Origin of the sequence: Corynebacterium sp. HMSC073H12 (assembly GCF_001837775.1) — a bacterium.
In the GTDB taxonomy this organism is placed as follows: Bacteria; Actinomycetota; Actinomycetes; order Mycobacteriales; family Mycobacteriaceae; genus Corynebacterium; species Corynebacterium amycolatum.
Genome location: NZ_KV834035.1, coordinates 261441 through 319111, shown reverse-complemented (window position 1 = coordinate 319111; position 57671 = coordinate 261441). Strand labels below are relative to the sequence as shown.

Below are 57671 nucleotides of genomic sequence, written 5' to 3'. Positions count from 1 at the left end.
GCGCGGTCTGCCGTGTAGGCGGCGAGATTGAAAAGGCCGTCGCATCGCTGCCGGGAATCGGCACCTGCCTGTCGGATGAGTATGGTGTCGCCAAGAATGGCGTGGCTCAGGACTTCACCGGCGGTACCGCCTACTGGCACCCGGATTCCGGGGCACATGTGGTCTGGGGGCGCATCGGTTCGCGTTACAACGAGCTCGGCGGTCCGTCCTCGCCGCTCGGCTACCCAGTGACCAACGAATTAGCTACGCCGGATGGCTCGGGACGATTCGTCCACTTCGAAAAGGGCTCGATTTACTGGACTCCGGAAGGCGGAGCCCACGAAGTCACCGGTGACATTATGAACGCCTGGGGCAAGGCCGGCTTCGAGACCGGTCCGCTGGGCTACCCAGTCGCCAACCACCGCGATATTCCGGGCGGTGTCGCCCAGGACTTCCAGGGTGGCACCATCGTCAAGATTGGCGGCGAAGAACCTCGCATCGTGCGTGGTGAAATCGGCCGTGTTTACAAGGAGCTCGGTGGCGCTGAGTCTGACTTGGGTCTGCCTGTCGACGGCGACGAGGTCAAGCTCGCCCGCGGCGCTTTCCAGCGCTTTGAACACGGTGCCATTTACTGGACTCCGGAAACTGGTGCGCAGCCGGTGCGCTCCAACGACATCACTGACCACTGGGGCAGCACTGGCTACGAAAATGGCCCGTTCGGTTACCCGGTCGGCCCACTGCAGCCAGTCAAGGCCGGCGGTCTGGAGCAGCAGTTCGAAGGTGGCTGGATTCGTCAGCTCAACGGCAAGATTGTCGAAGAGCGCAATAAGCCAGAAGCGCCAGCCCCAGCCGCCGACAACAGTGATGACAAGTAAGCCAACCAAAGCAGGGCACTGAATAAGGGATAGACAAATGTCCATGAACAAGTCCTTCCGAACACTGGCTACGACCACAGCTGTTGCGCTGCTGACTTTCGGAGTGGCCGCCTGTGGCAGTTCCACAGTGGAGTCTTCGGAGGTCACCTCGTCGACGACTACGAAGACGTCTACGACGTCGTCAAGCACGAAGACTTCTGCGCCGAAGTCGAGCGAAAAGTCTGCGCCGGAGATCACAGATCCCCAAGCTAAGCGCGTGGACGAAGCGCCCGATGGGCAGATGAAGCTCAGTGAGGCGGACGATTCATACCTCGAAGCGCTGGAAAAAGCGGGAATCGATGTCGGTGGGGTGGAAGATCAGCTCATCGGCACAGGTCGCGCGGCATGCGCAGACGCACCGGAAGAGGAGCGTCAGGTCATCGCGCTGGCGATTGCCGGACAGCTGGTCGCACAGGGGCGCTCACAGGAAAGCGCCGAAGAAGTGGCGAAGACTATTGCAAGCTCCGCTAAAAAGGCGTATTGCTAGCACTCATGCGTAAAGTGCTGACAATTCTGGCGGTCATTGTGCTGGTGGCCGCTATTGGCTTCGGCGTAGTGCAATGGCTTAACGACGACCAAGGCGGTCAAACCCCACCGACCCCCGGTGACGATGGCGGGGTTCTGGCCGAACAACCCGAGTGGTGCCCGGCGGTAGAAGTTATCGCGGTGCCCGGAACTGCGGAATCGCGTGCTGACGATGACCCAATGGCCCCGACCGCGAACCCACATTCGCTGCTGCTTGGCCTGACGAACTCGATTTCGCAGTCCTACTCGGAGGGTGATGTCAAGGTCTGGACTACGCCGTACCCGGCACAGATTAAGACGCATCAGCTGCCCGACCAACTCACCTACGATGATTCGCAGGCAGTCGGGCGCGATGTCACCGCTAAGGAAATGGCTGACTTACACGGGCAGTGCCCGCTGACGGACTTCGTCCTGATGGGCTTCTCCCAGGGTGCGGCTATTGCAGGTGATTTGGCCTCTGACATCGGCAACGGCCGCGGTGTGGTTCCGGCCGAGCGCATCGCGGGCGTGGCTCTGTTGGGCGACCCGCGGCGCGACCCCAATCAGGGCGTGAACCAGGGCGTTCCGCTGGCTGGTGTGGGTGTCGAGCTGTCATTGCAGCCCCTCGGCGGCATTGTGCAGGCTGTGGTTCCGGGCGCAACGATGCGCGGTCCGCGAGACGGCTTTGGTTCCCTCAATGACAAGGTCCAGAATGTCTGCGTGCCATCGGATTCCTTCTGTGATGTTCCTCCGGCAGTGGCTGATGCGATTGCGCGAGCGCAGGAGATGATTGCCGGCGCGGGTGCGCACGCAACCTACGCCACCAATGATGTGGCAATTCCGGGGACGACTCCGCTGGCGTGGACTGAGGGCTGGACTCGCGAACTGATTGAACAATCGCTGGCGCGGCGGTAGAGGCAGCTCAAAAATGTGTGAGACGCGCCCGACCCCGACGGGTACTTACTGTTAGAATCTTGCTCAAGAACTGGTGTTTAACGTTTCAAAACAACAGGTTCGCTAAAGTTTCGAAAGAAATTGACAAAAATCGCAGGAAGCAGTCTGACAGAACCGGTTATTATCGCCCAAGGAACTGCTGTTCATGACCGGATAATCTAGTCGAAAAGGTAGGGTGCAATGACGAATCCGATAAACCCATATGGAGATTTCGACGAAGACGGTATGCCGAGGTCCCGGGGAAAGTTCGCTGACAGCTCGGGTGCTTACAGCTCCGGTATGCCGTACTCGGATCCGTACCCACAGCAGCAGCCGAACATGGGGCAGGGCTATCAGGACCCGAGCCAGCACAATTTCCACAACGGGTACTCGAACCCGTATCAGAGTGGTTACCCAAACCAGCAGGCGCCCGCGTATTCCACTGGCTTCGGTGGCCCGAACCCGCACCAGGGCTACGGGGGCGCAGGTTCCCCTGTCTCGGATAAGTCCAAGATTGCAGCGGCTCTGCTTGCCTTCTTCCTGGGGACCCTCGGTGTTCACAACTTCTACCTGGGGCACAACTCGCGTGGTGCTATTCAGCTAGCACTGACGGTATTCGGCTGGATTACGGCTATCCTTCTGGTCGGATTCTTCCTAATCATCGGCGTCAGCATTTGGGCATTTATCGAGTTCATTTTGATTCTCGTCGGTAGCGGCTCCTACGCCTATGACGCTAATGGGCGCCGCCTGCAATCGTAGGAGCCTCGTCCGAAGCCGCTAGTTCCTGAACCCGTGCACCGGGGCGGGGATGTAGCCGCCGCGGGCAATGAACTCGGCATTGCCCTTGGCATTGACATCAATGACCGGCGCATATCCGAGCAGACCACCGAAGTTCACCTCATCGCCCGGCTTGGTACCCGGCACCGGAATGAGGCGGGCGGCGGTGGTTTTGTGGTTCATCACACCGATGGCGGCCTCGTCGGCAATCATGCCGGAAATCGTGGTCGCAGGCGTGTCACCAGGAATTGCAATCATGTCGAAGCCCACCGAACAAATAGAGGTCATCGCCTCCAGCTTGTCCATGCTGATCGACCCCGCGCGAACAGCATCAATCATGCCCTTGTCCTCAGAGACCGGAATGAACGACCCGGACAGTCCACCGACGCGTGAACAAGCCATGAGGCCGCCTTTCTTCACGGCGTCGTTAAGCAACGCGAGCGCGGCAGTGGTGCCGTGCGTGCCGACCTGCTCCAACCCCATGTGTTCGAGGATGTGAGCGACGGAGTCACCCATCTCAGCGGTCGGCGCGAGCGAGAGATCCACGATGCCAAAAGGCACGCCCAGGCGCTCCGACGCCATCGTGCCGACCAGCTGACCCGTACGTGTGATCTTGAACGCCGCCTTCTTGATCTCCTCGGCGACTTCGTTGAAGCTGGCGCCCTGCAGATCGCCGAGCGCGCGATCGACCACACCCGGACCCGAAACGCCGACGGACACGACACAATCGGGCTCCCCGACGCCGTGGAACGCGCCGGCCATGAACGGATTGTCGCCCACCGCATTGGCGAAAACCACCAGCTTGGCGCAGGCAATCGAGCTGCGGTCAGCGGTTTGCGCCGCGGCTTCCTTCACCACCTCGCCCATGCGACGCACTGCATCCATGTTGATGCCCGCGCGTGACGACGCTACGTTGACCGAGCTGCACACCAATTCGGTCTCGCTCAGAGCGTGGGGGATGGAGTCGATGAGCCGCTTCTCGCTGGTCGTCGCACCCTTTTCGACGAGCGCCGAGTAGCCGCCGAGGAAGTTCACGCCAGAATCGCGGGCGGCGCGGTCGAGCGCCTTGGCAACCACCGTGGGATCGCCTTCGCAACCGGCCGTGATGAGGGAAACCGGTGTGACGGAGATGCGCTTATTGACAATCGGAATGCCCAGCTCCGCCTCGATACCCTCGCAGACCTCCACGAGGCGAGCGGCCTGCCTGGTTACGCGGTCATACACCGCCTGTGCGGTGGCTTCCATTTCAGAGCGAGAGCACTCGAGCAGGGAAATTCCCATAGTGACCGTCCGGATATCCAGACGGTACTTCTCAATCATGTCAATGGTGTCGAGGAACTTAGATTGCGCGAAGTTGAAATCCATCCTGGTCGCGCCCTTTAAATCTCGTTGACGGCGTTGAACAGCGCCTCAGACTGGATTCGAATGACAAGCCCCTCCCGCTTGCCGACGGAATCCATGTAACCCTGCAGCGTGCTAATGGGGGTGGCCTTCTCGTTGAACTCCACCCGCAGGATCATGGTGAACCATTTATCCATGAGTGTCTGGGAAACATCGACAATGTTGACGTCCTGCTCCGCCAGAGCAGTGGTGACGGCGGCGATGATGCCGGTGTGATCCTCGCCGGTGACGGTAATGATGGCAAACATGGCCTCAATTTTAGCCGGTGGGGAGGTGGGGAAAATCTGTGGATGGCGGTTGTGCTGGTGGCAAGTTTGCGGCGAAGCATGTTCAGGGACCGCTTAAGACACTTCACGACACCCGTGGCACCTTGTGCCAGCTGTGGAGGTGGCATGAGGTGACATAGGTGTCGTGAAGTGGGGAGGAGGGGGGGGAGGGCGTGCGCGTGGGCGTGGGCTGTGCCAGAGCGAGGGCCAGCCCTACAGACTCCTACAGCACCAGCCCTACAGACTTATGGTCCACTGGCTCACTGGCTCACGGCCCCACTGGACCACAGCCCTATCGGACGTCGACGAACTCCTTGACAATCCACTTGCGCAGTGCGAGCAGAATCAGGCCCAGGACAACAGAGGCGATGCCCAGGGTGATGAAGAAGGTGTTCTCAGCAGCGGCATCTTCGTAGTTGTAGAAGCCGGCCAGGGTGCCTGCCAGCGAAGTACCCATAGCGATTGCCATCAGCCAGACGGCCATCATGCGCGACGGGAATGCTGCCGGAGCGACCTTGGTAGCAAGGGCGTTGCCGACCGGGCTCAGCATGAGCTCACCCATGGTGAACAGGAAGAGAATCCAGATAATCGCATATAGCGGAGTGGAGTTCTCACCGCCACCGGAGAACGGAATAAAGAAGAACAGCGAGATACCGATGATGATGTTGGCGACGCCGAACTTGACTGGGGTGGACCACTGACGGTCACCAAGCTTGGACCAGGCGGCTGCAAAGACCATCGAGAAGGCGATGATGAAGATTGGGTTGATCGAGTTAACCCAGGCCGGAGACATTTCCCAACCAAAGATTTCACGGTCGAGACGGATATCCGAGTAGATGGCCAGCACCGTGAACTGCTGCTGGAAGATACCGAAGAACAGCACGCCTGAGATGAACATCGGAATAAAGCCAATCAGGCGAGTCTTCTCCGGAGCCGTCGTAAGTGGCGAGGAGTACATCTGCCACCACAGCACCACAGCGGCAATCAGTGCAATCACTGTGACCACAGTGGAAAGAGTAGTGACCGGAACAATTCCGGTGGAAACCAGCGTAACCGAGACAACAGTGATGACCACTGCGATACCAATCCATACCGGGTACTGTTTCTTCGGCAGCGGGTTCGGAATCTCATGGCCAGCCTCGGCGATGGTGGACTTGCGCATCAGGATGTACTGAATCAGGCCGGCAGCCATACCGATAGCGGCAAGGCCGAAGCCCCAGTGGAAGCCCTTCATGCCCCAAATCCAGCCGGTGAGCAGTGGGCCGAACAGGGCGCCGATATTGACGCCCATGTAGAAGATGGAGAAGCCGGCATCACGACGCGGGTCGTCCTTGGCGTAGAGCTGACCCAGCACGACCTGTGCGTTGGTTTTCACACCGCCGGAGCCGATTGCGATGGAGACAAGGCCAATAGCCAGGCCAGTCACGCCGGGGATGAATGCCAAGGAGATGTGGCCAATCATGACCAGGACGGCGGAGTAGAACAGTGTCCGCTCCGAGCCAAGGATACGGTCGGCAACCAGAGAAGCAACGAGTGCGGCCATGTAGACAAGACCGCCGTAAGCACCGACGATGGAGGTAGCAGCACCCTTGTCCAGGCCGAGACCGCCCTGAGTGGTCTCGTAGTACATGTAGAAAGCCAGGATGGCCTGCATGCCGTAGAAGCTGAAGCGCTCCCACATTTCGATGCCGAAGAGGTTGGCGAGACCCCACGGTTGGCCCATGAACGTGCGTTCTTCGCTGGACCCTGCGGGGTTATGATTTCGTTGGGTCTCAGCAGTTGGTTGATTGCCGAGAGCCTCGTCAGAAGATTTGTCCATTCTTCAATTATCGAGGCGTAGCGCAAAAATTAAAAACCAGATTTAGTCAGTGAACTAAACCGAAGGGTTAGGAACGGGTCCGAAGGCTTAGTCCAGAGACTTACGAGCAACCGCATTCGACGCTGCTCGCCAACCCAACAGCAGCAAGGCGCTCATGACTGAGGCGACCAGAATGAAGGACCAGTGCGGGACTGCCGAATTGCGGGTGGCCCACACAGCTAGGCCGACGACGACAGTACCGAGCCACACAATTGCGCCTGAACTCACTGCACGCGGGTTCGGCTCATTTTTAATCAGCGCGGTGCCCAGGAGGACACCGAATGCGAACGGCCACCAGGTATCGAGGATATTGATGAAGGTAAAAGGATCCTCGGGAGTGTTGTGAGCCAGGCGCGCTAACACGGCGAAAATAAAGATGGCGAGGATGTCAATCAAGAACGTCGATACGCGTGTGTTCATGCTTCTTAGTCTAGCGACCCCTCAGATCGGTGGGTGACCAGCGACCAGCGGCGAGGAAGCCATTAGCGGTCAGCGACTGGCTGATGCTCGGGCTGATCCTTGTGGTCGAAGCCGAGGGCGTAGATAATCCAGCCCACAATTGCCACCAGGACGAAGGAAACGATGCGGTAGACCAGCACCGCTGCAAAAGCCTCGGCGCCGGTGGTGCCGCCTGCGATGAGAGCCGCAGTCAAAGCGGCCTCGACAGTGCCGATGCCGCCCGGTGTGGCCTGGATGAAACCCGCGAGCTTGCCGGTTACGAAGGCCAGCAGCACCTTCGTAGCGGAGATGTCATCGACACCAACGGCCCGAATGGCAGCGTAGAGACAGACAATTTCCGCGACCCAGTTGGTAAAGGACCAGGTGAAGGAAAGAGCTAAAGTTTGCACGGGCAACTTCACGCTGGTCAGCTGTTTGATGGACTCTTCAAGTCGGTCGACATCGGTGTCCGCGGGCTTCTTTCGAATTTTGTTAAAGACACGTAGACACCATGCACCCGCCTTGTTGAGGAAAGCTGGGTTCTGCGAAATCCGCCACAGCAAAATGGTGGCTAGTAACACCACAATTGCCATAGCGATGAGCACTGCGGTCGTGCCGCCCTGTCCTACGAAGAAGAGGCTGCCAAGCCCCAGAAATGCCAGACCTAAAAACGACAACGCACCCGAAAAAAGCACGAACCAGCTGACAAGGACCGCGGATGCGCCCCACTGCATCATGCGCTTAATCTGCAGCGCCGTGGAAAATGCAGCACCACCGGGAACGGTGACCGCCCACGCGTTGGATGCGAGGGTTAACGCATTGGTGCTACGGCGAGTGGCTGCTTTTACGCCTCCAGCTCGCAACAGCAGACGCATCACTTCCGCCATCGCGTAGAGCGAAAAAGCCACGGAAAAAATGGAGATGAGCAGCCATTTAGCGTCAACATCCGCAAGGATTTGCAGCCCTTGGACGACACTGTCCCAGTTTCTTACCGTCAGGACGATACCGGCAATCACGAGGGCTACGAGGATTATCGATCGTAGCCAGCTCGAATTGTCGGTTTTGAGGACATTTTTAAGTCGTGACATAAATAAGAAGCCTGTTCGTCTTCCTGTTCGTCGCCGCGGTGGTCTCCCTAGTTGTCGTTCTTGCCGTCGCGCTCCTTGAGCAACGACGTGAGCGGACGGAACGGCTGCAGCCACGCACCGCCATCTGGCAAGCGGTCGAGGTCGATACGCGGTAGCGGTTCGCGGAAGACGCCCTTGATTTCCTCCAGGTCAACGAAACGAATCGCATCGGAGGCCAGCGCCCAGGAAGCGTGCTCGTGAAAACCGATGACGGTTACCCGAATCCCCTCGGATGCGAGCTTTTCCAGCAGTTCCTGGAAATTCTGGCCATCGGCGGACGCAACGACGACACTGCGCAACACGCCCTCGTCGTAACGCCGTTGGATGTGCGCAATCATGTCGGGGTCAACGTCGGTGTCCTCTTCGATCTTCGGCTTTGCGAAGACCGCGAAACCGACATTGCGCAGCGCCTCGACCCAGGGGCGGACAATTTCCGCAGAGCCCGGGTTGACGTTGGTGAACACCGTGGCCTCGGGGAGGACATCGGAACCGATTTTGTTGGATACGCGCTCGGCTTCGTCGATAAGCCATTTGCCCACGGCGTCGAAGCGCGGGCGGTGTGCGGCGGTCGGGCGGGATCCAAGGATAGCGCCGAGCCCCATGTCCAAGTTCGGGGCGTCCCACACGAGCAGTGCGGTGGGGTGCGTCTCGGTGGTGTTGTAGCTGGCAGAGGTGTTCTGGGTAGTGCTCATGTTCTTATGCCTCTTTCTTGCGCCAGATGAACTCGTGGATGTCGTGGTCGAGGTTCAGGCCGCGGGCTTCGAACTTGGTCGTCGGTCGGTCGAGAAGCATGGGGGATTCCGGCCACGGCCAGGCGATGGGCTCGAGCGTCGGCTCGACCTCGCGGAGTTCCTCAATCCATTCCGCGTAGTCCGCGTGGTCGGTGGCGGCGTGGAAAATGCCGCCGGGTTTCAGACGCGAAGAGATCAGGCGCAACGTGCCGGACTGCACAATGCGGCGCTTGTGGTGGCGTGCCTTCGGCCACGGGTCCGGGAAGAACAGGCGCACGCCGGCCAGCGACTCCGGCTCGATCATGCGCTGCAAAACCTCGACGCCGTCGCCGCGGACCATGCGGATGTTCGACACCTCATTGCGCACGGTGGCAGAGAGTAGTTTCGCCAGGCCAGGGCGGTAAAGCTCAACTGCGATGATGTTGTGGTCCGGTTCTTGCGGAGCCATAGCCACGGTGGATGTGCCGGTGCCGCAGCCAATCTCGACGATGGTCGGGCCCTTGCGGCCGAACCATTCCTCCACGTCAATGACTTCGTCGGAGAGGACCTTGCCGTAAGTGTCCCAGTTGTCTTCCCAGATTTTTTCCTGGTTGGGGGTCAAAGTGCCGCGGCGGAAGGACAGATTGCCGATGCGCGGGTAGTCAAGACCGTCGTCGAATTGGGTCTTTTCCGGACGACCTGCAGGCAATTCGCCCTTCTTCGGCTGGCGCTCATGCGATTGTTCCGTCTGCTTGTCGCCCTGTGTTGGCAATGGTTCAGATTCCCGCGAAACCGCAGGCTGTTCGATATTTTCAGAAAAATCAGAAGTAGTCACGCTCCCTATTGTCCACGACAACGGTCAACTATCCAATCATTGCCCCTAGGATTTTTGTTGTTGTCCTGGCGGTTTCTCGGCAGTGGGTGATGCAGCGTCGTCCCGAACTGGCGGCACGGCGGGGCAAGTTGTTTTGTCGACTTGCCGAATCCGCGGTCCGCTGTAGGCTGAACGCGAAGCCGCGCTTATTCGTTGGTTGAAGCGGTGCTTGGGGTCTGCCTAGCGCAGTGTTTCAGGGCGCGGATTCTGGCCCACGGGCCGTATGGGGGTTACGCAGGTTTTTAACTAAACCACGCAGGGGATTTATGGGAGGGGACTAGGCCGAATGGACCTTATTTCCGCAACTGACGTCACGGAAACAACACAGCCGTCAACAGGATCTACATCGTCGTCGTTGCGCGCCGCTGTGGTGGACTGGCTGTCAGCACGGCAGGCAGCGCACTCGGACACCGCACACACGAGCGGTGCGGAGGTGTGCGTCGCCAAGGCGCTTGAGCGTGAGAAACGGCCACCGATAATCTGCGCGCGATTGCGCAGGGGCGTGCGCGAAACCGCTGTGCGCGAGGCGTTTTCGCAATGTCACGCGGAGCTGGCCGACAAGCTGTCCGTCCCTGTCGCGCTGGTCATTGAGCAACAACCGATTCGCCATTCGCTTGCCGACGAGTATTGCGACATCGCCACAAACGAGACAGCTGAACACACCTTTTTGTTCAGCTCCGCGTTGCGGAAGATTGCTGAACGCCGCGGTGCGAAAGGCGGATCACGCAATGATGACGGGCTACTCGCAGTGCAGTTGACTGAGATCGCGGCAGCCTTTCCCGCGGCTAGAGACAGCCTGGAGGAGCTGTTATGGCAGCACCGGACGTAGTTGAGCCACGCCCGGTCTCGGCCGAGGGGCCGGAGCAGGTGAGCTTGCCTGCGCCTGCTTCCGAAGCCGCACCTGGGCCTGTGCTTGGGGTGCAACCAGAACCACAGGTCTCGGAGCAGCCACCGCTACTGGTCACCAAAGCTGGGGCCGCAGCGGACCGCGCGGAATTCTCGCAGATTGTTGATACTGCGACGCCGCCACGTCGCCTGGAGTTTGTGGATAAACGCAGCGCCGTCGTGCTCTATGTTGCAGACAGCGAGGTGCAGCCCACGCGGGAGTGCGTCAGCACGGTTGCAGCAATTAGCCAAGCCACCGGTCGCGTTGCAGTTGGCCTGATTGGCAATGGTGAGTATGCCGAGGCCTGGCGTCAGGAAATCGACAGCACAATCCCGATGGGAGCGCTGGACGAGAGGATGGCCAGAACCCTGGTTCTGCTGGCAGAAGGCCCGCCCAGAAACTCGGGGGAAACACTGAGTGCGCGCAGGGCTCGAAATGTGCGAGCTCAGCTGGCACAGGAGCGATCGCGCGGAGCCGGGGCGGCGGCGCGATTGCAGCGGAAGATGCAGTTGGCAGCTGAGAGTGCAGTGCGGGATGCACTCCAGGAAGTGGCTGACGGCCCCGCAGGTGATCAGGCGGAACTTCAGGGTCGCGCCGAGGTTGCAGCGACGCGGCTGCAACAGCGGTGTGGCGACGAATTGGGCCTTCGTGTGGAAATCTCAGTGCCCGCTCCAGCAAGCCCGGCTCGCCCCAGTTATGCCATGGACGCTCTGGTGGCGGTGGCATCGCTTGGCGTGGCGGTCGGCGCAGTGCGGCTTGTCCACGGATTGCTGATGTGGATTGGGGTGCCGACGCTTGCCGCGCAGCTGGTCGCACTTGCAATAGGCCTCGGTGTTGCGGTGGTGGCGGTGGGCGCAACGATTCGTCGTAACGCACGCCAACGCACCGCGCAGTGGCAGGCAAATTACCTTGCCCACCTGCGGCGAAGATGGACACAGTCCATGGAGATGACGGTGCGCGAGGCCCTTGGTGCGCGGGGTCCGGGATGGCGAATAGAGCAGCTGGCGGAGTACACCGGAACGCCTGCACGATAGCCGTGACAGCGAAGAGAAATAGGGGGATATCACGATGGATGAGTTTTCTTTACTGCAGTACTTTTCCGATCAACCCGTGTCCGATGGCGGGGTGGAGGCGCGTTCGCCCGCTACGCCGTGTGGTTTGGAGGCGGCGACACCGATTGATGGGCAGTCGGCGGACGTTGGTGGCGCCGGGCTGGTTGTGGAGGTCGATGGGCAGCTCTACGACCTCGGCGACGACGAGGGGTCAATTACGCTTGCCGACGATTCCGGGTTGTCAATCTATTCAGATCTGGACGGTGACGGCACGGTGGATCACGTTACGACGGTCCGTTTTGACGGCACTTGGGAGTCTTGGAGCAGTGATGATGTGAGGGCCGCTGACGCGATGGGCGGAACGGCAGCGGAAACGGCGTCAGCAGTGGGAAAGTGGGATGCGTACTCGTGGGAGCAATCCGCTCGGGGTAGCTGGGACTAATGACTTTGGAACCGCTGCGCACGGGGGTACCCGTGTCTCGGTTGCTTACAAATGGGGGTAATAGCCGTCGAGAGGTTAACGGTTGTGAATTTATGTGGTGAGGCTGGCCTTATTCACTGGTTATGGCTGTAAATTAACAGGTCGCGAGAATGGGGCGAGGAAAAATTTTTGTTGTGAAGCTGTGATGTAACGGCTCGTAAATGGGGGAACAAGTCGATTGTCGATGTGGGGCCCGGCAACTTTCGGTATCCCCCGGTAGCCTTAAATTAAGACGCGAATCAATGAGTCAGGAGAACTGATGTCCGCACCTTCTATTCCTGGTCTCGAGGGCCAGGCCCCGACCGAGAACGCCGAACTGCTGCGCTGGATTGCTGAGGTCGCAGATCTGACCCAGCCAGACAAGGTTGTCTTTGCTGATGGCTCGGAAGAAGAGTGGAACCGCCTTACCCAGGACCTGGTTGATAAGGGAACTCTTATCAAGCTGAATGAGGAAAAGCGCCCGAACTCTTTCCTTGCCCGCTCTAACCCGAAGGACGTTGCTCGTGTGGAGTCCCGCACGTTCATCGCTTCTGAAAAGGAAGAGGACGCTGGTCCGACCAACAACTGGGCGGATCCGGTCGAGCTGAAGAAGGAAATGACCGAGCACTACCGCGGTTCCATGAAGGGCCGCACCATGTTCGTCGTTCCGTTCTGCATGGGTCCGATTACTGACCCGGAGCCGAAGCTGGGTGTTCAGCTGACCGACTCGGAGTACGTGGTTCTCTCCATGCGAATCATGACCCGCATGGGTCAGGATGCCCTGGACAAGATTGGTCCGGACGGAGACTTCGTCCACGCTCTGCACTCCGTTGGTGCTCCGCTGGAGGAGGGCCAGGAGGACGTTGCGTGGCCGTGCAACGATGAGAAGTACATCACCCAGTTCCCGGAGACCAAGGAGATTTGGTCCTACGGTTCCGGCTACGGCGGAAACGCCATCCTGGCCAAGAAGTGCTACGCACTGCGTATCGCTTCGGTCATGGCCAAGGAAGAGGGCTGGATGGCTGAGCACATGCTCATCCTGAAGCTCACCAATCCAGAGGGCAAGGCCTACCACATCGCCGCTGCATTCCCGTCTGCATGTGGTAAGACCAACCTGGCTATGCTCACTCCGACCATCGAGGGCTGGAAGGCCGAGGTCGTCGGCGATGACATTGCATGGCTGAAGTTCGGTGAGGACGGCCGCCTGTACGCTGTCAACCCGGAGAACGGCTTCTTCGGTGTTGCGCCGGGCACCAACTACTCCTCCAACCCGAACGCCATGAAGACCATGGACGCCGGTAACACCCTGTTCACCAACGTCGCACTGACCGACGATGGCGACGTCTGGTGGGAAGGCATGGAGGGCAAGCCGGAGCACCTCATTGACTGGAAGGGCAATGATTGGACTCCGGATTCCGACGAGCTGTCCTCGCACCCGAACTCCCGTTACTGCACTCCGATTGCGCAGTGCCCGGTTGCTGCACCGGAGTACGACGACCCGCAGGGTGTGCCGATTGACGCCATCCTGTTCGGTGGCCGTCGCCCGGACACTGTGCCACTGGTGACCCAGGCTCTGTCCTGGAACCACGCAACCTTCATCGGTGCAACCCTGGCTTCCGGCCAGACTGCTGCTTCCGCTGAGGCTAAGGTCGGTTCCCTGCGCCATGACCCGATGGCAATGCTGCCGTTCATTGGCTACAACGTCGGTGACTACCTGCAGCACTGGATTGACATGGGTGTCAAGGGCGGCGACAAGATGCCAGAGGTCTTCCTGGTCAACTGGTTCCGCCGCGGCGAAGACGGTCGCTTCCTGTGGCCGGGCTTCGGTGACAACTCTCGCGTTCTCAAGTGGATCATCGACCGCATTGAGGGCCGTGTTGGTGCCAAGGAGACCGTTGTTGGTCACACCGCTAAGGCAGAGGATCTGGATCTGACTGGCCTTGACATCGACTTCGACGATGTCAAGGAAGCCCTGAAGGCACCGGCTGCTAAGTGGCAGGGTGACCTGCCGGACAACGAGGAGTGGCTGAAGTTCCTCGGCGACCGCGTTCCGCAGGAAGTCTGGGACGAGTTCGAGGCTCTGAAGGCTCGTATCGAGAAGAGCCTGCAGGACTAAGATCTTGCTAGCTGGCCTTGCTAAAAGCTAGAACATAGAACCACCCCCTTGTTGCCCGAAGCGGCTGGCAAGGGGGTGGTTTGTGCAGTACAACGATGAAGGGTGACACGCAATGCAATTAACGCTTTTCTCTGATTTGAGCCTGCGTGTCATCACTTTGATGGCGATGGGGGAGCCGGGGCGCAAATACACCGCTGCCGAGGTGGCGGAGTCTCTCAATGCGTCCCGCGCGCATGTTTCCAAGGTTGTCTCGCGACTTGTGGAGCTCGGCTTCTTGGAGGCGGTCAAGGGACGCAATGGTGGCATTTATCTGCGGGATTCGGCTACGGAAAAATCTGTCGGCAAGCTGCTGCGCACTCTGGAAAACAACGAGGTCGTCGATTGTGTCGGCACTGACTGCCCATTGCTGCCGACGTGTCTGTTGCGTGGCAAGTTAGCGACTGCGCAGGAGGCGTTCTTCGCCGCACTGGATTCGGTGTTGATTGCTGATCTCATTCCGCCCAAATCGGCTAATGGTGCGGCTGGTGATAGTCCTGAGGGAAGCGGCTCGCACGAGGGTTCTCGGCTCAGTATTCGTCCGGTTTAGGTGCAGAGCTGAAGGCCTAATTTCGATTCGAAAAGGCTGAGAGCGGCGCTGTCGAAGTTTTCTGGTGAAGTTTTCGACATTGCCATTTGTGCAGTTCAAGGCGGGTAAAACTCAACCGCATAGAGTAGTTGGGGACACCATTGGGCAATAATGCGCAAACGGAATGCGCAATATAATGTTATTGTGAAGTCATGCCAAACCTGAATGTCAACAAGAACGGCCTGACCCCAGAGCAGGCTGAAGTCATCACCCAAACCCTGCCCGTCGTCGGTGCCAACATCGAGAAAATCACGCCGAATTTCTATAACCGGATGTTCGCTGCTCACCCCGAGCTCATTGCCGATACCTTCAACCGCGGCAACCAGAAGCAGGGTGCTCAGCAGAAGGCGCTGGCAGCATCCGTCGCTACCTTCGCAGCTACCCTGGTCGACCCAGATGCTCCCGCCCCGGAAGAACTGCTTTCCCGCATCGGCCACAAGCACATCTCCGTTGGCATCAAGCCGGAGCAGTACCCAATCGTACACAAGCACCTCTTCGATGCCATCGAGGAAATCCTCACCCCAGAGGTCTTTCAGGGGGCTGTCCGCGACGCGTGGGATGCTGTCTACCTGGAGATGCAGCGTGTTCTCATCAACTTCGAGAAGGGGCTCTATGACGACCTCGGTGTCGAAGCAGGTGATGTCTTCCGCGCCGCTCATGTCGTCTCTCGTGAAGAGCGCGGTGATGATGTCGCAGTGTTCTCCGTCAAGCTTGACGACGAAACCCCCGTTTCCTACCTCCCGGGACAGTACATCTCTGTGCGTCAGACCATGCCGGACGGCGCCCGCCAGCTACGTCAATACTCTCTGGTCGGCGGCAAGGAAGGTGTTCTGACCTTCGCGGTTCGTCGTGTCGATGCCTCCGAGGACCTGCCGGCTGGCGAAGTTTCCACACAGCTGTGGGAAAAGGTGCAGCCGGGCGATGCCATTGAGATCTCCCTGCCTGCAGGTGACCTGGTGCTGGATACAAAGTCCGATGACCCGGTAGTCCTTATTTCTGCAGGCATTGGCGCCACGCCCATGATTGGCATGCTGGATGCCCTGGTGGCAGCCGACTCCAAGCGTGATGTCGTCGTCCTCCACGCGGACCGCGCAGAAGCCGCAGATGCCCTGCGCGCAGAGCGTGACAATGCTGTCGCCGCGCTAGCCAATGCCCGCCAGCAGGTGTGGTACGAGCCGGATTTGATGGATTTGACCGATGTTGACCTGCCGGAGGGGGCGCAATACTACCTCTGCGGAGGAAACGGCTTCCTACAGGCAGTACGCAAGCAACTTGCGGATCGCGGGGTCGATCGCAGCAACGTCCACTTCGAGCTGTTCAGCCCGAACGACTGGCTGCTAGACGCTTAACACTCCAACTGCGCCGTCGTCATAAAAGACGTCGTCACAGATAAAGCCCAATGACCAGCCACGATGTATGCCCGTGGCTGGTCATTGTGTTGTTTGTAGCTTCGGTGGCTTCGTATTACTCGGCTGAGCCGGAAAGCTCCGCAACGACATCGCCCGCATATTGATCCTCGCACTGAGAAAAAGCAATACCCGCCCATAAGTTGAGGTATTCAGGATCGCCGGTCTTATTCGCTGCGCCGCGAATCGGCGTGGTCAAGTAGTGCAGTTGTGGGTAAAGCTCCGGAGCGACCGCAGAAAGCTCCCAGGTAAACGTGTTCTCAATTGCACGCGCGGGCTTACCGGAAAAGGCGTGAGTCAAAACGGTGTCACGCTCCGTGAGCTCACGCAATGCCCGTCGGTGGGTCTCCTTCGTACCCGCCTCCGCGGTGGTGAGGAACCGCGTGCCAACTTGCACAGCCGTCGCGCCAGCTCCCACAAGCTTGACGACGTCCTCTCGGTTACCCACCCCACCAGCGGCGATGATGGGAACATCGGTAACTGCACATGCTTCGGTGACTGCTTGGGCGAGCTCTTCTACAGAGGCCCCGATGCTATCGGACGAATCCTTGCCCTTCACGAATGCGCGGTGCCCACCCGCAGCTAATCCCTGCAGAACAATGCGATCAGCGCCAGCTGCAGCCGCCGCCCGCACGCCTTCAATTGAGGTCGCATTCAAAATCACTTTGCGGCCAGATTCCTTTACCCGAGCAATAACCTCTTTATCTGGATAGCCAAAGGTGAAGGAGACGAACTCCAGCGCATCGGGGTTGGGCAGAAAATCATCAGCGAGAATTGCCTCGACTTTCGCCGAGAAGTAGTCATCTGACCAGGTCGGAGCATCGGGCAAGTCGATGTCGAAGTGGTCTGCTGCCGGCGCTAAGCGGCCGCGAAACGTGGTCCACTGCGCAAGCTCCTCCTCGGAGGTTCCGCCACCGGCGTCAGCCGTGTTGGGGCAGAAGAGGTTGATGCCGAAACCTTTGCCGTCGTCAAGCAGTGCGCACGTCTGCCGTGCCTGTTCGGTGAGCTTTTCGACAGTGAGATATCCAGCGGCAAGGGTACCAACCCCGCCAGCATTAGAAACTGCTGCGACGAGTTCTGGCGTGGATGGCCCTCCAGCCATCGGTGCCAAGATGATTGATGAGCGTTGTAGGGTTTCGGGTGATTGCGAGGTTGTGCTGCTCATAGGGCGAGAGTAACACTAAGGCCGGATTCCCCCGTGTGGGAGAACCCGGCCGGTGCCGACGAACGGCGTTGCGCAATAGGTGCCGCGCTACCCGCTACCGCCTCAAGAACTACTTATTGTTCTCCGGCGGATCTAGCGGCATGCCCTGGCCGGCGCGGTAGAACGGAATGTCCTGCGGTGCCAGCGGGGCTTTGCCGGCGATGAGGTCAGCGGCCTTTTCGGCAATCATCATGGTCGGTGCGTAGATATTGCCGTTGGTGATGCCCGGCATGACCGAAGCGTCAACCACGTAGAGGCCCTCGGTGCCGTGGACCTGCATGGTTTCCGGATCGACCACAGCCATCTCGTCGGAGGCCGGACCCATCTTGCAGGTGCAGGATGGGTGCAGCGCGGTCTCGGCATCCCTGCGGACCCACTCGAGGATTTCCTCGTCGGTCTGTACATCTGCACCCGGGGAAATCTCGCCGTCGGTGTACTCCTTCATTGCTGGAGTGTCCAGCAGCTTACGGGAGACCTTGACAGCCTCGACCCATTCACGACGGTCCTGATCAGTGGACAGGTAGTTGAACAGAATCGACGGCTTGACCTTGATGTCCGAGGAGGTGATGTGAACATGGCCACGGGCGTCCGAGTACATCGGACCAACGTGGAACTGGAAACCGTGCGGGCTATCGATCTTCGTGCCGTCGTAACGCATGGCCAGCGGCAGGAAGTGGAACATCAGGTTCGGGTAGGGCTCGTTGTCGTTAGAGCGGGCGAAACCGCCGCCCTCGAAGTGCGACGTCGCCACCGGGCCCTTGTGGGTGAGCATCCACCACAGGCCAATGAACGGCCAACGCCACTTCTCCAGGTACGGCTGTGAAGACACCGGCTGGGTGGCGTTGTACTGAATGTAGACCTCCAGGTGGTCCTGCAGGTTCTCGCCGACGCCAGGCAGGTGCTTGACGACGTTCACTCCGGCGGCATTCAAGATTTTCTCATCGCCAATGCCGGAGACCTCGAGCAGCTGGGGAGAGTTGAAAGCGCCACCGCAGAGGATAACCTTGTCTGCTCGCACCTGGCGCGTGTGACCCTTCCAGGTGTACTCCACGCCGACGGCCTTGGTGCCCTCGAAGAGGATGCGGGTGGCTTCCGCGCGGGTGCGGAGCTCCAGATTCGGGCGCTGCAGGGCTGGGTGCAGGTATGCGCGAGCTGCGGAGAGACGACGGCCCTTGTCGATGTTCGCGTCGAAGGGGCCGAAGCCCTCCTGGCGGTAGCCATTGACGTCCGGGGTGTAGTTGTAGCCGGCCTGCTGTACGGACTTGAAGAAAGCCTTGAACAGCGGAGAATCGGCCGGTCCGCGCTTCATGCGCAGCGGGCCGTCGTGGCCACGGCGCGGGTCGTCCTTGTCGGAGCCCAGCGCATTTTCCATGCGCTTGAAGTACGGCAGGACATGGTTCCAACCCCAGTTTTCCAGCCCCTTGGTGTCGCCCCACTTGTCGTAGTCCATCGGGTTGCCGCGCTGGTAGATCTGGCCGTTGATGGAGGAGGAACCGCCGACGACCTTGCCGCGGGCGTGGTAGATGCGACGACCGTTCATCTCCGGTTCCGGCTCGGATTCGTACTTCCAGTCGTAGTACTTGTTGCCGATTGGGAAGGAGAACGCCGAAGGCATGTGAATGTAGAGATCCCAGAGGGAGTCCATGCGGCCGGCTTCGAGTACGAGCACCTGCTGAGTGTGGTCTGCGGACAGCCGGTTAGCCAGCACAGAGCCGGCAGAGCCCGCGCCAACGATGACGACGTCGCGGTGTTCGACTGTGGTGTTGCCATTCTTTTTACCGAAGTTGAAGACAGCCGGGAAAGCTCCCATGTTCTGGTGTACCTCCGTAGGTTGTGTACCGATGTGTATCGGAATGGTTTTCAAGGACTGCGATAAGCCTCAAGTGATATTTAAAGGCGTGCCCTATATATCGATATTGAAATAAGTGGCCGGAGGCGTATCTCAAATCCCCTTCACAGATATAGAATGGCATACAATTGACATTCAATTCCAGTTGGAATGATTTTCAACGCCGTGAAAACTAGGTAAAGATGCAGGTAATGGTGTTGATATTGGGGTTAAGGAATTCTTCTGAATCGATTCTAAGACTTGAGGGATTATTCAAACTAGGTATGCTGGATTAGTTCCCGAATCTGAAGGATTTTCCTATGTCTGATACTCCGCCAACTGAGAAGGTAACGGAGGAAAAATCTGGATCGTCGCAAGAAATGCAGCGATCGCAGTCGGTCCCTCCACAACAAGCGCAAGCGAGTGCGACCTCTGAGCCTGAGGTCAACTGGCCTGTATTTATTATTTCAGGCGTTGGTATTCTCGCCATTGCCTTGTGGGCTATTTTTGCCCCGGACAATGCAGCGGACACCCTAGCTGGCATTGTCGCCTGGGTATCGAAGAACTTCGGTTGGTTCTATATCGTGACCGCGACGGTGGCAGTGCTCTTCATGCTCTACATCGCCATCTCGCGAACGGGGCAGATTAAGCTCGGCCCCGATCACGCCAAACCTCAGTTCGGCCTGTTTTCTTGGGCCTCTATGCTCTTTGCCGCAGGTATCGGCATTGACTTGCTCTTCTTCTCGGTAGCAGAGCCGGTGGCACAGTACTATGGCCCGCCGACCGGAGATGCGGAGACCATCGAAGCCGCGCGTCAGGCAGTCGTCTTTACGCTCTTCCACTACGGCGTGACCGGTTGGGCGCTCTACGCGCTGATGGGCATGGCATTCGGCTACTTCGCTTACCGCTTGAACATGCCACTGACCATTCGCTCGGCGCTCTACCCAATCATTGGCAAGCGCATCCACGGCCCCGCTGGTGAAGCGGTCGAAATCGCAGCGATGCTCGGTACCGTTTTCGGTGTCGCAACTTCGCTGGGTATCGGCGTCGTCCAGCTGAATTACGGCCTGCGCGTGCTGTTCGGGGTGGAGGAGAGTACGTCCTGGCAGATTGCGCTAATCGTGGTGGCTGTATCAGTGGCCATCGCATCTGCCGTCTCGGGCGTTGACAAGGGAATTCGTCGTCTCTCGGAACTCAACGTTGGCCTGGCCATTTGCCTGATGCTCTACATCCTGGTCACTGGTCGCACGGCGTTCCTGTTTGACGCCCTGGTGATGAACGTCGGCGAGTACGTCTCCAAGTTCCCGTCCATGACTATGGATACCTACGCCTTCTCGGGCGCACAGGAATGGCTGAACGCCTGGACTCTGTTCTTCTGGGCTTGGTGGGTGGCCTGGGCTCCATTCGTCGGTTTGTTCCTGGCCCGTATTTCCCGTGGCCGTAGCCTGCGCCAGTTTGTCGTCGGCACGCTGACCATTCCATTCCTCTTCGTCCTGATGTGGGTGTCGGTGTTCGGTAACTCGGCGCTGGACCTGGTTATCAATGGCGATTCGGAGTTTGGCCAGACGGCATTGGATTACCCGGAGCGTGCCTTCTACCTGCTGCTGGAGCAGTACCCGGCGCCGATGATGGTGGCTGCAGTCGCATCTCTGATTGGCCTGTTGCTCTACATCACCTCGGCGGACTCGGCGGCACTGGTGATGAGTAACTTCACGTCGAAGATCACTGACACACAGCAGGACGGCAAGAAGTGGACCCGGATTTTCTGGGCTGTCGTGGTCGGTGTGCTGACCATCTCGATGCTCTATGTCGGCGGTATTCCGACACTGCAGTCGGCAACAATTGTGATGGGTCTGCCGTTTGCCTTTGTCATCTATCTGGTGATGTATGGCCTGTTCAAGTCGCTGCGACTGGAGCTGTTGCAACAGGATTCGACACGTCGAGCCCTCCACGGGGCGATGTCGGGCCGCGCTGTGGACGGCCAGCAGGGGGATTGGCAGAAGCGCCTTGCCCGCTCCATGTCCTTCCCGGGCAAGAAGCCGGTCACGCGCTATCTCGACCGAGTGGTGCAGCCCGCGCTCGAGCAGGTCGCGGGAGCCATCAAGGAACGTGGCGGTGAGGTGGCGCTGCACCGAGAACCAGTTGAAGAAGTCGGCATCGACCAGATTGACCTGCAGGTCGGCTTCGGCGAGGAGATGAGCTTCCGCTACCAGGTCTATCCGGTTGAACACTTGACGCCGTCCTTTGCCGGCCTGGTACACCTGGACAGTGATGCCGATATTTACTACTACCGTCTCGAGGTCTTCACGCTTACCGGCTCGCTCGGCTACGACATTTATGGCTACACCCAAGAGCAGCTGATTTCCGACGTCCTCGACCTCTACGAACGGCACCTGGAGTTCCTGCACATGCAGTCTGATCTCCCGGGCACCTCAGATCTGTCCGACAATGCCGACCCCGTCCGCGAATGGTCTGATGACTACGCCAAGGAGGATTCCTAAATGACCTTTAAGCCTTCTACTACCGATAAGGCCCTCGCACCCGAGACCGCCAAATCGCACGAAAACGCGGCCACGCTGTTTATCAACGGCACCTGGTCCGCTGCAGCCGCTGGTAACACTCGCACCATCGAGTGCCCGGCTGACGGCTCTTTCATCGCCGAGGTCGCAGAAGCAGGCGCAACCGACACCGAGCGCGCCATCGCCGCCGCCGATGCTGCTTTCCGACGTACCGGGGAAGGTTCCTGGGCATCCTGGAGCACAGCTGAGCGCAGCAAGTTGGTACTCGACATCGGTGCTGCCATCAGGCAGCGCAAGGATGAATTTGCCTGGGCAGAGGCAATGGACACCGGCAAGCGCCTGCCTGAGTCAGCGGCCGATATGGATGACATCATCGCCTGCTTTGAGTACTTCGGGAAGCTTGCAGGCAATGATGCCGGTCGTCTCGTGGACGCGGATGACCCGTCCGTCGTCGCGCGCATTGTGCGTGAACCCGTCGGTGTCTGTGGTCTGATTACGCCGTGGAACTACCCACTGCTGCAGACTGCATGGAAGGTCGCGCCGTGCCTGGCCACGGGCAATACCTTTGTGCTGAAGCCAGCGGAGCTGACTCCGCACACGGCTATCCTGCTCATGCACGTTATCGATGACCTGGGCGTTCCGGCAGGCGTTGCCAACCTCATTACCGGCGCTGGCGCCGAAGCGGGCGCACCGTTGTCCTCGCATCCGAAGGTGGACATGGTCTCCTTCACTGGCGGTCTTGTCACTGGCAAGATTATTGCTGGTGAAGCAGCCAAGTCCGTGAAGAAGGTTGCGCTTGAGCTCGGCGGCAAGAACCCGAACATCATCTTCGCCGACGCTGACTACGAAGCCGCTTTGGACAATGCCCTCAATGCTGCGTTCCTGCACTCCGGTCAGGTCTGCTCGGCGGGTGCTCGTCTGGTGGTGGAGGACTCCATCGCCGAGAAGTTCGTCGACGATCTGGTTGAGCGCGCCGGGCACATCCAGCTCGGAGGTCCTCTCGACGAGAAGGCCGAGACCGGTGCGCTGATTTCCAAGCAGCACCTGGATAAGGTCGCGGCATACGTCGATCGGGCTCGTGAGCAGGGCGCTCGCGTGCGCGTGGGCGGCGAGATTGCCACCGGCGCCACCGCTGACGGTTCCGCCTCGCTTGCCGACGGCTACTTCTACCTCCCAACCGTGATTGACCAGGTCAACCGCGAAATGGACTGCGTTCACGACGAAGCCTTTGGCCCGGTGGTGACGGTGGAGACCTTCACCACGGTTGACGAGGCCATCGAGATTGGTAACGACACCGAATACGGCCTGGCCGGTGCGGTGTGGACATCCAACCGTGAGGTGTCTGAGCGTGTGTCTCGAGGTCTGCGTCACGGCACCGTCTGGATTAACGACTTTGGCCCCTACCTGCCACAGGCCGAGTGGGGTGGCTTTGGTCAGTCCGGTATTGGCCGCGAGCTGGGCCCGACCGGCCTGGAGGAGTACACCGAAGCCAAGCTGGTCTACGAGAACACGGCACCGGCTGTTACCGGTTGGTTCGAGGATCGTCGTTAAATAACTCGGCACAAGTCCGAGTAAAAATACGGGAAAACGGTCCATCGGCCGTTATACTCACCGATTGAAAAAATCGACTCTGCGCACAACTGCGATAAAGGTTTGCAGTTGTGCGCATTTTGTTCTCTAAAGGACATCTGCCGTGAACGCTACTATCCGCTCCGACAATGCCAGTTCCAGTGCCGCCAGTGAGCTAGATACTGCCAGCACCACTACTGCCAGGACCACTACTGCCAGCACTGCCGCGACCTTCACCCGCTTCACCCGGCGTCAGCATGTCATCGCTTGGGCGGTGCATGCCTTCACACTGACAGGTTTGGTGTGGGCGACGCTGGCTGTGGTCGCACTGCTGGAGGGGCGCCCGCACTGGATGTGGCTCTGGTTGGGCATTGCCCTTGTCGTCGATGGTGTCGACGGCAATATGGCGCGTAAACATCGCATCAAGGAAGTCGTCCCGTGGTTTAACGGCGCAGTGGTGGACAATATCGTCGACTATCTCACCTGGACAGCCATACCCGCCGCTTTTATGGTCATGTATCTGCCGCTGGGGCCACGTCCGTTGGCGATCGCCCTGATGATTCTGGTCCTGGTGTCGTCGATGTTCTGCTATGCCAACGAAGCCGCCAAGTCCGGCGACTACTACTTCGTTGGTTTCCCTGCCGCGTGGAACATCGTGGCGGTCTTGCTGTGGGTATGGAACGCGCCCATGGCGGTGTGCATCGCTGCCATTTTCATCTTCAGCGCAATGACGTTGGTGCCGCTGCACTACACGCATCCATTCCGCGTGGAACGCGGCCGGATTGCCAACATTGCCGCAACGTTCATCTGGATTCTCTCGACCGGCATGCTCATCGCAAGTGAGACGATGGCAGCGTCGTTAAGCAAGACGTCTATCCACGAGCTTGTGGCTGTCAATGTCGCCGCCGGTGCCTGGCTGATTGTCGGGGGTGTGCGGCGCTCGCTCAGCGGTCGCTAGCGGCAGATGGTGGGTGGTTGGCGCAGGATTGCGGAGATGGCGCGGTCGCGCAGCCAGCGGACGTATTCGACGGCGCAGGCTGCGACAATTAACGCGATGACAAAGATGGTGACCCACACCGGATAATCGCGCCCGTTGGCCCAGAAGTAGACGTAGGGCGAGACGAAAGTCACTAGGGTGATCAGGAGCCCCAGCATTCTTCGGCCGAACGAGCGGCCGGTGATCATCTCGACAATTCCCCAGGTGTAGGGGATAGCGGTAATGATGTCGATGCCCCACAGCACCCAGACATTGCCGTGGAATCCGGGGACAAAAACCACGGGTAGCGCGCGGAGCGAAGAGTAAACCATCACCACCAGGTAGGCGAGCACTTTCGGGTTATAGAGCAGGCGCCACACGGGGTTGCGCTCTATGAGTTTGGTCCCGACTTTGCGCAGGGCATGCAGATTCTCTTGCTGCATGACCAGCGTATTTGTCCCCTCCAGCAGGTATGCCAGCAGTTTTTGCTGCTCGAGAGTGCCGTGTGCCCAGGCCTGCACCAGCTCGCTTGGCGAGATAGCGATAGGCACCAGTGGTTCTCCGCGCTGCTTCAGCGCAATGGGAAGCTCGAGGGTGCTGCCATCGAGCTTATCGACGGCCAGTTCCGGGCCCATCACATGAACGATGTCGCCGCCGAGGATGTTTTGTACCTTGTCCACATCACTGTGGGGCAGCGAGCTGAACCAGAGTAGCTGCCGGGAGGAAATCGCCATTCGCAATGCAGTGCCCAGGGCTTCCGCCGCATCGTCGATGGCATAAAAGTCCTGCGTGTTGGTATGTGCGAGTGAACGCAAGCTGTCGATTATTACGGCATTTTTGGCGTTGAGCTCGCTTAGGCGGGCCACGCCGGAAATATCGATGACCGCCTGAGGATCAAGGGCGAAAGCATGGGCAAAAGGCAGGTCGAGTATCGAGCGCATCGCAAGGAGCCGCTGGTGACCAGCGAGGGCTGAATTCTGTGCGCTCATAGTGTTTTAGCTTGCCACAACTTGCGTTTATCACCAGCAACTATACGGTTCGGTCTGTCTATTGATAAGTGCTCTGCTCTGCGAAAACGCCGTTAAGTTGGACTTTCTTTAGTGATTGAAGTAGTTTCTAAACCACGAATAGACAGGTCTGTTCATTACGGCTTTGATGGCGGACTGGCTCATAAATTTAGGAGAAACACTCTCATGCTCATCTCAGGACTAGTGCTGGGCACCGTGCTCGGCTTTGTTATGCAGCGAGGGCGCTTCTGCGTCACCGGCTTTTTGCGCGATATCTTCACTCAGCGCAGCTGGCGCGGCTTCGTCGCCTTGCTGATTGTTATTTCCGTCCACGCTATCGGCCTGGCCGCTCTGACCAGCGCCGGCGTGATTACTCCCGAGTACAAGGAATTGGCACCGGTGGCTGTCATTATTGGTGGCGTTATTTTCGGGCTGGGTATCGTCCTGGCCGGTGGCTGCGCCTCGGGTACCTGGTACCGCTCCGGTGAGGGTCTGATCGGCTCTTGGATCGCATTGGTCTTTTACGCCCTATCCGCCGCGGCGATGAAGACTGGCTTCCTGGGCGGCCTGCAGGATTCCCTGAAGGACCGCACCGTCGGCCTGACCAGCATTCACGCTTCACTCGGCATTAGCATCTGGCCACTGGTCATCGCGCTGAGCGCACTGACGGCTTACCTCGCCGTCCGCTACCTGCGCGAAGAATTCTCCGGCCCGCGCCCGGTAACTCTGGCACCGCGTAAGTCCGGTCTCGCCCACATCCTGGCTGAGAAACCCTGGCACGTGTACGCCACCGCCGCCATCGTCGGTGTACTTGGCGTTATCGCATGGCCGCTGTCCGCCGCCACCGGCCGTAACGACGGCCTCGGCATTACCACTCCGTCCTCCAACCTTGCCAACTACGTTGTCACTGGTGACACCGAGCGTTTCGACTGGGGCGTCCTCCTCGTCCTCGGCATCCTCGTCGGCTCCTTCATCGCGGCCAAGGCCTCCGGTGAATTCCGCCTCCGCGTCCCGGACGCCACCCAGGGCGCTCGCTCGGTCGTCGGCGGCATCTTCATGGGCGTCGGCGCTGCGTGGGCCGGTGGCTGCACCGTCGGTAACGGCATGGTCCAGACCTCGCTGTTCAGCTACCAGGGTTGGCTTGCACTGGCGTCCATCGCCGCAGGTGTCGCTATCGCCGCCAAGCTTTGGCTGAAGCCGTCCGCACCTTCGCTTAACGACGTCCCGAGCACCCCCTCCACCACCAACGACACGGCGGTATCGGCAGCGGCTCCGGTCGCGTCGGCTGCTACTTCGCCTGTGTCCCTGCCGGGTAGCGACAGTGCCGGTGCCGGTGCCGCTGGCACCGAGGCCTCCCCGCTGGCGGGTGCCTTTGCTGTCGCGCCGGTGGCGTTGCTCGACCGGAGCGTCGTCAAGCAGGAAGACGGCAAGCTCAAGCCATTGGGCGATGGGCGATACGAGCTCGACACCGTCGGCGCGGTGTGCCCATTCCCGCTGATCGAGGCCAAGGATGCAATCAACAAGATTGAGGTCGGCGAGGAGCTGGTGATTCCATTCGACTGCACCCAGGCCACGGATGCGATTCCGCGCTGGGCTGCCAAGGATGGCCACGAGGTCACCAACTTCGAGCAGACCGGCGAGGCTGGTTGGACGATTTCCGTTCGCCGCGGGCGATAAGTCCTGGTGGCGTTAGAGGAGCGTCGGTAGGGTGAGGGCATAGATTGATTGACATCAACAACAAAGGAGCTTGACCATGGCAAAGAACATTCGACCACTTAATGCGCTTGTAGCCGCAGGTGCCGCTAGCGTGCTTGCGCTGGCCGGTTGCTCCTCCGATGATTCGACTAATACCGAAGCAAGCAGCACTGTTAGCGAGACCAGCTCGTCGGCAACGGCAACCAGCTCTGAGGACACGGACGCCATGGATGACATGGACGATGCCGATGACCACGGTGAGCACGGCAATCATGATGACGATGCAATGGCAGGCCATAATCACCCGGCCGATGGCGGCCCGGCTCCTGAGGGAATGGCTCCGGCTGACAACGCGAAGTTCCCGGTCGGCAGTGAAGTGAAGGTTCTGGCTGATCACATGCCGGGCATGAAGGGTGCAGAAGGCAAGGTTGTCGGCGTTTTCAACACCACCACATACTCCGTGTCCTACACTCCGACCGATGGCAGCGAGCCGGTGAAGGATCATCGTTGGGTTGTCCACGAGGAGCTGGAGAACCCAGGCGAGGCTCCGCTTGCCGACGGCTCCGAGATCACCATCAACGCCGAGCACATGGCGGGCATGAAGGGTGCCAAGGGCACTGTTGATTACTCCACCCAGGAGCCGGTCTACATGGTTGATATCGACGAAGATGGCATGACCATGAAGAACCACAAGTGGGTCACGGAGAGCGAGCTCGCACCGGAGGACTAACTAGTCAGGCTTAGTCAGCTACTTCTAGTCCGGTTGCTTCGGGCCGGTTGCTTCGGGCCGGTTGCTTCGGCCTAACTCAATCCATTAAAACCGGGTATCACGCAGGAAGCGTGGTGCCCGGTTTTTTTAATGCTTCGCGCCTATGCTCGTGTCCAAAAGCCTTCGGGTAGCGCGTGATTCGGCTGTGAGGGGCGGAGACAGCGGGGACGGGGCCGGGGCCGGCGAGGGCAGGGGCCGGGGCCGGCAAGGGCGGTCGGCCACTTGTCGATGAGCTATTCACCTGTCGATGCGCTATAGCGTGGCCATCAGTGAATAACGCATCGACAAGTGCCCAGGTAGACCCCACAGCGTGCGCATAAGTGGCGGAAAACCATCGATAAGACAAGGGAAGTCATCGACAGGTCACGGAAAACCATCGATAAGTCGGCAACACCAGTGCGCATGCTCAGCCCACTCGGTCACTGCAGCTGGTATTAATTCGCCGCGTACCTGCATTGGCACTTTCTTAATCAGAAGTGCATTCGCGCACCTCAAAGCGCATAACCCCAGTTCAGCCGGGTGTTAAAAAAGCGTTAATAGGTGCCCGCCGCGGTAGGTATGAGTGTTTTATAACTGTCATGTTCGTAGACATTTTGCTTCTGCTACTCACCGTCGCGGCCTTCCTGCTACTGCAGGGCTGCGCAAAGGCGGTGAAGAAACTATGACGTGGGAATTGATCGTCGGCGCCATTTTAGGTTTGGCGGCATTGGGCTATGTCCTGGTCGCCCTGATTGATCCGGAGCGATTCTCGTGAGCAACGTCATTATGGGATTTGTCCCGGTAATCATCGTGATGGCCGCACTGGCCATCCTTTACATCCCGCTCGGCAATTACATGGGGCGGGTATTCACCACTGATAAGCACTTGGGTGTTGAGCGCGGTTTCTACCGCGCCATCGGTGTGCGCCCAGAGGCCAACCAGCACTGGACAAAGTACACCGCCAGTGTGTTGAGCTTCTCCGCTGTCAGCGTCATCTTCGTCTACCTGCTGCAGCGAGTGCAGCAGTGGCTACCGCTCAACCACGGCAAGGGCCCAGTCTCTCCGGACCAGGCGTGGAACACCGCGGTGTCGTTTACCACCAACACCAACTGGCAGTCCTACTCCGGTGAAGAAGCCATGACGGTGCTGACTCAGATGGCTGGCCTGGCAGTTCAGAACTTCGTCTCCGCCGCAGTCGGTATTGCAGTGGCGGTGGCGCTGGTTCGAGGCCTGGCCAACCGTCACGGTGACGGCAACATCGGCAACTTCTGGGTAGATCTGACTCGTACCGTCCTGCGAGTGCTGCTGCCCATCGCCGCTATTGGTGCAATTCTGCTGATTTCGCAGGGTGCCATCCAGAATTTCTCGGCCCCACAGACTATTCAGACTGTCACCGGCGGCAGCCAGACTATCCCGGGCGGTGCCGTGGCATCGCAGGAGGTCATCAAGGAGCTGGGTACCAACGGTGGCGGTTACTTCAACGCCAACTCCGCGCATCCATTTGAAAATCCGAATGCGTGGACCAACATGCTGGAAATCTTCCTTATCCTGTTGATTCCGGTCTCGTTGACCAGGGCATTCGGTGTCATCATCGGCGACAAGCGCCAGGGCTGGGCCATTCTGTCCACCATGGCGGTGCTCTACTCCATCTCTCTGGCTGTCGTTATGTCCAGCGAGACTGCGCTGCAGACCTTCCAAGGTGGCGGCATGGAGGGCAAGGAGTTGCGCTTCGGTGTGCTGCCGAGTTCCTTCTTTGCGGTGACCACCACCATGACGTCGACAGGCGCGGTGGACAGCTTCCACTCCAGCTACTCACCACTGGCAGGCGGCATGCTCATGCTGAACATGCTGCTGGGTGAGATTAGCCCTGGCGGTGTGGGCTCCGGTCTCTACGGCATGCTCATCATCGCCATCCTGACCGTGTTCATCGCCGGTCTGATGGTCGGCCGTACGCCGGAATACCTGGGCAAGCGCATTGGTGTTTCGGAAATCACCAAGGTCTGCCTCTACATCCTGGTCATGCCAGTGCTGGTGCTGGCAGGTGTCGGTATCTCCACCATGCTGCCGTCGACGCTGGACTCCGTGTCCGCTGATGGACCGCACGGTTTCTCCGACCTGATTTATGCCTTCACCAGTGCGTCCAACAACAATGGTTCGGCATTCGCGGGCTTCGGTGCCGATACCCCGTGGTTCAACATGAGCCTCGGTTTCGCCATGCTGTTTGGTCGCTTCCTTCCAATTGTCATGGTGTTGGGTCTGGCTGGTGACTTTGCCAAGCAGCGACCAGCCGCCGAGACCGCTGGCACCCTGCCAACTCACCGACCGCAGTTTGTCGGCCTGACCGTTGCCATCGCAATCATCGTCAGCGCCCTGACCTTCCTACCAACCCTCGTCCTTGGCCCGCTGACGGAGGCCCTGTCATGAGCAAGAATTCCAACGCATCTTCCGCATTTTCTCCCAGCGCACTGAAAGCGGCTCTGCCGCTGGCGCTGAGCAAGATGAACCCGCGCCAGCTCATCGCCACTCCGGTGATGTTCCTGGTCGAAGTCGGTGCCGCATTTACGCTGATCCTGGCTGTTGCGCACCCGTCGCTGTTCAGTATTTCCATCACTGTGTGGCTGTGGTTGACGGTGCTTTTTGCAACGCTGGCGGAAGCCGTCGCTGAGGGCCGCGGCAAGGCGCAGGCAGAATCGCTGCGCGCTTCGCGCACCACCTCTGATGCCTTCAAGCTCAACAACGGTGCCAACGCCGCTGCAGCACTGGAGAACCCAGCCGCGCAGACCACCAAGGTCGCGGCCACGGACCTGGTTCCGGGTGACATCGTCATCGTCTCCGCCGGCGAGCCGATTCCCGCCGATGGTGACGTGATCGTCGGCGCTGCCAGTGTCGATGAGTCCGCCATTACCGGTGAGTCCGCGCCGGTCATCCGCGAGGCCGGCGGTGATCGCTGCGCGGTCACCGGTGGTACGCGCGTGCTTTCCGACGCCATCGCCATCGAGGTCACCACCATGCCCGGTGAGAGCTTCATGGATCGCATGATTGGTCTGGTCGAAGGCGCACAGCGCAAAAAGACCCCGAACGAGCTGGCACTTGGTTCCCTGCTGCACGTGTTGACCCTGATCTTCCTCATGGTCGTCATCGCCTTGGCACCAATGGCTGTCTTCAACGGCGCTGAGCAGGACCCATTGGTACTGGTTGCACTGCTGATCTGCCTGATCCCGACCACTATCGGCGCGCTGCTGTCCGCTATTGGTATCGCCGGTATGGACCGACTGGTTCAGCACAACGTGTTGGCCATGTCGGGCCGTGCGGTTGAGGCCGCCGGTGACGTCGCCACGCTGCTGCTAGACAAGACCGGCACCATCACCTTCGGTAACCGCCAGGCCGCGGAGTTTTCCGAGGTCGGCGACACCACGCACGCTGAATTGGTACACGCCTGCCAACTTTCTTCGCTTGCCGACGAAACCCCCGAGGGCCGCTCCATTGTCGAGCTCGCGGAAACCGAATCGAATGAACGCATCGACGAATCCGTCTATGCCAATGCGACCTTCATTCCCTTTACCGCTCAGACTCGTATGAGTGGTATCGAGTTCCCCGCTACCGGCGGCGAGAAGAACCGCAAGGTAGTCAAGGGTGCCGCAACGGAGATTGTGAAGCTGATGAAGCGCATCGGTGCCACCGTGTCGCCCGAGGTCGATGGCATTGTCCAGCGCATTTCGGAAGCGGGCGGTACCGCGCTGGTGGTCGCCGAGGTATTTGGCGGTGACGAAGTAACCAGCGGTGAGTCCGGACGAGTGCTGGGTGTTATTTATCTCAAGGACGTCGTTAAGCCTGGCATGCGTGAGCGTTTTGATCAGCTTCGTGAAATGGGCATTCGTACCGTCATGATTACGGGCGACAATGCGGTGACGGCGCATGCGATTGCGAAGGAGGCCGGTGTCGACGATGTTCTAGCCGAGGCGACCCCGGAGCAGAAGCTGGAGCTGATCCGCAAGGAGCAGTCGAAGGGGCGTCTGGTCGCTATGACTGGTGACGGCACCAACGATGCACCGGCATTGGCACAGGCTGATGTGGGTGTGGCAATGAACACCGGTACGACCGCCGCGAAGGAAGCGGCCAACATGGTGGACCTGGATTCGGACCCGACCAAGCTCATTGACGTGGTGGGAATTGGCAAGCAGTTGTTGATTACCCGCGGTGCGCTGACCACCTTCTCCATTGCCAATGACGTGGCGAAGTACTTCGCCATCATTCCAGCCATGTTCGTCACGGCGCTGCCTGGCCTGGACAAGCTCAACATCATGAACCTGCACTCGCCGGAAAGTGCCATCCTGTCTGCGGTGATCTTCAACGCGCTCGTGATTGTCGCCTTGATTCCACTGGCTCTCAAGGGCGTGAAGTACCGCGCCGGGTCGGCTGCCTCACTGCTGAGCCGCAATCTGCTCATCTTCGGTGTCGGTGGCATCATCGCACCGTTTATCGGCATCAAAATTATTGACCTCCTGCTCTCCGGAGTGTTCGGGATGTAAGTGCCTTGGCCTCGCGCCGAAAGACGCAGCCGGCACACAGCACTTGGCATCTCGCAACATGTGAAAAGAATCGAGAAGGACATGAACAAGAACTTTCGGTTGGTATCCACCACAATCAAGGCATACTTGCTGCTCACCGTGGTTATCGGTCTGCTGTACCCAGCCGCAATCTGGGTAGTGGGGCGAATCTGGTCCGATAACGCTGATGGCTCGATGATGTATGACTCCGCAGGCAAGGCCCAGGGCTCGGAGCTCATTGCCCAAGAAGTGACAAAGCCGGGATTTTTCTACCCGCGCCCGTCTGCTGCGGGGGATAATGGCTACGACGCGATGTCGTCTTCGGCATCGAACGTGTCGCCGTATAGCAAGGAGTTCCAGGCTGAAATCGAACAGCGCCGCACCGATGTCGCTGCCCGCGAGGGCATCGACCCGGCCCAGGTACCGGTGGAGGCAGTCACCGCCTCCGGTTCCGGTCTGGATCCGCATATCTCCGAGGAATACGCACAGCTGCAAGCACCGCGCGTGGCTAAGGAACGCAACCTGCCACAGGCAGAGGTTGAGCGTTTGATCTCGGAAAATAGTGAGAAAGCAATCACGGAACAGGGCTCGCAGGAAGGTGGGCAACTGGTCAACGTCGTAAAGCTCAACGCCGCGCTGGCAAACGGACAGTGAGCGTAATTTGACGCGTCGACAACGTACGGTAGTGAGGTCCTAAGAGATGACCCAGCGAGGAAAACTGAAGGTCTACCTGGGGTTTGCCCCGGGTGTGGGGAAGACGTGCGCCATGCTCAATGAAGGCCACGATCTGTATTCCCGTGGGCACGAGGTGGTCGTTGGCCTGGTGGAACACCATGGGCGTGAGCGCACGAAGAAGCTCATTGAGGGCCTGCCGGTGCTGGATTGTCGTGAGGTGAGCTACCACGGCAATACCTACCGTGAGCTCGACGTGGACGCGATTATCGCGGCGCGCCCTGAGGTCGCTCTTGTCGATGAGCTCGCGCACACCGTCGTCACCGAGGAACCGGGCAACGAGTTCGTTCAGCAACGCAAGCGCTGGCACGACGTTTACCAGCTTCTCGACGAAGGCATCGATGTCATCTCGACGATGAACATCCAGCATTTGGAATCGCTTAACGACGTCGTTGCGGCCGTCACCGGCGTGCGCCAGATGGAGACCGTGCCCGACCGTGTCCTGCGCGATGCGGACGAGATTGAGCTCATCGACTTGAGCCCGGACGCCCTGCGCATCCGCCTGTCTCGCGGCGAAATCTACCAAAAGGAGCAGGCGGAGCTGGCGCTGCGCAAGTACTTCCGCCCGGGCAACCTCAGCGCCCTGCGTGAGCTGGCTCTTTTGTGGCTGGCTGACAAGGTCGAGGAGGTCCTGGACGCTTACCGCGAAGACGAGGAGATCGACGACCACTGGACCACGCGTGAGCGCGTCGTGGTGGCCGTGCGCGATGATGAGAACGCGGAGTCCATGATTCGCCGCGGTGCCCGCATGACCGGGCGCGTGGCCGGCCGCGAGATGATTGTCGTGCACATTACCGGCGAGGACGACGGCCTTGACCGCGGATATTTGCGTCGGCTGCGCAAGCTGCAGGATCTCACCGAATCGCTCGGTGGGCAGTGGCGCACCATCGTCGGTGATGACGTGCCGGGAATTCTGCTGGAATTCTCCCGCACTGTCAATGCATCGCAGCTGGTCATCGGCTCGGAGCGAGGACTGCGGCGCTATGTGGGGTTGAGTACTTCGCAGAGGATTATTGACCAGTCCGGGCCGATTGACGTGCACATTATCTCCAGCTCATCGGAGAAAAAGGCTAAGCGCCGCAGCGAGTTTCAGTCCCGTTTTTCCCGGCCGCGTCGCGTGACCGGTTGGGTGTTAGCGCTGGTCGGGCCGGTGCTGCTGACTCTGCTGCTGCATCAGTTGGACACCGGTCCGGAGTTTCTGGGCGTGCTGCTGTTGACCTACCTGATGCCGGTAGTCTTCGCGGCCATGGCCGCAGGTCTAATCCCGGCGCTGGCCGCCGTCGTAGTGGGCTCGCTGCTTGCGAACTGGTATTTCACCGACCCGACGTACACGTTGACAATCACTGAACCAGCCAGCCTGATTCAGATTGTGCTCTTCGGCGTGATTGCCGCTGCCGTGGCAACGGTGGTGGAGCGTTCCGAGCGCCGCCGCGAGATGGCCGACCGCAGCCTGCACCAGGCAGTGGTCATGTCGGAGCTGGCGCACGGCGTGGTCCATGACGGTGACAATATGTCGAACCTGGTCCACAGCCTGGCGGATACGTTCTCCATGGAGCGCGTGGATGTTGAGCGCTACTCCTCAGAGCGCAAGAAGTGGCTTCCGATTGTCACCACCGCCGAGCACGGTCTATCCGAGCCCTGGCCCTCCGAGCTACCGATGACCAAGGTGACCTCCGGCGATGACCTGCGCTTTGTGCTCAGCGGCCGTGAGCTCACCGCAGCTGAGACCGCCATGATTGCCGCACACGGCTCGCGCATCCGTGCGCTGATGGACATGGAGGAAATTGCCGCCATGCGCCGCGCCACCGCCGCCCTCGAGGCCGGTAACCGCGTCGGCAGTGCCGTGCTGACAGCCGTATCACACGACCTGCGCACTCCGCTGGCCAGCATTAAAGCGGCCGTGTCCAGCATGAATATGGAAGACGTCGAGCTTGACGACGAATCGCGGGAAATTCTCATGGAGACAATCGAGAGTTCCGCTGACCGCCTAGAGGTGGTCATTGGCAACCTACTCGATGCCAGCCGCATTGATTCCAACAGCAAGCGTGTGGATAGTGTGCCGGTTAGCGTCTCCGATGTTGCGGACGCGGTATGTGCGGAGCTGCCGGAAGCCGCAGGTCACATCGACCGCGATATTGACCATGACGCCTGCATGGTGGAAGGCGATCCGGGGCTTATCCAGCGCATTGTTTCCAACATCGTCATCAACGGTCGTCAGTACGCACCGGAGTCGAGCCTGACCATTCGTACGCGGCCCAGCGAGCGCGGTGTGCGCGGTCCCGCCGACATGCCGGTTATGGGCTCGCTGGGTGCTATCGCTGCGAGCGCATGCATAGACATTTTGATCATTGACCACGGTAAGGGCATCCCGGAGGATAAGTTGGAGGAGATTTTTCAACCGTTCCAACGCCTTGGCGACTACTCGGCACAATCTCAGGGCCTTGGTCTGGGACTTGCCGCCGCCTCGCGTTTTGCCGACGCCATGGGAGGCGCCATCCGCGCCGAACAGACACCGGGTGGCGGTGCCACTTTCGTGTTGACGCTGCCACGCGCGATGGGCAAGAGAAAGTAGGAATTCATGAACCGCAATTCAGGACAACCTGCAGGTCAGGCTGGCAACAAACCCGGGCGAAAGATACTCATCGTCGAGGATGATGTCGCCATGGCCCGCACCGTTCTGGTCAGCCTCAAAGCCCGGGGCTACAACCCCCGCGTCGCGCAGACCGCCACGCGTGCGCTTGCCGCGGTCAGCGAGTGGAAGCCCGACGCCGTCCTCCTGGATCTGGGCTTGCCCGATGTCAGTGGCCTGGAAGTTCTGCGTTCTTTGCGCAGGTGGAGCGATATTCCAGTGCTGATTGTCTCCGCGCGTCACGACGAAGCGGGGAAGATTAACGCCCTGAATGAAGGAGCCGATGACTACGTCACCAAGCCTTTCTCGATGGGGGAGTTGTTGGCTCGGCTGCGTTCAACCATGCGGCGTGCCAGCAAAGTAGTGGTCGAAGAGGTGCCGAAGGTGGCCTCCGCAGATGGTCATCTAGTGGTTGACCTGGCCAAACGGCAGGTGTTTGTTGCCGACGAACTAATACACGTCACTCCACGCGAGTGGGACATGCTGGTCTACCTGGTACAGCACCGCGGTGAACTGGTCACCAAGACGGAGCTGCTCAAAGCCGTCTGGGGTGACCAGTATGAGAAAGAGACCAATTACCTGCGCGTTTACATCTCCCAGCTGCGCCACAAGATTGAGCCCCAGCAAGCTCACAATAAGTACTTGCGCACTGAGGTGGGGGTCGGTTATCGCATGGTGCTGGACGAGGAGTAGCAGCCGGCTGCTTGCCCGCCCTTGCTTGCCCGCCCTTGCTTGCCCGCCTGGCCCGCACCTTCCCGCCTTCCCGCTCGCCTGTCTGCCTCTCCCCGCGACTTCACGACACCTATGTCACCTCATGCCACCTCCACAGCTGGCACGAGGTGACAGCTGTGTCGTGAAGTGCGATCTGCCCCAGCCCAGAGGGTGGAGTGAAGTGCTGTGCTGTGGGGGGGCGGAGCGCTGCCCAGCTACAGATCCAAATCCAGCGAAGCGCCCGGAATAGCGTCCAGCAGCCGCTGGGTGTATTCCTTCTCCGGGTGGTCGAAGAGCTCGTCGGTAGGGCGGTGCTCAACCATCTTGCCGTGCTCCATCACGATGACCTCATCAGCCACCTGCCGCACCACAGCGAGGTCATGCGTAATAAAGAGGTAGGCCAAATCCATCTCTTCCTGCAGCTCAGCAAGCAGTTCGAGCACCTGAGCCTGGACCACCACGTCCAGGGCGGACACGGCCTCATCACAGACCACAACTTCAGGGTTTAGTGCCAGCGCACGTGCGACAGCCACGCGCTGACGCTGACCGCCGGAGAGCTCACCTGGGAAGCGGCGGCCCATCTCAGCTGGCAGCGCGACGCGGTCGAGAAGCTCGAATACGCGCTGCTCACGCTCCTTCTTGGTGCCAATCTTGTGAATCCGCAGCGGCTCCTCGATGGAGGAATGCACCGTGCGCATCGGGTCCAGCGTCGCATACGGGTTCTGGAAAATCGGCTGAATGCGACGCCGCAACTCCAGCTCCTCTTTACGATCTCGGCCCTGGACGCGTTTACCGTCGAAAAGCACTTCGCCCTCTGTCGGATCGAGCAGCCCCAGTGCCATGTTGGCGACAGTGGACTTACCCGAACCGGATTCGCCCACGATACCGATGGTGCGACCGCGACGCAGCGTAAAGCTGATGTCATCGACGGCGCGAAAGGAATCCTTGCGCCACGGACGGTCGCCGGGGATGGCAAAGTCGCGCACCAGATTCTTCGCGACCAGAATTTCCTTCTGCTCGTGATCCGCAGTCGTCGGTGCCGCCACCACGCGGTCACCGCGCCGGGCAGCCAGCGACGGCGCGGCCGCGATCAGCTGCTTGGTGTACGCGTGCTGCGGGTGCGTGAGGACTTCCAACGCAGGACCAGTCTCAACGACATGTCCTGCTTGCATAACGACGAGTCGGTCGGCGCGTTCGGCAGCTAAACCGAGGTCATGGGTAATCAGAACCACGGAGGTGCCGAGCTCATTGGTGAGTTTGGCCAGGTGGTCGAGGATCTTCTTCGCCACGGTCACGTCGAGAGCGGAAGTGGGCTCATCGGCGATCAGCAGCTTCGGGTGGGCGGCCAGACCCATCGCGATGAGTGCGCGCTGGCGCATACCACCGGAGTATTCGTGCGGGTACTGGTCAATGCGCTTTTTGGCGTCCGGAAGACCGGCCTGTTCCAGCAGCTCAATCGCCTTTTTGTGAGCCTCAGAGCCGGTGGCAATGTTATTTGCGCGCAGGGCTTCCTTGATTTGGGCGCCGACGGTCCACACCGGGTTCAGGTTGGTCATCGGATCCTGCGGCACCAAGCCGATGCCGCTTCCTCGGATGCCGACGAATTCGCGGTCGGTCAGGTGCGTGATGTCACGGCCATCGAAGGTGATGGTGCCACCGGTGACTTCACCATCACCGGGCAACAGCCCCAGTGCGGCGTGGACAGTGGTGGACTTACCAGAGCCGGACTCGCCGACAATGGCAACCGTCTCGCCGGGGAAAACCTCCAGGTCGACGTTGTGCACCACATCGGTCAACGATTTACTGCGGCGGCCGGACGCTGTGGTCGTCGGAAAGCCGATGCAGACATCCTTCAAGGTGAGAATGGGCGCTGCGGAAATATTGGTGTCGGTGCTCATCGACGACGCTCCTTCGGGTCGAGAGAATCCTTCAAAGCGTCACCCATGAGGATGAAGCCAAGAACGGTAATCGCCAGGGCGAGTGCTGGCCAGAACAGGTTGGACGGGGCCTGGCGGAGCACCTGCTGTGCGACAGAGATGTCGTTGCCCCAGGAAACGGTGGTCGTCGGCAAGCCAATGCCCAAGTAGGACAGCGTGGCTTCGGCGACGATGTAAATACCCAGTGAGGTCGTGGCCATAACGATGACAGGGGCGAGGCAGTTCGGCAGCACATGGCGGAAGAGAATGCCAGTGTTGGACAGACCGAGCGCCTTGGAAGCGGTGACGTATTCCTCGTTCTTCACCGAAATCACCGAGGAGCGCACCACGCGCGCCATCTGCGGCCAGCCGAAAGCAGCGAGCACGAAGACCACGGACCAGATGGTGCGTTCGGTAAACAGCTGCATCAGCACGATGCCGGCCAGAATCAGTGGAATGGCAAAGAACATGTCCGTGATGCGAGAGAGCACCGCATCGACCCAACCGCCCAGATAGCCAGCGATGGCGCCGAGGATGATGCCCACCACGGTCACGGCCAGGGTGACGCCGATACCGACGATGACCGAGGCGCGGGCACCGTAGATGACACGGGCGTAGACGTCATAGCCCTGCTGAGTGAAGCCCATCGGGTGGCCGTCGCGGGCCGGAGCCAGCGAGTCACGCAGGTTTGCTGCCGTCGGGTCCACAGAGGTGAACAGCGACGGGAACGCGGCCACTGCGATGGAGAGCAAAATGATGAATGCGGAAACCCAGAACAGTGGGCGGTAACGCAGGTTCTGCCAGGCCGAACCCCAGAGCCCCAGTGGCGGCGTATCCGGCAACTGCTTGTGGTCGGGGTTCGTCGCCGGATTTGGGGCCTGCGCGGTGCCGGCCTGCGCGGTGCCGGACTGCTTTTCTGGCTGAGTCGAATTTAACTGCGTCGAATCTGGCTTAGGCATAACGAATCCTCGGATCCAGGACTGCGTAGAGCAAGTCGATGAGCAAGTTGGCGAACATGTAAATAACCACCAGGATGGTCACGATGCTGACCACGGTGGGAGCTTCACCAATCTGGACGGCGTGGAAGATCAGGCCACCGATACCGGGCACGTTGAAGATGCCCTCGGTGACGATCGCGCCACCCATCAGGGCAGCGAGATCAGCGCCGATGAAGGTCACAACGGGAATCAGCGAGTTACGCAAGATGTGGCGGCGGGTGACTTCAGAGGTTGGCAAGCCCTTGGCGCGGGCGGTGCGCACGAAGTCAGCATGGCGTGCCGACGAAACCTCCGAGCGCGTCAGTCGCAGAACATAAGCAACCGAGACGAGACCCAGCACGAATGCCGGAAGCAGCAGGGAGGTAAAGGAGGCATCGCTACCAACGGTGGGGGAGACGATCTCCCAGCGCACACCGAAGAGGTAGCGGGCAACGAAGCCGAGCACGAAGGTAGGAGTTGCGATAACCAGCAGGGACAGTACCAGAACGGTGGAGTCGAAGAAGCCGCCCTTGCGCATGCCCGCGATGACGCCAAGGCCGATGCCGAAGATTGCCTCAATGGCAACGGCCATCAGCGCCAGGCGAATCGTAATGGGGAAGGCCAGCGCAATTTCCTCGCCGACTGAGCGGCCGGAGAAGGTCTCGCCCATATCCAGGGTGAACAGCCCCTTGAGGTACTCCCAGTACTGGACGAAGAATGGCTCATCCAGGTGGTAGTGAGCGCGCAGTGCAGCGACCTGCTCAGGTGGCAACTGCTTGTCGCCGGCTAGTGCGGCAATGGGGTCGCCGGGCATGGCGAAGACCATTGCGTAAATCAACAGCGTGGCGCCGAAGAATACCGGCACCATCTGCAGGAGTCTCTTTCCGATATACCAACCCATGGTGCTAGTCCTTCTCAATCATCGGGTAGTCCAAAATGCCGTCCCACATCACCACGGCGTTACGCAGCTTCGGATTCCACGCCACCGAAGCATTGGGGTACCACAGTGGAATTGCAGGCAGATCCTCCATCAACACCGACTGAGCCTTGACGTAAATCGGCTTAGCGTCTTCTGCGCTCTTGGCCGAAGCAGCGTCCTGGATAAGCTTGTCGAACTCCGGGTTCGAGTAGTGGTTGTCATTCGAGGAGCCGCCGGTGACGAACTGCGGAAGCATGTAGTTGGCCACTGATGGGTAGTCAGCTGCCCAGCCAGTGCGGTAGCCGCTGGTGATGGTCTCGTTGGAGATTTCATCGCGCAGCTGCTTGAAGGTCGGGTAAGCCTTGCCGTGAGATTCAATTCCGAGGGTTTCACCAATCATGTTGGTCACCGCTTCAACCCACTGCTGGTGCCCGCCGTCGGCATTGTAGGCAATATCGAACGAGCCCGTAAACGGCGCAATTTTGTTGGCTTCGGCCCACAGTTTGCGAGCCTTGTCCGGGTTGTACTTCAACACATCCTGCCCAGGCACATTCGGATCCAAGTCACCGAGCGTCAACGAGCTGAACTCGCGCGCCGGGGTGCGGGTGTCGAAGAAAATCTTCTCGGTGATTAGTTTCCGGTCAATCGCCATGGAAATCGCTTGCCGACGGAGCTTGCCCTCTTCACCCGAAAAACCTGGCAGATTTCGCGGAATTGCGAAGTACTGCGAAGAGGAGGTCGGGACGTTTGCGCTGGAGTCGGGGAAATCGGTTTCGAAGCTGGCCAGCGCCGTTGGTGGAATGGTGCGCGGCAGAGTGTCCAGGCGGCCTGCCTGGAGGTCTGCGTATGCGGTGTCCATGTCCGAGTAGAAGCGGTAGACGAGGCCGTTGTTACGGGCCTTGTGCTCACCGGCGAAGTCATCATTGCGGACCACAGTTAGCTGGTTGTTGTGCAGCCACGCACGACCTTCGGCCATCTTGTACGGGCCATTGCCGATTGGGTGTTCACCGAAAGCCTTCTTGTCGCCGAATGCGGCCTTCGGCAGCGGCATAAATGCGGTGTAACCGAGGGACAGCGGGAACGAGGAATCCGGGTTGACCAGGTCAACCGTGAACTTCAAATCGTCGACCTTCTTTAGCCCAGACATCGTCTTGGTCGTGGCCTTTTCGCCCGAGACCTCATCGAATCCTTGCACATTGGCGAAAAAGGACTGCTGCTTCTGCAGGTTCGGGCCGTAGGCAGCGTAATTCCAGGCATCGATGTAGCTCTGCGCGGTGACTGGTTCGCCGTTGTGGAAGGTCCAGCCCGGTTTCAGCGTGATGTCGAAATGAGTCGAGTCCTCGTTGGGCTTAATTTCTGCCGCATGGTCCAGGATCATCGAGCCGTCGGTGTCGTAGCGCACCAGACCTGAGTAGAGCATGCGGAGGATATCGCCACCACCGGTTTCATTGGTGTCAGTGGTGTACAGCGGCGACTGCGGTTCGGAGTTCTGGACCACAATGAACCCGGCGCCGACCTGTTGCTGGTCAGTGCTGCAGGCAGCTAGCGCGCTTCCTGGCAAGGCGATTACCAGCAAAGCCGCCAGAATTTGGCGGACATGCAGCGTGAACTTTCCTTTTCCGCTGAGCGTTGCTGCGTGCAGTTTTGTTTCGCGGAACTCCTCTCGCTGTCGGAGCTTCCGCCGGAGTTTCTGCCGGGTGTGGAAGGGGCCGGAGGCAACGGGTCTATGCATCGCGAGCCTTTCTAGATTCTGCCAGATAGGCGATATGAATTTGGTGATCGGCTCACTCCAAACGACTTAGCTACCCACCTCCCACCTGCATAAGCAACGGTGGTGAAAACCTGGGTGTGGTGGACTCTAAGGTTTGGATACGACCGTTCAATACAGTCTCTAACCTTACAAGTCCAAAAAACATATGAGTATTGATCAGGTGAACCATCCCTTATTTGACGGTGTCTTTTACCCTCGATTGGGGAGTTAATCCTGTACAGTGGTGAAACGTTGTAACATCCTGGCACCCCCGCAGGGGTTGGGGCTGTGGTGCTCCGCGACGCTGGCGCTCAGCCAGGCCCCGTCCGCGTTGGTCCCATCCTCGGGCCCCGTCCGCGTTGGGCTTATTCGCGTTTTGGCCACCCGCGTCGGGGCCATCCGCGGGCCCCATCCGCGACTTCACGACAGCTATGTCACCTCATGCCACCTCCACAGCTGACACGAGGTGACACCCGTGTCGTGAAGTGGGCTTTGGGGCTTGGTGGAGGGGCGCCGGAGCGCCGCCAAGTCAGCGCATTAAGTCCCGCAGTACGAGTGGAAAGCCCCCAACTCCCGCGGTGCCGGCTCAGTGAACCCCGCTGGGACGTCTTGCAACTCAAAGGGGTTGGTTACCGCCTCCAGCAGGTGCCGGTAGGCGGCCAAATCCCTCGCCCCTGCTTCTCCTGTCGCCCCTGCCTTCGCTAACGCTTCCGTGACCAGGTGATTCCGGGGAATATACAGCGGATTGGTTGCCTCCATCAGCGAAAGGGCCGTCGTCTGGTCGATTCCCAGCTCCTCCCGCGTCCGCTGCCACAACTGCCCCCACTCAGTCGCGGCAGCGGGGAACGCAGGATCATCAGACAGCCTGGTCAGCGCGGTCAGCGCAGTGAAATCCTGCCCATTATCGCTGGCCAGAACCTCAATCAGCGCCCGATGAGCATTCGTGTGGTCGAGCCCAAACTTCGCCAGCAACGCCTGCCACTGCTGTACCAAGGGGATGGCCAGCGGGTCGTCGTAAAGCGAGGGGAGAATCCCCAACTTAGGCAGCCACCTGCGGCTGAGCGCATCGGTGAACTCGTCGGCGAATTCTCCCAGGATGTCGCGGGCGCGTGCGAGGGCATCCTCCGGGGTGCCTGCGAAATGCGGTAGCAAAGTCTCCGCGAGCTTCGACATGTTCCACCCCGCGATTGTTGGCTGCGCGCCGTACGCGTATCGACCACCGCGATCAATACTGCTAAACACTGCCCGCGGATCGTGCGCATCCAGAAACGCACACGGCCCAAAGTCGATGGTCTCGCCCGCGATGCTGGCATTGTCGGTGTTCATCACGCCGTGGACAAAACCGCAGGTCAGCCACGCTGCAACGAGATTAGCTTGCCGCTTGACGACGTCCCGGAGAATCAACTCCGCCGAAGCCTCGTAGCCGTGTCGCTGCGCGGCGAACTCGATGAGCCGATCCATGATTCCGGTGTCCGCGCCTGAGCGTGTGACCAGCTCGAACGTGCCAACTCGCAGGTGGCTGGATGCGACCCGCACGACGATGCCACCCGGTTGGAGTTCGGTGGTGGGATTGGTGTTGTCGAATGGGGTTTGCGAGCCGCGGTAGATTTCCTCGCCGGTTGCGATGACTGCCAGCGCGCGGGTGGTGGGGACACCGAGCGCATACATGGCCTCGCTGATGAGGTACTCCCGCAGGGCGGAGGTCAGCGTAGCTTTGCCATCACCGCCACGGGAGAAGGGCGTGGGGCCTGTGCCTTTGGCTTGAATCTCGTAGGCCTGGGTGTTGTCGCTGTGGGGTGTCTCTTTGGGGTAATCGGGATGGTTGGGCTGGCTGGGCTGACAGGGCAACCCGGTCAGGCCCGATTCAGCCTCAATAGTGGCAAGCAAGAGCGCGCGACCATCACCGAGTAGGCCTGCGAAGTTGCCGAACTGGTGGCCGGCATAGGCCGTGGCCACCGGGGTTTTGTAAGGGCCGGGTGGGGTATCGGTTTCCTTGCCGACTCCGCGGCCAGTGAGGAACTTCAGGCCAGCGTCCGACCGGAGCCACTGTGGGGAAAGGCCGAGCTGGGTCGCGAGTTCGTCGTTAAGCATGATCAGCTGCGGCGATGGGGCGTCAAACCCCTGCTGGTCGATAGCGAGTTCAGGCAGTGCGGTGGGTAGATCAGCGACGTTTCTAACCATGTGTGCAGTTTAACGGGTAGCCCGGATTGGGGTTGGCGCGCTCGTGCGTTCAGCAGTGCTACGTGCGTTGACGTGGCCGCGAAGGCAGAAACCCCGGTTGCTGGAACAATTCCAGCAACCGGGGGAGGATGCGCTCGGAGTAGCCCTACTTCTTCAGGGATTCCGGAGCGTTGAAGCGCTCGCCGTGCTTAGCGGCCAGCTCTTCGGCGCGCTCGACGAAGCCCGCGACACCGCGGCGCTCCGGGTGAGCTGCGGCCGGGTCGACAACCGTGGCGCCGTCGTAGTTCTTAATGAACTGGCGGGTACCACCGGTCCAGGCCGGGTAGCCGATACCGAAGATGGAACCGATGTTGCCGTCGGCGTCGTGAAGCAGAACGCCTTCGTCGACGCACTTCTGAGTCTCGATGGCCTCGATGAAGAGCATGCGGTCGACCAGCTCCTGCAGGTCGGTGTCTTCCGGAGCGATCGGGGTGATGTTCAGCTCCTCACGGAGCTCGTTGAACAGGCCCGGCCAGAGACCGGAGCGTTTGCCGTCGACGTACTCGTAGAAGCCCTTGCCCTCGAGCTTGCCCGGGCGTTCGAACTTGTGCAGCATGGCCTCGACCAGAGCCGGCACGCCGCCCTCGTCCAGGGTCTGACCTGCAGCCTCGGCGGCAGCGCGGGTCTCGCCAGCGATCTTCTCCATGAGCTTGAGGTTTAGTTCGTCGGCAAGCTGGAGCTGCGGTGCCGGGTAACCAGCCTGGCGACCAGCGGCCTCGATGATGGCCGGGTCGTAGCCCTCGGCAACCATGCGCAGGGCCTCGTTGATGACGGTGCCGATGACGCGGGAGGTGTAGAAACCGCGGGAGTCGGTAACGACAATCGGAATCTTGCGGATTGCAACAGCGAAGTCCAGCGAAGCGGCGAGGATTGCCGGGTCGGTGTTGTCGCCGGAGATGATTTCGATTAGCTGCATCTTGTCCACCGGGGAGAAGAAGTGCAGGCCGATGAAGTCCTTCTCACGCTTGACGTGGGAAGCCAGCTCGGTGATCGGAAGGGTGGAGGTGTTGGAGCCTAGGATGCAGGTCTCCGGAACCGCGGCCTCGATTTCGGCGTGAACCTTGTGCTTGAGGTCGGTGTTCTCGAAGACGGCCTCGATGACCAGGTCGACGTCGGACAGGTCGTCGTAGGACTCGGTCGGCTTGATGCGGTTCAGCAGTGCTGCGGACTTCTCCTCAGTGGTGCGACCGCGCTTGAGAGCCTTGGCCTCCAGCCCCTCGGAGTAGGCCTTGCCACGCTCGGCGTTTTCCAGGGAAATGTCCTTCAGGACAACTTCCATGCCAGCCTTTGCGCACACGTATGCAATACCTGCGCCCATCATGCCGGCGCCGACAACGGCAACCTTCTTGAACTCGCGCTTCGGGTACGGGGTGCCATCAGCCTGCAGCGGACGGGAGCCACCGCCCTGAGCGTGATTGAGGTCGAAGAAGAACGCCTGCATCATGTTCTTCGACTGAGTGCCGGTGACCAGCTCGGTGAAGTAGCGGGACTCGACACGCAGTGCGGTGTCGATGTCGACTTGAGAGCCCTCGATGGCAGCCTGCATCGCAAGGCGCGGAGCCTTCATCGGGGAGCCCTTGAGCTGCTTGGTCAGGTTTGCCGGGAAGGACGGCAGGTTCATTGCGAACTTAGGGGTCTTCGGGTCGCCGCCCGGAATCTTGAAGCCCTTCTCATCCCACGGCTGTGCGGCCTTGGCATCTTCGCTGGTCAGCCATGCTCGGGCAGTGTCAATGAGCTGCTCCGGAGCAACAACCTCGTCAACGAGACCAGCTGCGAGGGCCTTGCCCGGGTTCATCTGAGCGCCGGTCAGAATGACCTTCATCAGCGCGTCCTGAATGCCCAGCATGCGAACGACGCGGGAGACACCGCCGCCGCCCGGCAGGAGGCCGAGGGTGACCTCTGGCAGGCCAATCTTGGAACCGCGGGCATCGGCAGCAACGCGGTGGTTAGCAGCCAGCGCGACCTCGAGGCCGCCGCCCAGTGCTGCGCCGTTGATGGCAGCAACAATCGGCACCGGGAGTTTCTCCAGGCGACGCAGGGAGGCCTTCATGTCCTCGACCATGCTGAACATGTCAGCTGCATCGTCCTCAGTGGCCTTGGACATCTGCTTGATGTCGCCGCCTGCGAAGAAGGTCTTCTTCGCAGAGGTGATGATGATGCCCTTGATGGAGGTCTCAGAGCCGTCGCCAATTTCGTTTTCCAGGCGCTCCACGGTGGCGCGGATGTCGTCCTGGAAAGTCTTGTTCATGGTGTTGACCGGCGCATTCGGGTCATCCATGGTGAGGGTGACGATTCCGGCGTCGTCCTGATCCCACCGGAACATGTTATCTGTGCTCATAAATCAGTCAGTCCTTTGTGGTTATCGCGGTGTGACCGCGGTAATTGTCGCTGTGAGTTTCGTTCCGGTTTGCTTTAGACGCGCTCGATGATGGTTGCAACACCCATGCCGCCAGCCACGCAGAGCGAGATGAGGGCGTAACGGCCACCGGTGCGGTGCAGCTCGTCGATTGCGGCGCCGGTGATCATGGCACCGGTTGCACCCAGCGGGTGACCCATGGCCATTGCGCCACCGTTGATGTTGAGCTTGTCGTAGTCGATGCCCAGGTTCTGCTGGGCATGCTTGACGACGGCGGCAAACGCCTCGTTGATCTCCCACACGTCGATATCGTCGACGGTCAGGTTGGCCTTGGCCAGTGCCTCGCGGACAGCCGGCTCGATACCGGTGAGCATGATGGTCGGCTCGACACCATTGACAGCGGTGGCGACAACGCGTGCGCGCGGGGTCAGGCCCATGTCTGCGCCGGCCTTCTCAGAACCAACCAGGGTCAGTGCAGCGCCATCGACGATGCCGGAGGAATTACCTGCGTGGTGGACGTGGTTGATGCGCTCGAGCTGCGGGTACTTCTTCAGCGCAACTGCGTCGAAGCCACCCTGCTCACCCATCATGGTGAAGGCTGCGCGCAGGCCGGCCAGGGACTCTGCGGAGACGCCCTCGCGGATAGTCTCATCGCGGTCGAGGATGGTCAGGCCGTTAGCGTCCTTGACCGGGACGACGGAGCGGTCAAAGCGGCCCTCAGACCATGCCTTTGCGGCACGAGCGTGGGAGAGTGCTGCCATCTCATCGAGGGACTCGCGGTCAAAGCCGTCGAGCGATGCAATCAGGTCAGCGGAGATACCCTGCGGGACGAAGTCAGTTGCGAACGAGACCTGTGCATCCATTGCCATTGCGCCGCCGTCGGACATCATTGGCACGCGGGACATGGACTCGACGCCACCGGCGAGAACGAGCTCGTCCATGCCGGAGCGGACTTTCTGAGCAGCCAAGTTGATGGCTGAGAGGCCGGAAGCGCAGAAGCGGTTGATCTGGACACCGCCGGTGCGGTACGGCAGGCCTGCGGTGAGTGCTGCGGTGCGGGCAATGTCCGCGCCCTGGTCGCCGACCGGGCTGACGCAGCCAACGATGAGGTCGCTGATGCGTTCTTCATCCAGCTCCGGGAAGCGGTTGCGAATTTCGTCGATGAGGCCGACGAGAAGTGATACCGGGCGTACCTCGTGGAGGGAGCCGTCCTTCTTGCCCTTGCCGCGCGGGGTGCGAATTGCCTCGTAGATGAAGGCTTCGCCGCCCGGCTGAATGGTGGCGGAAGTCATGTGTTTTTACCTCACAGATTCGTCGTAAAGTGTCGTGCGTCACTCTATAACGAATGGCGGATTGCCGGGGGTGATTTGAGGGGTGCTGGGGAGAAAGGTGATCCGTTGCAGTCATTTACCTGCGGTTATGGGAGAAACCGGGGGTAATTACATAAGTAGTTTTGATGTGCTGCCTAGATGTCCATCCTGTAGTTCGGCTCAACGCCCAACGCCCCTACCGCTTCCGCAGCACTAGCACCAGGTTCGACACCGCGAACTCCCGCAGCCCCGGCACGTGCACCATCCACCAGGCCCACCACGGGTGGTAGCGCGGGAAAGCGGCCAGCAGTTCGCAGTCGCCGGCCTCCGCGGCAGCGTGCGCCCACTTCAAACCTTCACCGCAACCGACCTTGAACAGGGACTCGCCAAAGTAGTTCTTCGGCCGCTTGCCGTGCTTCTTCTCATACATGCGCCGCGCGCGGTCGCCGCCCAGGTAGTGCGTCATCCCCATCTCGTGGCCGCCGAACGGGCCGTACCAAATGGTGTATGAGTAAACGACCAGACCGCCCGGCTTGGTCACACGCAGCATTTCCTCGCCCATCGTCCATGGCTCGGGCACGTGCTCGGCAACGTTCGATGAGTATGTCAGGTCAAAAGCATCATCGCGAAACGGCAGTTCCAGCCCCGATCCGCGTACCGACGACTCCAGCTTGATGCCCGCCGCCGCCATCTCGCCCACATCTGGTTCACAGGTGTAATATTCCACGCCACGCTGGGCAAATGCTCGGCCAAAGTACCCCGGGCCGCCGCCGACATCAAGGATGCGCTTGCCACGCAGTGCGGTATTCGTCGTAACGCTTGACGACGTGCCCCCTGCGCCCGGCGACTCCGCCGTACCAGCGGTGCCCGTCGCATCCACCGCGCCCACTGAACCATCCGCGCCAGCCGCGATGCCTTCTAGGAGGCCGATGGTGTCCTCGGCAAGGTGCCCGTAGAAGATATCGGGATCGGTTTGCTCGTATTTGAAGTCGTTGAGCAGACCGAATGAGCGCGACAGCGTAGCAAAGCTGCGCAGCTCTTTCAGAGCGGGCGGGACGATAAAAGCGGGAAAGCGAAAGCTGGTCACGTCAAACAATCTAATGGACTGGTCGGGTTTGGGAGTATGGATTTGAGCTAAAGCGGCAACGAAAGCCGCGCCGAGCGTTAGGCTCATATTGTTATGAAAATCTTATTGTTGTGTTGGCGCGACACTGGTCATCCCGAAGGTGGAGGTAGTGAGCGCTATTTGGAGCGCGTCGCAGGTTACCTTGCCGACCAAGGTCACACTGTGGTGTTCCGCACGGCCAACTACCCAGGCGCACCGGCCCTTTCGCGTCGTGACGGCGTGACTTTCTCCCGCGCTGGTGGAAACTTCTCCGTCTACGTGCGCTCCTGGACCGCGATGCTGGGGGCTAGATTTGGCGTGGGGCCAATTGCCAAGGCGCTCGGCGGCAAGCCGGATGTCGTGGTCGATACCCAAAACGGTGTCCCCTTTTTCGCGCGGATTTTCTCCGGCGCACCGACAGTGCTCCTGACACATCACTGCCACCGTGAGCAGTGGCCAGTGGCGGGGCCGATTATTAGCCAGCTGGGGTGGGTCATCGAGTCGCGTCTGTCGCCGATGATTCACCGCCGCAGCCGCTACATCACGGTTTCCGAACCAAGTGCCGCTGAACTGGTAGAACTCGGAGTGTCGCCGGGGCGCATCGCGGTGATTCGCAATGGTGTGGACCCGATTCCGGAGGAATTGCAGTCGACCGAAATCATGGCAGACCTATCCGAGTGCGACGGTCCGGCACCGCATCTGGTGACGCTGTCGCGATTGGTCCCGCATAAGCAGATTGAGCACGCCATCGATGTGCTCGCAGATCTTGTGCAGGATCGTCCAGGTGCAATTCTCGATGTTATTGGCTCGGGATGGTGGCACGACAATCTCGTGGAATATGCCCGTGACAAGGGCGTTTCGGATCACGTGGTCTTCCACGGGCAGGTCACAGAGGCGGATAAACACCGCATCCTCTCCAAGTCGTGTCTGCATCTGATGCCTTCGCGCAAGGAGGGCTGGGGGCTCGCCGTCATCGAATCGGCGCAGCACGGCGTGCCGACGGTCGGTTACCGATCCTCGGCGGGCTTGCGTGATTCGGTCAACGACGGTGAAACTGGCCTGCTGGCCAGCGATGAAGCTGACCTAATTACCAAGACACGACAGATTCTCGATAACGGCGAACTGCATCGCGTCATGTCCAAGGCCTGCGTCGCCCGTGCCGCAGAATTTGGCTGGGACAAAACCGGCGAGGCAGTTCTGAATGTCTTGGAAAACCCAACTCTGGACAATCTGCTACCTGCGGCGGGGCAGTAGCGCTTCCTTTACTCCAGCCAATAGTCCAGCCAGTATTCCAGCGAGCAGGCAAAGAGCCCAGATTCCAAAAGCCATCCACGCAGCTGTATAGGCCCCCTGGCTTGGTTCTGTGGTCGGATCGATAACGCCGGGGACATGGTATAGCTGCAGGTCAGGTGTTTCATAGACGGGATCTAGCGCTGCCACAATGTCAGCTGAATCGCCGAAGTTGCCGGGCGAATTCTCCACTAGGACCCAGCCAACGCCCTGGTCTCGAAGGCTCTGGAGCGCAGACGCAAGCTCCTCCTGCCTCTTCGCGCCACCGAGCAGTGTGCGCTCAACGGTTGTGGTTCCCTCGCCAGACACCGACTGCCCAGAGACGATCAATTCGCCGGAGCTCACCACCGGAGCGGGCAAAATCTTCGTAGCCGGGTCGAGGACAGGGCGCCCATCAATGATGCGGTAAGAACCGGCAGGCAGAACCGCAACGCGATCGTCGTCAAGCGCGACGACACCGGAAACCGCCGACCAGCCCTCCCATGACGGAACGGGGCGTAGCGGAGCGACATCGGCGGGCAGCGTGGGGACAGCGGCAATGATGATGAGCGCGCTGACGCCGGTAGCCAACCACTGGCCGATATTGGCGGTGGCACTGCGCGCGCGGCGTGCTAGGTACTCCGCACCGCTGGCGGCGAGGATGACATAGGCGGGGACAACGAGCGCGATCCACTTCTGTGCATCGCGAAGCAGACCCGCCCCCGGGATGTGCTCGAGTGCCCAACCCATCATCAAAATGCCCGGCGTTGTTGCGGCGAGAGCGACGAGCACAATGCTCACGGCGCCGACGATAATCAGCCCCCGCCAGCGCTCTTGCGAATGCCAGACACGACGGAATCCCAGCCCCATAAGCACCAGGAGTGCCAGCACCATGATCGCCGAAAAACCAGCCTCGCGCGTCAGTGGCACAGCCTGCTTATTCCAGATGCCACCCAGCCCCAACAGGCTGCCGAGCGTGCCGACGTGAGCCTCTGCTCGGGCCGCAAATGCGGCAGCGCCAGCAACATCGGAGGACCCAGCTGCACTCGGGTTCAGCAAAGATGCCACTAGCCACGGTGAACTGACCGCCAGTGTTGTGGCCACAATCCAAGCGCGGTCGCGGTTATTGCGGGCGGCAGCAATGCCGGTGATACCAGCCAATAGGGCACCGGTCGGTGTGAGGCCCGCAGCGGCAATGGCGCTGGTGCGCCACAAAGCACTACCCATCTGCGTTGCCAGAACAACTGCAGGAAGTAACAATACGGCGATGACCAGTGACCACTGTCCCTGGAGTAAACGCTCGACGACGAACGGGTTCCAGAGCAGCATCGTTGGTGCGATCAGCTGACTGGCCAAGCTCGGAGTCATGGGGATAAGGCCGGCACTGGATGCGCTACTGGCGCCAGAGTCGTGGCGAGTGAACCTGCGGGCGAGCTCAGCAGCTGCAAGACCACCAATCAAACAGGCGCCTACCATGGCGAAGCGCACCCAATGGCTGGCATCCACAAAGTACCCCAGTGCCCACAGTGCGGTGTCCTGCGGAACAGCTCGTGCCGCAGCGGGGCCGAGTCCCAGGGCCGCGTCGGTAAGCGGTGGGTGATTGGGGATGACCATGTCGCGCAGCAGAAACATCGGTGTCCCAAAGCGACCCTCAGCCGGTGTCTTGTGTGGGACAAAGAGCGGCCAGCACACGGCAGCGGTCAGCAAGAGAATCCACGACAACACAAAAACCCAGGCGACTCGCTCCGAATGAGAGCGAGCCGACTGGGTCAAAGTAGTGCGGAAACGTTGTGTCACGTGCCCTATATTAAATTATTTTTAGATTTCCTCAGTGAAACTTAGGGTAAGCGAGTGCCTGAGGCATCTTAAGGGCCTCGTGGCTTGGTCCCTTAGGCAGACTTGCTGCGAATGCGGAAGCCAATCACGATGAGAACCAGGCCGAGGATGCCGAGGATCCACGGTGCGACAGTGCCACCGATAGTCAGCGACTTACGGGCTTCCTTAGCACGGTCCATCTGACGGCCCTTGGAGCCTTCGTCCCACTGTGCGGTGTACTTCATCGCGGTGCGGTTCTGCTCCTTGGCTTCCTTCTCACGGCCAGCCTTGGAAGCAATTTCTTCCGCTTCTTTGTCGTCCTTGGCGTAGAACATGAACATCTCTTCAGTACCGTTGACGATCACGCCAGAGGTTGGCTCGACGCGAACAGTACGGACGTTGGTGTAGTAACGATCCAACTCGACGTCGTCGTCACCCTCCAGGCCCCACTTGTGAGCCGGGAAGCTCAGGCGCATGGAGGCCAGCGAGGACTTGTCAGCCTCGGTGAGCTTGCGGCCGTCGCGAGTGAAGTGCTCGGTCAGGGACTCGTAGAGGTTCTGCGGCGGAATGGTCATGGAGTACTTGTAGACCTTGACGCCATCCTGAGTTTCCTCGCCGACGAAGTCAATCTCGAAGTTACGCATCGCCTGGACGTCGTAGTACGGGTAGGACTTCTTCTCGGCACCAAACGGGAACTGGTACTGGATGCCCGGACGGGTGAACGTCGGCGGCTTGGTGTCCGAGCCACCCTGGGGTGCGTTAATAGCAACGCTGGAGATCGGGTCATCTACCGGGTACGCAGTACTGCGGTCAACAGTGATGCGGTCGAGGGTCGCATTGATGAGGTTCTTCGGCTCTTCGCGGTCATCGCGCAGCAGGGTGGTACCGACCTGGAGGGTTGCGATCTTGTCGTCAGCCGGCTCCTCGATCTCAACGTGGCGCTTCGACTGCATCGGAGTCTTGTCGTTGATGAAGCAGTGGACCGGGAGGTCGCGCTTCTCTTCGTCCGTCTCTGCCTTGCAACGCGGGTCATTCTTGCGGTTTGGCGTTGGCTCATTCTTGCCCAGCTGGCTGGAGTCCAACAGGGTGCCGTCGCGCACCTCCGTGATGGTGTCGCTCACAGTGTCAAGTGGGATGACCCGGAGGCGAGGCACCAGGAAGGTTGGCAGAAGGACGGCAATGACAATCAATGCAGCACCGATGATAATCAGTGCATGTCCGAGAGTTCTCTTCATCAGCGGATAGTCCTTTAACTGTACGTAACTTTCTGCTGCAAAACCTAGCAGGAAGTTAGAAGTTATGTGGTGTGTTTTTTAAAAATAACTTGTCAGGAAAACAAAAGAGTTTTGGAAAAACCGGCCTGAACAGGACTTATTTCATAATAGAATGCAAGTAATTTTACTCATTCCGGTATCCGTGTAAGAAAGTACTATGACGTCCAAGGCATTTGCGGCAGCGCCGAACGCTAGGCAAGACACAGCGTCGAGCTCTGTGCCGAACTCTACGCCGAGCACTGCACCCAGCACTGCATCGAGCACTGCATCGAGCACTGCATCGAGCACTGCCACCACATTCCGCCCAGGCTTCCTGCCCTCGCTGGAGGGGCTGCGGGCTGTGGCTTCGATGGGCATCATCGGTACGCACGTCGCATTCCAGACCGGGCATGATGTGGGAGCCCTGTGGGAGCGTATCCTCGGCCGCTTCGACTTCTTCGTGGCCGTTTTCTTCGTGCTGTCCGGATTCCTGTTGTGGCGTTCTCACCGCTCGGGTTATGGCGGAATCCCCCGTCGTAAAGCATTGGCCGATGCCGACGGCGGACGGAAGAAGAGCTGGGCGAAGTACTACAAGAAGCGCGTCGCGCGCATTATGCCTGCGTACTGGGTGCTGGTGCTTATTGTGCTCATCGCACTGCCGGTGGGGCGTGGCGCGGATCTCAAGATTTGGCTGACAAACCTGACGCTGACACAGGTGTATTTCTCCGGCTCTCTGCACGGGGGATTGACGCACCTGTGGTCATTGTCGGTGGAGGTCGCGTTCTACATCGCGCTGCCGCTGTTTGCCATCGGGCTTAGCCGGTTGGACCCACATCGCCAGCAGGGGCGCCGCATAGTGACAATTTCCCTGCTCGCAATCTTGAGCTTCGGCTGGCCCTACCTGCCACTGCCGTACCCAGAAGGCGTTAACCCGCATATTCAGCCGATTGCATACTTTTCCTGGTTCGCAGCTGGCATGATTCTCGCCGAGCTGGAATCGCTCCAGGGCGTCGATACCGATGCTGCCCGCGCGAGGGTGGTAACCATGCAGCGCTGGGCTCGCCGCCGCCCACTGTGGCTGGCGATCGCCGTTGGTGCGCTGGTCCTGGCTTCCTACCTGGGGCCCGAAGGGCTAGTCGAGCTCACCAACTGGGAATTCACTCGCCGTCAGCTGTGCGGGCTGGTCTTCGGTGCCGCCATCATCGGCCCCTGGACGATGGCGCCGGAGTCGCGCTTCCTCGAACACCCCACCATGCAGGCGCTGGGGCGCTGGTCGTACGGCATCTTCCTCTGGCATGTGGCGATGCTCTCCATCGCATTCCCGCTGCTTGGTGTGAAGCTATTTACCGGCCATCTGCTCAGTGTCACCATTGTTACGGTCGCACTGTCGATTCCAGTGGCCGCCGCCTCCTACGCGCTCGTCGAGGAACCTGCCCGCCGCTTCTTCGCACGCGTCTGGGTCAACCGCTAACGGCTCTTAATCAGCAGTGTTGTCGGTGTTGTCGACGTCGCTGTCGGTGTCGTCATCAGCACCGCCACCGGAAAGCATCGAGCAGCACGCCACGATTGTCAGCGCCGCCGTCAGCAGTAACTGCAGCGGCCAGCCAGCGCCGGCGTAGGCATCCTTCGGCCACGGGTTCGCGGCCAGCACCATGCCCGCAATCGTCATCGTCGCAGCAAGCGCCACAATCAGTGCGTTTCGCACGTTCAGCCACGGCTTGACGACGTCCCCACGCTTCCGTACCCAGAAAGTCCCACCAAGGGTAGCGGCAACCACCACGAGGGCAATGACCACGCCAGGCCAGCTGGATACCAGTGTCACTGTCGCGGCAGCAGCAATGCCAATAGCCGCCCGCGGCAGATCATTGCCCAGCGAAGATGCGGGAATCGGGGAGGTGAGAGCGAAGCGTCGCCAAGCGAAAGCCAGCCCCACAGTGACCAGTGCGTACACGGTTGCGAGTGCGCCGCCTGCGAGGATGCCAGTACGCCAGGTCTGCTGCGGTGGGTAGGTCAGCTCGACCGCACCACCAATACCGGCTGGAATCGTCCAACCCTGCTGCCAACCAGAGACCGTTACCGGCTTCATGGCGGCGCCTCCGACACGGAGCTCATGGCCAGCATTGACGGAGATGGGCAACCACACGATGCGATCGTGGTCGGCAGCGTCAATGGGATTGTTCAGATCGATTGGCGTCACTTTCTGCTGCTCAGCTGACGGCGCGAAGTAGTCAGTCGAGGTGAGCGACACCCAATCGGACTTGGCATCGATGCGCCATGGCCCCGGTGAGAGCTCAATCTCTTCACCACAGGTCAGCTCGCGGTGATCAGAGCCGTCACCGCGCTGGAGGCTGGCCCACGGGGCTCCGATGCTGCTGCGGCAGGTATCAGCATCGACCTTTACCTTTACCGGCTTTGGAACGGTGAACAGGCGCACCAGCGTGCCCTCATGAATCTCCTGGCCGAAGACCCAGCGCTGAGCCAGCGACGAGGAATTCGGCACCACCGGGACACGAACCGGCGTGAGGTCCTCCGCTATATCCTCGGTGGAAAGCCCTGTATCTTCATCGGAATCGGGGCTGCTGGATTCGAATGCGTCGAAGCCAGTGTCTCGCTTTGGAATCACCAGGCCTAGCTCGGAGATAGCAAAGCCTACAGGAGCTATCTTCGCTGTGATGAGCACAGATGTGGTCTTGCCTCCGGGCAGTGGAATACGAGTCGTCTCACCCGGGACCAACTGTACGGAGCTCGAAGCCGTATCAGTCTGGATGCGCAGTTGCACTGGAACGCGAGCACCGGTCAGGCTGAGCACTGCGTTATCGGTCGGTTCCTTCCACGACAGTTTGACCCACTCAGCCTGGCTCTTGCCCGCCAAGGGTTCCCACCAGGTGGAGGTGTCGCCGTCGAGCATTGCGTTGACCGAGTGGTCAGCCGATGCACCACCGACGTTGTATGGCTCAGAGGCCGACGACGAAACCTCAATTGTGGCGCGACCCGTTGCTGTCTGCGTCAGTGGCAGTCCCACGACGGGGTAGTCCGGAACGAGGTTGCGGACATATGAGTCCTCGTCTTCGGCCAGGATTGCTGACTCCGCACCGACGACTTCACCATAGTTGCGCCCGCGTCGGGCGGGTGTGTCGGTGACAGTGCCGGCGCTCTTGCCAGACAGGATGCGCACCGGAGCATCGGAATCGACTTCGTCAAGCCGCGGGAGCACTTCGGGGCCGCCGGCGACCAGCGGCACCTGGGTAGTGTCCACCACCCGCGGTGAAAGCGCGTGATTGCGCAGCTCCTTCGGGCCCGCACCCCAAATCTGGATAGCGGTATGGCCGTCCTCGTCCGCGAACTCCGCCACCTTTTCCATGGTCGGGGAGTCCTGCAGCGTGGAAGTGATGGCGCGCAGCGAATCGCCCCTCGAGGTAACTCTCAAGTCGTGGCGGACCAGCACGTAGCCGATACCGTTGTTGCGCAGGGTGGCATCCAGTGCCGGTACCTCACGGCCCCGAGTCAGCGAATTGCGCAGACCATCGAGGCCGCGAATCGCCTCTGGAGGCACTAGTGGAACGGTATCGCGGACGGCCCAGGGCACGTCGGCAAGCGGCTGGAGCGGTTCGTCGCGAGTATTGCCCCATGTCTGATCAGCAAACGGCGATGACGGCACCACCAGCGTGCGGGTGTCCTCGCCCTGCTCATTCAGCCAGTCGGCCGCTTCGTGCCAGTAGCCCGGAACCTCGGAAAAACCACCTGCCGGAGCGAGACGGGCGCTCCACGCAGGGGCGGTGGCACTGGCGATAACCACCAGAACCAGCATCGATGCGATAGCGCGCGGGTGCTTCTCCGAGTGTAGCCACTGCTGCCAGCCAGTGGTCGCTGAATCGCTCGCCGTCTCGTTCGTGTGCTCGTTCGCTGGCTCTCGCCACGGCCATGGCAGCTGGGCTGTCGCATGAGCGAAGCCGATAACAAGTGGCAGACGCACAATAGTGTCAAATTTGTGCAGGTTGCGCACTGCTGCGAGCGTGGAATCGAGTACCTCTCGAGCCGATTCCCACACCAGTCCGAATGGCTCCGTCCATGCCGCCATGATGACAAGGCCGATGAGCAGCATCATCAGCCACATCCGGCGCAGCGGCAGTGAACGCATGACCAGGCCAAGCAGTCCGATTGCCGCTATAGCCATCGTGGCGTAAATCAGAATCGGCTCTGCGACCAGTGCATTTCCGCCCACGCGTTCAAAAGAAACAAACGGGGTCCACGAGGTAGAACCACGCAGCGTCTCGCCGAGACTCAACCAAC

General features: G+C 60.1%; 44 protein-coding genes (2 of these 44 cut by a window edge). 23 read left to right on the top strand and 21 right to left on the bottom strand.

Annotated elements, in window-relative coordinates; translation table 11 throughout:
• The 4 genes from HMPREF2708_RS06455 to HMPREF2708_RS06440 form a co-directional block, all read left to right on the top strand.
• Window positions 1-854, top strand: the final stretch of a protein-coding gene (locus HMPREF2708_RS06455) for an alpha/beta hydrolase-fold protein (RefSeq protein WP_070833548.1). 1258 nt of this gene lie to the left of the window's left edge; the window shows 854 of its 2112 coding nt (coding positions 1259-2112); the start codon falls outside the window, past its left edge; it ends in the stop codon at window positions 852-854.
• Window positions 855-897: 43 nt separating this feature from the next.
• Entirely contained in the window at window positions 898-1380 is a 483-nt protein-coding gene (locus tag HMPREF2708_RS06450; RefSeq protein ID WP_246840355.1) for a DUF732 domain-containing protein, read from the top strand.
• A gap of 5 nt (window positions 1381-1385) precedes the next feature.
• Window positions 1386-2312: a cutinase family protein gene (locus tag HMPREF2708_RS06445; protein WP_070833546.1), complete on the top strand. Its 927-nt coding sequence runs from the start codon at window positions 1386-1388 to the stop codon at window positions 2310-2312.
• A gap of 219 nt (window positions 2313-2531) precedes the next feature.
• Complete coding sequence (locus tag HMPREF2708_RS06440) at window positions 2532-3089, top strand: TM2 domain-containing protein (protein WP_070833545.1); 558 nt, start codon at window positions 2532-2534, stop codon at window positions 3087-3089.
• Window positions 3090-3107: 18 nt separating this feature from the next.
• Here HMPREF2708_RS06440 and HMPREF2708_RS06435 read toward each other — a convergent pair whose 3' ends face one another.
• The 7 genes from HMPREF2708_RS06435 to trmB all read right to left on the bottom strand — a co-directional run bounded on the left by HMPREF2708_RS06435 (window position 3108) and on the right by trmB (window position 9679).
• Complete coding sequence (locus HMPREF2708_RS06435; RefSeq protein WP_069359737.1) at window positions 3108-4472, bottom strand: PFL family protein; 1365 nt, start codon at window positions 4470-4472, stop codon at window positions 3108-3110.
• Window positions 4473-4486: 14 nt separating this feature from the next.
• The gene (locus HMPREF2708_RS06430) at window positions 4487-4756 is read right to left on the bottom strand and encodes an ACT domain-containing protein (RefSeq protein WP_016421638.1); all 270 of its coding nucleotides are present in this window, start codon (window positions 4754-4756) and stop codon (window positions 4487-4489) included.
• A 310-nt stretch (window positions 4757-5066) separates the two neighbouring features.
• Window positions 5067-6593 carry a peptide MFS transporter gene (locus tag HMPREF2708_RS06425; RefSeq protein WP_070833544.1) on the bottom strand — a complete coding sequence of 509 codons (1527 nt, stop codon included), beginning with the start codon at window positions 6591-6593 and terminating at the stop codon, window positions 5067-5069.
• Between the two features lie 87 nt (window positions 6594-6680).
• A complete protein-coding gene (locus tag HMPREF2708_RS06420; protein WP_016421636.1) occupies window positions 6681-7052 on the bottom strand; it encodes a DUF3054 domain-containing protein in 372 nt (123 codons plus the stop codon).
• Window positions 7053-7114: 62 nt separating this feature from the next.
• Window positions 7115-8158, bottom strand: coding sequence for a lysylphosphatidylglycerol synthase transmembrane domain-containing protein (locus HMPREF2708_RS06415; protein WP_246840354.1), 1044 nt, complete (start codon window positions 8156-8158; stop codon window positions 7115-7117).
• Window positions 8159-8205: 47 nt separating this feature from the next.
• Window positions 8206-8889: an NYN domain-containing protein gene (locus HMPREF2708_RS06410; protein WP_070833542.1), complete on the bottom strand. Its 684-nt coding sequence runs from the start codon at window positions 8887-8889 to the stop codon at window positions 8206-8208.
• A 4-nt stretch (window positions 8890-8893) separates the two neighbouring features.
• Window positions 8894-9679, bottom strand: coding sequence for a tRNA (guanosine(46)-N7)-methyltransferase TrmB (gene trmB / locus HMPREF2708_RS06405; RefSeq protein ID WP_070833605.1), 786 nt, complete (start codon window positions 9677-9679; stop codon window positions 8894-8896).
• A gap of 388 nt (window positions 9680-10067) precedes the next feature.
• On the opposite strand from trmB, the gene HMPREF2708_RS06400 reads away from it, so the two are divergent.
• The 6 genes from HMPREF2708_RS06400 (at window position 10068) to HMPREF2708_RS06375 (ending at window position 16269) form a co-directional block, all read left to right on the top strand.
• Entirely contained in the window at window positions 10068-10610 is a 543-nt protein-coding gene (locus HMPREF2708_RS06400; RefSeq protein WP_070833541.1) for a hypothetical protein, read from the top strand.
• A complete protein-coding gene (locus tag HMPREF2708_RS06395; protein ID WP_070833540.1) occupies window positions 10592-11701 on the top strand; it encodes a hypothetical protein in 1110 nt (369 codons plus the stop codon). Before HMPREF2708_RS06400 ends, HMPREF2708_RS06395 begins: the two co-directional genes overlap by 19 nt.
• Before the next feature lie 34 nt (window positions 11702-11735).
• Window positions 11736-12161 (top strand): DUF6802 family protein, encoded by a 426-nt coding sequence (locus HMPREF2708_RS06390; RefSeq protein WP_070833539.1) that lies wholly within the window; start codon window positions 11736-11738, stop codon window positions 12159-12161.
• Between the two features lie 298 nt (window positions 12162-12459).
• Window positions 12460-14295 carry a phosphoenolpyruvate carboxykinase (GTP) gene (locus HMPREF2708_RS06385; protein WP_070833538.1) on the top strand — a complete coding sequence of 612 codons (1836 nt, stop codon included), beginning with the start codon at window positions 12460-12462 and terminating at the stop codon, window positions 14293-14295.
• A 112-nt stretch (window positions 14296-14407) separates the two neighbouring features.
• On the top strand, window positions 14408-14881 hold the full coding sequence (locus HMPREF2708_RS06380) for an RrF2 family transcriptional regulator (protein ID WP_070833537.1): 474 nt from the start codon (window positions 14408-14410) through the stop codon (window positions 14879-14881).
• A 191-nt stretch (window positions 14882-15072) separates the two neighbouring features.
• Entirely contained in the window at window positions 15073-16269 is a 1197-nt protein-coding gene (locus HMPREF2708_RS06375; RefSeq protein ID WP_070833536.1) for a globin domain-containing protein, read from the top strand.
• A gap of 115 nt (window positions 16270-16384) precedes the next feature.
• On the opposite strand, the gene HMPREF2708_RS06370 is transcribed toward HMPREF2708_RS06375, so the two are convergent.
• Both HMPREF2708_RS06370 and betA read right to left on the bottom strand, forming a co-directional pair.
• On the bottom strand, window positions 16385-17491 hold the full coding sequence (locus HMPREF2708_RS06370) for an NAD(P)H-dependent flavin oxidoreductase (RefSeq protein ID WP_070833535.1): 1107 nt from the start codon (window positions 17489-17491) through the stop codon (window positions 16385-16387).
• Window positions 17492-17600: 109 nt separating this feature from the next.
• Window positions 17601-19340 carry a choline dehydrogenase gene (gene betA / locus HMPREF2708_RS06365; protein WP_070833534.1) on the bottom strand — a complete coding sequence of 580 codons (1740 nt, stop codon included), beginning with the start codon at window positions 19338-19340 and terminating at the stop codon, window positions 17601-17603.
• Between the two features lie 338 nt (window positions 19341-19678).
• On the opposite strand from betA, the gene betT reads away from it, so the two are divergent.
• The 3 genes from betT to HMPREF2708_RS06350 all read left to right on the top strand — a co-directional run bounded on the left by betT (window position 19679) and on the right by HMPREF2708_RS06350 (window position 24404).
• Window positions 19679-21859: a choline BCCT transporter BetT gene (gene betT, locus HMPREF2708_RS06360; protein ID WP_005510448.1), complete on the top strand. Its 2181-nt coding sequence runs from the start codon at window positions 19679-19681 to the stop codon at window positions 21857-21859.
• On the top strand, window positions 21860-23428 hold the full coding sequence (locus HMPREF2708_RS06355) for an aldehyde dehydrogenase family protein (RefSeq protein ID WP_070833533.1): 1569 nt from the start codon (window positions 21860-21862) through the stop codon (window positions 23426-23428). It abuts the gene before it with no gap.
• A 142-nt stretch (window positions 23429-23570) separates the two neighbouring features.
• Window positions 23571-24404: a CDP-alcohol phosphatidyltransferase family protein gene (locus tag HMPREF2708_RS06350; protein ID WP_083321887.1), complete on the top strand. Its 834-nt coding sequence runs from the start codon at window positions 23571-23573 to the stop codon at window positions 24402-24404.
• Here the strand turns inward: HMPREF2708_RS06350 and HMPREF2708_RS06345 are convergent.
• Complete coding sequence (locus HMPREF2708_RS06345; protein WP_070833532.1) at window positions 24401-25411, bottom strand: hypothetical protein; 1011 nt, start codon at window positions 25409-25411, stop codon at window positions 24401-24403. The genes HMPREF2708_RS06350 and HMPREF2708_RS06345 overlap by 4 nt on opposite strands.
• A gap of 204 nt (window positions 25412-25615) precedes the next feature.
• On the opposite strand from HMPREF2708_RS06345, the gene HMPREF2708_RS06340 reads away from it, so the two are divergent.
• From HMPREF2708_RS06340 to HMPREF2708_RS06305, 8 genes are all read left to right on the top strand, one after another.
• Window positions 25616-27106, top strand: a complete 1491-nt coding sequence (locus HMPREF2708_RS06340; protein ID WP_070833531.1) for a YeeE/YedE thiosulfate transporter family protein — start codon at window positions 25616-25618, stop codon at window positions 27104-27106.
• A gap of 76 nt (window positions 27107-27182) precedes the next feature.
• A complete protein-coding gene (locus tag HMPREF2708_RS06335) occupies window positions 27183-27854 on the top strand; it encodes a YdhK family protein (protein ID WP_083321886.1) in 672 nt (223 codons plus the stop codon).
• Window positions 27855-28554: 700 nt separating this feature from the next.
• Window positions 28555-28647, top strand: a complete 93-nt coding sequence (locus tag HMPREF2708_RS06330; protein WP_016421618.1) for a potassium-transporting ATPase subunit F — start codon at window positions 28555-28557, stop codon at window positions 28645-28647.
• A complete protein-coding gene (gene kdpA, locus HMPREF2708_RS06325) occupies window positions 28644-30296 on the top strand; it encodes a potassium-transporting ATPase subunit KdpA (protein WP_070833530.1) in 1653 nt (550 codons plus the stop codon). The genes HMPREF2708_RS06330 and kdpA overlap by 4 nt, the downstream gene beginning before the upstream one ends.
• Window positions 30293-32401, top strand: a complete 2109-nt coding sequence (kdpB, locus tag HMPREF2708_RS06320) for a potassium-transporting ATPase subunit KdpB (RefSeq protein WP_070833529.1) — start codon at window positions 30293-30295, stop codon at window positions 32399-32401. The genes kdpA and kdpB overlap by 4 nt, the downstream gene beginning before the upstream one ends.
• A gap of 81 nt (window positions 32402-32482) precedes the next feature.
• Window positions 32483-33073, top strand: a complete 591-nt coding sequence (gene kdpC / locus HMPREF2708_RS06315; protein WP_070833528.1) for a K(+)-transporting ATPase subunit C — start codon at window positions 32483-32485, stop codon at window positions 33071-33073.
• Between the two features lie 46 nt (window positions 33074-33119).
• Window positions 33120-35723 carry a sensor histidine kinase gene (locus tag HMPREF2708_RS06310; protein WP_070833527.1) on the top strand — a complete coding sequence of 868 codons (2604 nt, stop codon included), beginning with the start codon at window positions 33120-33122 and terminating at the stop codon, window positions 35721-35723.
• Between the two features lie 6 nt (window positions 35724-35729).
• On the top strand, window positions 35730-36473 hold the full coding sequence (locus tag HMPREF2708_RS06305; RefSeq protein WP_070833526.1) for a response regulator transcription factor: 744 nt from the start codon (window positions 35730-35732) through the stop codon (window positions 36471-36473).
• A gap of 233 nt (window positions 36474-36706) precedes the next feature.
• Here the strand turns inward: HMPREF2708_RS06305 and HMPREF2708_RS06300 are convergent, their stop codons facing one another.
• The 8 genes from HMPREF2708_RS06300 to HMPREF2708_RS06265 all read right to left on the bottom strand — a co-directional run bounded on the left by HMPREF2708_RS06300 (window position 36707) and on the right by HMPREF2708_RS06265 (window position 49026).
• Window positions 36707-38389, bottom strand: coding sequence for a dipeptide ABC transporter ATP-binding protein (locus tag HMPREF2708_RS06300; protein WP_070833525.1), 1683 nt, complete (start codon window positions 38387-38389; stop codon window positions 36707-36709).
• On the bottom strand, window positions 38386-39366 hold the full coding sequence (locus HMPREF2708_RS06295; protein ID WP_070833524.1) for an ABC transporter permease: 981 nt from the start codon (window positions 39364-39366) through the stop codon (window positions 38386-38388). Before HMPREF2708_RS06295 ends, HMPREF2708_RS06300 begins: the two co-directional genes overlap by 4 nt.
• The gene (locus HMPREF2708_RS06290) at window positions 39359-40285 is read right to left on the bottom strand and encodes an ABC transporter permease (protein WP_070833523.1); all 927 of its coding nucleotides are present in this window, start codon (window positions 40283-40285) and stop codon (window positions 39359-39361) included. The genes HMPREF2708_RS06295 and HMPREF2708_RS06290 overlap by 8 nt, the downstream gene beginning before the upstream one ends.
• A 4-nt stretch (window positions 40286-40289) precedes the next feature.
• Entirely contained in the window at window positions 40290-42035 is a 1746-nt protein-coding gene (locus HMPREF2708_RS06285) for a peptide ABC transporter substrate-binding protein (RefSeq protein WP_070833522.1), read from the bottom strand.
• 555 nt (window positions 42036-42590) lie between these two features.
• A complete protein-coding gene (locus tag HMPREF2708_RS06280) occupies window positions 42591-44234 on the bottom strand; it encodes a protein adenylyltransferase SelO (RefSeq protein WP_070833521.1) in 1644 nt (547 codons plus the stop codon).
• Window positions 44235-44379: 145 nt separating this feature from the next.
• On the bottom strand, window positions 44380-46611 hold the full coding sequence (locus tag HMPREF2708_RS06275) for a 3-hydroxyacyl-CoA dehydrogenase NAD-binding domain-containing protein (protein WP_070833520.1): 2232 nt from the start codon (window positions 46609-46611) through the stop codon (window positions 44380-44382).
• A 74-nt stretch (window positions 46612-46685) separates the two neighbouring features.
• Complete coding sequence (locus HMPREF2708_RS06270; RefSeq protein WP_070767103.1) at window positions 46686-47921, bottom strand: acetyl-CoA C-acetyltransferase; 1236 nt, start codon at window positions 47919-47921, stop codon at window positions 46686-46688.
• Between the two features lie 214 nt (window positions 47922-48135).
• On the bottom strand, window positions 48136-49026 hold the full coding sequence (locus HMPREF2708_RS06265; protein ID WP_246840353.1) for a class I SAM-dependent methyltransferase: 891 nt from the start codon (window positions 49024-49026) through the stop codon (window positions 48136-48138).
• A gap of 93 nt (window positions 49027-49119) precedes the next feature.
• Here HMPREF2708_RS06265 and HMPREF2708_RS06260 point away from each other — a divergent pair, with 93 nt between their 5' ends.
• Entirely contained in the window at window positions 49120-50298 is a 1179-nt protein-coding gene (locus HMPREF2708_RS06260) for a glycosyltransferase family 4 protein (RefSeq protein ID WP_070833519.1), read from the top strand.
• Here HMPREF2708_RS06260 and HMPREF2708_RS06255 read toward each other — a convergent pair.
• Together HMPREF2708_RS06255 and HMPREF2708_RS06250 are read right to left on the bottom strand one after the other, a co-directional pair.
• A complete protein-coding gene (locus HMPREF2708_RS06255) occupies window positions 50278-52110 on the bottom strand; it encodes an MmpA family trehalose lipid delivery protein (RefSeq protein WP_070833518.1) in 1833 nt (610 codons plus the stop codon). The two genes, HMPREF2708_RS06260 and HMPREF2708_RS06255, sit on opposite strands and share 21 nt — an antisense overlap.
• A gap of 92 nt (window positions 52111-52202) precedes the next feature.
• The gene (locus HMPREF2708_RS06250; RefSeq protein WP_070601003.1) at window positions 52203-53363 is read right to left on the bottom strand and encodes a cell envelope lipid trafficking protein PgfA; all 1161 of its coding nucleotides are present in this window, start codon (window positions 53361-53363) and stop codon (window positions 52203-52205) included.
• Between the two features lie 196 nt (window positions 53364-53559).
• Here HMPREF2708_RS06250 and HMPREF2708_RS06245 point away from each other — a divergent pair, with 196 nt between their 5' ends.
• Window positions 53560-54852 carry an acyltransferase family protein gene (locus HMPREF2708_RS06245; RefSeq protein WP_070833517.1) on the top strand — a complete coding sequence of 431 codons (1293 nt, stop codon included), beginning with the start codon at window positions 53560-53562 and terminating at the stop codon, window positions 54850-54852.
• A 6-nt stretch (window positions 54853-54858) separates the two neighbouring features.
• On the opposite strand, the gene HMPREF2708_RS06240 is transcribed toward HMPREF2708_RS06245, so the two are convergent.
• Window positions 54859-57671, bottom strand: the 3' portion of a protein-coding gene (locus tag HMPREF2708_RS06240; protein ID WP_070833516.1) for an alpha-(1->3)-arabinofuranosyltransferase domain-containing protein. The gene runs 799 nt beyond the window's last position; 2813 of the gene's 3612 nt are visible here — the last part of the coding sequence; the start codon falls outside the window, past its right edge; it ends in the stop codon at window positions 54859-54861.

Excerpts from the sequence above, each read along its gene's own strand:
- kdpB (WP_070833529.1), top strand. The coding sequence starts at position 30,293 with ATGAGCAAGAATTCCAACGCATCTTCCGCATTTTCTCCCAGCGCACTG.
- HMPREF2708_RS06380 (WP_070833537.1), top strand. The coding sequence starts at position 14,408 with ATGCAATTAACGCTTTTCTCTGATTTGAGCCTGCGTGTCATCACTTTG.
- HMPREF2708_RS06440 (WP_070833545.1), top strand. The coding sequence starts at position 2,532 with ATGACGAATCCGATAAACCCATATGGAGATTTCGACGAAGACGGTATG.
- betT (WP_005510448.1), top strand. The coding sequence starts at position 19,679 with ATGTCTGATACTCCGCCAACTGAGAAGGTAACGGAGGAAAAATCTGGA.
- HMPREF2708_RS06450 (WP_246840355.1), top strand. The coding sequence starts at position 898 with ATGAACAAGTCCTTCCGAACACTGGCTACGACCACAGCTGTTGCGCTG.
- HMPREF2708_RS06445 (WP_070833546.1), top strand. The coding sequence starts at position 1,386 with ATGCGTAAAGTGCTGACAATTCTGGCGGTCATTGTGCTGGTGGCCGCT.
- HMPREF2708_RS06395 (WP_070833540.1), top strand. The coding sequence starts at position 10,592 with ATGGCAGCACCGGACGTAGTTGAGCCACGCCCGGTCTCGGCCGAGGGG.
- HMPREF2708_RS06285 (WP_070833522.1), bottom strand. The coding sequence starts at position 42,035 with ATGCATAGACCCGTTGCCTCCGGCCCCTTCCACACCCGGCAGAAACTC.
- HMPREF2708_RS06340 (WP_070833531.1), top strand. The coding sequence starts at position 25,616 with ATGCTCATCTCAGGACTAGTGCTGGGCACCGTGCTCGGCTTTGTTATG.
- betA (WP_070833534.1), bottom strand. The coding sequence starts at position 19,340 with ATGGGAGCTTTCCCGGCTGTCTTCAACTTCGGTAAAAAGAATGGCAAC.
- HMPREF2708_RS06275 (WP_070833520.1), bottom strand. The coding sequence starts at position 46,611 with ATGAGCACAGATAACATGTTCCGGTGGGATCAGGACGACGCCGGAATC.
- HMPREF2708_RS06435 (WP_069359737.1), bottom strand. The coding sequence starts at position 4,472 with ATGGATTTCAACTTCGCGCAATCTAAGTTCCTCGACACCATTGACATG.
- HMPREF2708_RS06280 (WP_070833521.1), bottom strand. The coding sequence starts at position 44,234 with ATGGTTAGAAACGTCGCTGATCTACCCACCGCACTGCCTGAACTCGCT.
- HMPREF2708_RS06245 (WP_070833517.1), top strand. The coding sequence starts at position 53,560 with ATGACGTCCAAGGCATTTGCGGCAGCGCCGAACGCTAGGCAAGACACA.
- HMPREF2708_RS06335 (WP_083321886.1), top strand. The coding sequence starts at position 27,183 with ATGGCAAAGAACATTCGACCACTTAATGCGCTTGTAGCCGCAGGTGCC.
- HMPREF2708_RS06310 (WP_070833527.1), top strand. The coding sequence starts at position 33,120 with ATGACCCAGCGAGGAAAACTGAAGGTCTACCTGGGGTTTGCCCCGGGT.
- HMPREF2708_RS06345 (WP_070833532.1), bottom strand. The coding sequence starts at position 25,411 with ATGAGCGCACAGAATTCAGCCCTCGCTGGTCACCAGCGGCTCCTTGCG.
- kdpC (WP_070833528.1), top strand. The coding sequence starts at position 32,483 with ATGAACAAGAACTTTCGGTTGGTATCCACCACAATCAAGGCATACTTG.
- HMPREF2708_RS06410 (WP_070833542.1), bottom strand. The coding sequence starts at position 8,889 with ATGAGCACTACCCAGAACACCTCTGCCAGCTACAACACCACCGAGACG.
- HMPREF2708_RS06330 (WP_016421618.1), top strand. The coding sequence starts at position 28,555 with ATGACGTGGGAATTGATCGTCGGCGCCATTTTAGGTTTGGCGGCATTG.
- HMPREF2708_RS06385 (WP_070833538.1), top strand. The coding sequence starts at position 12,460 with ATGTCCGCACCTTCTATTCCTGGTCTCGAGGGCCAGGCCCCGACCGAG.
- HMPREF2708_RS06375 (WP_070833536.1), top strand. The coding sequence starts at position 15,073 with ATGCCAAACCTGAATGTCAACAAGAACGGCCTGACCCCAGAGCAGGCT.
- HMPREF2708_RS06295 (WP_070833524.1), bottom strand. The coding sequence starts at position 39,366 with ATGCCTAAGCCAGATTCGACGCAGTTAAATTCGACTCAGCCAGAAAAG.
- HMPREF2708_RS06305 (WP_070833526.1), top strand. The coding sequence starts at position 35,730 with ATGAACCGCAATTCAGGACAACCTGCAGGTCAGGCTGGCAACAAACCC.
- HMPREF2708_RS06270 (WP_070767103.1), bottom strand. The coding sequence starts at position 47,921 with ATGACTTCCGCCACCATTCAGCCGGGCGGCGAAGCCTTCATCTACGAG.
- HMPREF2708_RS06400 (WP_070833541.1), top strand. The coding sequence starts at position 10,068 with ATGGACCTTATTTCCGCAACTGACGTCACGGAAACAACACAGCCGTCA.
- HMPREF2708_RS06425 (WP_070833544.1), bottom strand. The coding sequence starts at position 6,593 with ATGGACAAATCTTCTGACGAGGCTCTCGGCAATCAACCAACTGCTGAG.
- HMPREF2708_RS06390 (WP_070833539.1), top strand. The coding sequence starts at position 11,736 with ATGGATGAGTTTTCTTTACTGCAGTACTTTTCCGATCAACCCGTGTCC.
- HMPREF2708_RS06370 (WP_070833535.1), bottom strand. The coding sequence starts at position 17,491 with ATGAGCAGCACAACCTCGCAATCACCCGAAACCCTACAACGCTCATCA.
- HMPREF2708_RS06430 (WP_016421638.1), bottom strand. The coding sequence starts at position 4,756 with ATGTTTGCCATCATTACCGTCACCGGCGAGGATCACACCGGCATCATC.
- HMPREF2708_RS06290 (WP_070833523.1), bottom strand. The coding sequence starts at position 40,285 with ATGGGTTGGTATATCGGAAAGAGACTCCTGCAGATGGTGCCGGTATTC.
- HMPREF2708_RS06420 (WP_016421636.1), bottom strand. The coding sequence starts at position 7,052 with ATGAACACACGCGTATCGACGTTCTTGATTGACATCCTCGCCATCTTT.
- HMPREF2708_RS06300 (WP_070833525.1), bottom strand. The coding sequence starts at position 38,389 with ATGAGCACCGACACCAATATTTCCGCAGCGCCCATTCTCACCTTGAAG.
- HMPREF2708_RS06250 (WP_070601003.1), bottom strand. The coding sequence starts at position 53,363 with ATGAAGAGAACTCTCGGACATGCACTGATTATCATCGGTGCTGCATTG.
- HMPREF2708_RS06355 (WP_070833533.1), top strand. The coding sequence starts at position 21,860 with ATGACCTTTAAGCCTTCTACTACCGATAAGGCCCTCGCACCCGAGACC.
- HMPREF2708_RS06415 (WP_246840354.1), bottom strand. The coding sequence starts at position 8,158 with ATGTCACGACTTAAAAATGTCCTCAAAACCGACAATTCGAGCTGGCTA.
- HMPREF2708_RS06260 (WP_070833519.1), top strand. The coding sequence starts at position 49,120 with ATGAAAATCTTATTGTTGTGTTGGCGCGACACTGGTCATCCCGAAGGT.